Here is a 57,671-nt window from a genome sequence, read left to right as displayed (position 1 = left end):
AGAACGTGAAGAAACAACAACGCCTTCCTGAAAATCAGGAGGGCGTTATACTTATTGAAATACCAGGATCGAACCATTTATCAAAGATTTGGAGGGTTGGCTGCTCTATCTGACAAAATGAGTCGATTTCGGTATATATCAAAGCTCATAAGAAAGCAACCTTTCTCTCTGATTTTAAAACGTCAGGAATTTGACTGCTATAGAATATCTTTCTGCATGATGCATAAAGAATCATTTTCCGACGTCAAATCAGGGCCTTTAAATCGATAGGCATACAATTATTCACAGATGTTTTCCCGGAGAATTATGGTCATGCAAAAGCAGGATTTTGTGTGATAAAAACTGATAAACCCGTAAACAATTAATTTTTCAAAATGTTAAAAAAGTAAGAAGGTATTCTATTATTCCGCTTTCATTTATCATCCGATACTTCCATTCATTTCAACCGTTTTTAATACGCTGATTTTGAATAAATAGATATATAACTAATGTGTGGCAATTAAATTTAATTAACATGAAAAGTGGAAAAGTAGCCATCTTAATGATTGGCATGGTGGTAGCGGGTATAAGTGTAAGCGCACAAAGCAAAAAAGAAAGAATTGAACTGTTAACGCGAAAAGCGGATAGTCTTGAAAAAATATTGGTCGTCAAGAATGAAAGTTTGGTTCAGTTACAAGTAAAATTAGCAAGGATGGAAGGTGCAACAGATGCCCATAATGAAGTAATTAAGCGGCTTGAAAATAAGGCAGACAGTTTAAAAGAGGTGCTTATTGCAAGGAATATAACCATTGAAAGCCAGACAGCTAAGATAACACAATTAACTACGGATATTAATGGATTACAGGCTCAGCAAAAAGAATGGACAAGTAAAAATGAAGCATTAACTTTAGAGGTTAACTCACTGAAACCAAAATCGGGAGATGTCGGGATAGTTCTTAAGGATACCAAACCAGCAGATCCTGTGAAAGAGGAAATAAAAACCGGTACTAAGCCAGAGGCAGTAGTCAAAAACTAACCATGAACTATGTATTTACGGGTAACCGGTATTTGCTTTGGGGATATCAGTTCGATATAAATTGAAATTGGGAAGTCGGTTTTAAACCAACTTCCCAATTAAATATGGCATTCCTTAGCCCGGGTAATTTATCAAATACTCAAAAGCAATTAAAGCAGCGCATACGCTTATTACTTTATGGAGTTGTTTACAGACTGGCTATCAACAAATTGCTCAAAGCTGGTAATCTTCCCGTCTTTCAATTTCCAAACGTGTGCTGCCCTCGCCTCAAAATACTTACCAGTGGCTTTATTGCTACCCGTGTAAGTGCCATAGGCAACCACCTTATCATCGCCGGCGACATAGTCTTCAGGTGTAAATTTATAATCTATCCATTCGCTGCCTAAACGGTAAAATACATTTCTGGTAATTTCTTCTAAACCAATGTAAGTACCGGCATAGGGAAAGCCCTTAGCTTCTGTCCAGGTGACGCTTTCTGCCACATATTTAGCCAGGTTTTTGCCGTTTTCTTCAGAAGTTTTACCCTCGTATGTGCTCCTTACTATCTCTAAATTTGTCATTTTGTTTTTTTTTAAAAGAACAACCTGGCAACGCGATAAACATTGCCAGGCTGAATAGGACTGATAATTTTACCATTTCATTTCGCCTGTGTTTACTTTTGCACCTATTTGCAAGGCGATGTCAAAAGTAAGCGCAGGATATTTTGCCTTTAAAGTGGCTATCAAGGCGGCCGATGTTTTGTTGGTTTTCAAAACCTCTTCGTAGAATTGGATATAATTTTTTGTATGCTTTACAGCGCTAAGATCGAATGCGCTTTCAGATTTGGCGTGAGCCGGAACTACAATTGTTGGCTGCAACGCCTCAATTTTATCTAAAACGCTGATCCATTCTTTACGGGCTTCCGCTGTTTGCGCATCAGCCATCCAAAGATGAAAAGTTGTTCCAAATACATTGATACCACCAATCACAGCTTTTATGGAAGGTATCCAGACAAAAGTTTTAGCCGGAAATGCCTCTAAACCGATGATCTCTAATTTCTGGCCTTCCAGGTCAATGCTGTTTCCTTTTAGAACCTGCGGTAAAACAACGTTTGAAGTAACTTTATTACCCAATTGCCCGCCCCAAACATCTAATTTCTTTTGAGCCGTTGCTTTAATGTGCTCCACTGTTGCTGGTGAAGCATAAGCTGTAACTTCCGGAAAATATTTTTTGAATACTTCCAATCCGAAATAAAAATCAGGGTCGCCATAAGAAACATAAATAGCGGTTAATTTTTTACCTGAATTTTTGATTTCCTGGGCTACCTTCTCAGCGTCTGCCAGGGTAAATTGTGCGTCGATCAAAACCACATCGGTTTTTCCTGATACGATGATCGAAGCTACACCAAAGCTATTTTCTGATGCGTTGTAAACCTGTAGTTTAAGATTGTTTGCTTCAATAGTTTTGAAACTTTGTGCGTGTACGTCCATTTTGAATAAGTTTAAGATGATTAAAAAAGCTGCTGAAATAACCGGTTTCATTTTTTGTTGTTTTTAATGACGATGCAAAGATGCGGTCATCAAATACCTAAAAAGGTTGAACAAGTTCAATAAATGAAGTTCAATCTATCTTTTACGGGCAATTTTATTTCTTATTTTACTCAAAAATTCGTGACTGATGCCCAGGTAAGCTGCAATCTGAAGATTAGAAAGTCGTTGATAGAGGAGGGGATATCTTTCTATAAAGTCAGCATAGCGTTGATCAGCGGTTTTACCTAAATTATCTATCATTCTTCTTTGTAGAGCAACGTGGGTTTTTTGGGTCATTATCCGGAATAACTTTTCTATTTTGGGTAAATTAGCATAGGCAAATTCCTTGTCTTTTTTTGAAATTAAAAGTACCTCACTGTCTTCAATTGCTTCAATAAAAAGCTGTGACGGTCTTTCATTATTAAAGCTGTCAATATCCGTGATCCACCAGTTTTCTATGGCAAAATAAAGAATCTGCTCTGCTGCGTTTTTGTCAATATGATACACCCGGAATATGCCTTTGGTAACAAAGCCTTCAAACCTGCAAACTTCGCCCGCGCTTAAAAGCATTTGTTTTTTGCTGACTTTCTTCAATTCAAACAGCCCCGTAAAGCTGGAAAGTTCTGCCTCAGTTAGATGGACATGTTGTTCAATATTTTCGCGTAGCAATTGGTACATAGTAAATAATCAGGTAAACTTTAAAGATCAGGGTGTATATAAATAAAAGCTATGTTGAGAAATATCCTGTTTGTTCCGGCAAGTTAATGATTAGCACTGAATGAGCAGGGCATTAATTGCTTACTTAAATGGAATAGATAAGTATGGTACAACACACTTTATTTTATTGGCTGTGGTTGTTTCTTATTTGAGTTCGTATTATTTTGCTGAATATCTAGTTTCACGATACTCCTTAGGGCCATAACCCATGGTTTTCGTAAAAAGCCTCGAAAAATAAAATGGGTCTTCTATTCCTATTTTAAATGCTATTTCCCGAATTCTTAATTTCGTAAACTGCAAATACTGGCAGGCCTTTTGAATTTTCAGGTGGTTAAAGTATTCAATGGGGGGAAATCCTGTTTTTTTTCTGAAAATAGCCGAATAATGACTGTTAGACAGGTTTACCGATGCTGCCAATTCAGATAATGTCAATGACTTTTCGAGATTATTCTGCATAAAAAAAATTGACTTCTCAAACATATCGGTATTGTGTTCTGATAGCTTGGTTTTGTATTTGTCGCTATAAATAAATGAGCTCAAAAATTGCAATAGCAGCAAATTGATATAAGTCAGATTCTCCACGCTGTAACCTTGCTCAAGATAAGTATAAAGCTGTTCAAAAAGAGCGATTCGCTCCTGGACAAATTCAACGCTGTATTTGTAGCTTTCTCCTTTTGCATAGAACCATTTAACCAAGGCATCTGCCTGGTCTCCCTTAAAGTGGCACCAATAAATGGTCCAGGGAGTTTTTTCATTGGTTTCATACGAATGTGAGATGCCATGGGGAATAATAATAAAGTCGCCCGGGACGATTGTATGCTTTACTGATTTTATAGTTACTATTCCGTTTCCTTCCACACAATAGATAAGAATATTTTGTTCTGCCCCTTGTGCTCGTTTCCGCAGGTGGAATTTTGCTTTGGGATAATAGCCGATATCAGTGATATAGGCACCTTTGATAATTTCATTAGAAAAGCAGAATCTATTTAAAATTGATCTGGGAATAACTATCGCTTTTTGCCCGTCAAACCCTTCTTTTTTATAATTCATATAAGTTTTTATAACTGGTTAGTACTGCTGTTTTTTAATGGGGGAGTAACAGGTTATCTCACAATTCTATTATGCATTAATAAACGTAAAAATTTTAAATGTGATTTGGAATTAATTTCAATGTGATAATAATATAGTCCATATAAAACCTAATTGCGTCCATATTACCAGGCTGTTTTATTTCCGAAAATTACAAACGATTTATTCACCGAAGAAACGCTTATGTAAAAGATCAACTTCTTTTGTCGCTGGCTGTATTGTTGGCTTGCTGCATTGTGGCCTGTGATAGTGCCTACTCAACAATAACCCCGTGCCTTGTAAATGCCATGTGAAACGCGGGATTATATCAGTCTTAATATGAAGGTCCACGGCAGAAAATTGGTCTTATTGGAGTACTACTTTTAATTGTCCATTTTTTTACAAAATCCGTTCCACTAACTTAGATAAATATAAACGTTCTGCTTTTTTAACTAAATAAAAGTCGACATATTACAAACAACCAATTTTAAATCCTTTATCGGAATGCAAATAGCAACTGAAAAATTTAACCACTATTATATTATTTCCATATCATTCATCTCGGCGCTTGGGGGGTACCTTTTTGGTTTTGATTTCGCCGTGATCTCCGGTGCCTTGCCTTTTTTAAAGTCACAGTTYGCGCTGACCGCTTTAGGGGAAGGGTTTTTAACCGGGTCGCTTGCACTTGGATGTATGGTAGGGAGTGTTGCGGCGGGCAGGATCGCTGACCGGTATGGCAGACGTCCGGGTTTAATGGTGGCGGCTTCGATCTTTGCACTCTCTTCGTTGGCGATGTCGTTAGCGGGAAACCTGTCTGTTTTTATCCTTTTTCGATTTGGTGCAGGCATTGGGGTGGGCATGTCTTCGATGTTAAGCCCGCTTTATATATCTGAAATTTCACCAGCCGCTGTCAGGGGCAGAAACGTTGCACTTAATCAGTTAACTATTGTTTTGGGGATACTGATAACTAACCTTGTTAATTATACACTGGCGGATAAAGGACCGGAAGCCTGGAGGTGGATGTTCGGGCTTGGGGTGGTCCCATCCCTGCTTTTTCTGCTTGGTGTTATTTTTTTGCCGGAAAGCCCCCGGTGGCAACTAAGCAAAGGGCACAAGGCAGATGCTCTCAAAACACTTTGCAAAATTGGGTCAGCAACTGCAGCCGATAGGATCATCGAAGATCTTGAAAAAAATCTGCCAGCCGAACCGGCCAGTTACCGCAGCGTATTTGCGAAAGCCGTACGACCAGCTGTTTTAGTTGGTGTAACACTTGCAGTTTTCCAGCAGTTTTGCGGAATCAATGTTGTATTTAATTACACCTCTACTATTTTTAAATCTATAGGTGCCAACCTGGATCGCCAGCTTTGGGAAACGGTAATTATTGGCGTGGTGAATACGTTATTTACTTTATTAGCCATGTGGCAGGTTGACCGCTTAGGACGAAAACCCCTGATCATGTTTGGCTCATTGGGGCTTTCCGTTATTTATCTCATGTTAGCGTTTGCACTCGGTCACCAGGCTTCTGCCGGATGGATATCTTCGCTGGTGCTGCTGGCCATTGCGGTTTATGCCACTTCACTGGCCCCGGTTACCTGGGTGATCATCTCGGAAATATTTCCGAACCATATCAGGGGGGCGGCCTCGTCATTTGCCATACTATGCCTATGGGGCGCGTACTTTATACTTGTTCTTACTTTCCCCCTGCTGGCTGAAGCACTTGGAACTTACGGACCTTTTTACCTCTATGCAGTAATCTGCTTTTTGGGGTTCGTGTTCATCAAAATAAAAGTGAAAGAAACCAAAGGGCAAAGCCTGGAACAATTGGAATCAAATTTTGCAGCACATTAACATATGAAACTTATGACAGTTAAAGCCTGGATAGAAAAAGTGAATATCCCGACCTATGGGACTGGGGAGCCCGATAAAAACCCTATGTTTTTTGAAAAAAGAATTTACCAGGGTAGCAGCGGGGTTGTGTATCCGAACCCTGTGATCGAGAAAATATCCGACGAAAAAGAAGATCGGGAATACACAGCGGTTTTCATCGAAAATACCTTCCTGAAAATAATGATCCTGCCAGAATTAGGTGGAAGGGTTCAGATGGCTTATGATAAGATTAAAGAGCGGCATTTCATTTACTATAATCAAGTGATTAAGCCTGCTCTCGTTGGGCTTTGCGGTCCATGGATATCCGGTGGGATAGAATTCAATTGGCCGCAGCATCATCGTCCGAGTACTTTCGAAGCCGTAGACTGTAATATTGAAGAGAATTCCGACGGCAGTGTTACTGTTTGGGTAAATGAACTGGAAAAAATGTTCCACACCAAAGGGATGGCCGGGTTTACGCTTCACCCTGATCACGCCTACCTGGAGATCAAAGCAAGGTTATCTAATCCCACAGCTTTACCACAAACTTTCCTTTGGTGGGCCAACCCTGCGGTAAAGGTTAACGACTATTACCAGTCAGTGTTTCCCCCGGATGTTAACGCAGTTTTTGATCACGGCAAGCGGGATGTGTCCACATTTCCTATCGCCACGGGCACTTATTACAAGGTCGACTATAGTCCGGGTACGGATATTTCAATGTATAAGAACATTCCTGTACCGACCTCCTACATGGCTGTCAACTCCGCATACGATTTTGTAGGGGGGTATGAGCATGATAGCAAAGCAGGTATGCTGCATATTGCAGATCATCATGTTTCTCCTGGTAAGAAGCAATGGACATGGGGTAACGGAGATTTTGGCATCGCCTGGGATCGTAATCTTACCGATGAAGATGGCCCATATATTGAACTAATGACAGGTGTTTACACGGATAATCAACCCGATTTTACCTGGTTAATGCCGTTTGAAGAAAAGTCCTTTACGCAATACTTTCTTCCTTACCGTGAACTGGGGATTATCAAAAATGCAACCAAAGATATACTGCTTAGCCTTCAAGTTAATCAGAATGAACTTGCTATGAAGGTTTTTGCGACGTCGGTGTGTAAAGGTGTCCATATCAAAGTGTTTATGGGGACAGATTTGTTGCTTGAGGACATTGCTGATATAGACCCCTATGAAATTTATGATCGCACGTTGAAAACCCTCGATCGTTTAGAAGAAAACAAGGTTTCTGTCAGCATAACCGATATAAATGGAAAAGAATTGTTGCGCTATAAGGGTAAGCAGGAGCGTAAAGAAATCCCGCAGGCGGCAGCTCCTGCAAAATCTCCGGCCGACTTAGACAACGCAGAACAATTGTTCCTGACAGGGCAGCACCTGGAGCAATACCGACATGCAACCTTCGATCCTGTTCCTTATTACGAAAAAGCATTGCAGCTGGATCCTGGCGACATTCGTAATAATAACGCGCTTGGTGTGTGGTATCTCAGGCGCGGGATGTTCGAAAAAAGTGAAGCTTTCTTTCGCCAGGCCATCAAAACCTTAACCGCCAGAAATCCCAATCCTTACGATGGTGAACCCTATTTTAACCTGGGACTTAGCTTAAAATACCTTGGTTGTGCAGAAGACGCCTATGAAGCATTTTTTAAAGCCGCGTGGAACAGCGCCTGGCAGGATTCAGCTTACTATTTTATAGCGCAGCTCGATTTGCTAAAAGGGGATTATGACAGGGCGCTTGAGCACATTAACTGGTCAATTGACAGGAATGCCCGGAATGGCAAAGCCTATCTGATCAAAATCCACGCACTTAAAAAAATGGGGAAACTTGCTGAAGCGCTTTCCGTTGCACAAAGTGCTATTGAGCGCGACGGCTTTAATTTTGGGGCTCTTTACGAATTATATTCGTGCTACCTGGAACTTGGACAGGAAGAAAAAGCCATGCAAGCCCTGAGTCTGCTAAGGTCCCGGAGCCGCTGTACTGCGCATAATCTGACTGAATGCGCTATTGACTTTATTGATCAGGGTTGTTACAAAGATGCGGCAGCTATCTTATTACTGGCAAATAACGAGGAGTTGGATACGCCGCTCATTAATTATTACCTGGCCTATATCTATCACAAGTTAGGTGACTGGCACGTTTGTGCTAACTATTTAACGGTCGCGGCCGGAGCCAATCCTGGATATTGTTTTCCCAACCGTCTGGATGATATCATCGTGTTAAAAAGCGCTATAACACTTAACCCGCTCGATAGCAAGGCCCTGTATTATCTGGGAAATCTGTATTTTGATAAACGTCAGTACCAGGATGCAATTAGTTTTTGGAATCAATCCTACCAAATCGAAAGCGAGTTTCCAACTGTCAACAGGAACCTTGGAATTGCGCTGTTTAATAAATCCGGGGATAAAGACAAGGCGCTCTTTCATTTCAAAAAAGCATTCTCCCTTGATAGAAATGATGCGAGAGTGCTAATGGAGCTGGATCAGCTTTATAAACGTCTTAATTACAAACCTAAAGAACGGCTTGACTTTTTACAAACAAATCTGGAAACTGCAACGCTGAGAGATGACGTTTACCTGGAAATAGCAGCAATTCACAATTTTCTGGGTGATTTTGAAACCGCATATGATATGCTGATAAGCCGTAAATTCCATCCCTGGGAAGGCGGTGAAGGTAAAGTGGCTGCTCAATACACCTTCAGCCTGGTGGAAAAGGCTAAACTATTGATTTTGAAAGGGGATTTCGCGAAGGCTATTGAATTACTCACCGAAGCGCTGACCTATCCTGTTAACCTGGGCGAAGGAAAATTGCCGGGAACGCGTGACAACGATATTTATTTTTGGCTGGGCAGCGCTTACCAGGCTTTAGGGGATGAGGAAAGAGCTAACAGGTCATGGGAATTGGCGGCAATTGGGGACGAGGAGCCGAGTGCAGCTATATTTTATAATGATTCGCCGGCGGATAAGATATTTTATCAGGGATTGGCCCTTCAAAAAACCGGAGACAGTCTGCGTGCCGACAATATTTTTAATAAGTTGATTAAATACGGACAACAACATATCGACGATGAAATTAAGATTGACTACTTCGCCGTTTCACTTCCGGATCTGATGGTTTTTGATGGAGATTTGAACTACCGAAACCGGATTCATTGTCTTTATCTACAGGGACTCGGTCAATTGGGTTTGAATCACAAGCAAGAAAGTATTACCCTGTTTCAGCAGGTACTCGAAATGGATACGATGCATCTTGGCGCGAAAACCCATCTCGATTTAGCGTCCCGTCATCAACTGTTGTCAAACAGTCGTTTGAAAGTTTAAAAAAGGAATTTGGGTTCAATAATTGGTTTATTTAATGTAAAACGGGAGTGATCCCGTTTTTTTATTTTAGGAGTTTTGGCTTGCAGATTTGACGCGATCCCGAGGCATTCCAGGTGTATTTTAAAAGAAAATCTTGCCGGAAGGTTTAGCTCCCATACGCTCAACCAGAAATGGACCTGAAAAAAAATCACAATCAGAATATAGTCCAGCTTTTGCAAGAGATAGTCTATACTAAGGGTATTAACTAACCTTAGTTTTGTTCGACCATTTTAATCCTAAATAGTAAAATATGAAAAGAAGATCTACACAAATTTCGGTGTTGCTCCTGTTCTTATGTAACCTGGCTTTCTCTCAAACCAGGTTGATCAAAGGACGGGTGACGGATAACACCAATCAAGCCCTTATAGGAGTAAGTATTACCCTGAAAGGCTCCAATGGCGGAACAGTTTCTGATGCTGCCGGCACTTTTAAGTTAAATGCGAAGACTGGAGATGTCCTTGTGTTTAGCTATATCGGTTTTACCCGAAAAGAAGTGCCCGTAGGCGATTCGGAACAATACGACGTAAAGCTAACTCCATCCGATAATATGCTTAATGAAACCGTAGTTATCGGCTACCAAACCATTACCCGCAAAAGTGTAACTACAGCGGTTTCGTCGGTAAGTACCAAAGATATTGCGCCAACAACCACCAGCAATGTTGCAGATGCCTTACAAGGAAAGGTACCGGGGTTGCAGGTTTTCCAGGGCGGTGGATATCCCGGTGTGCAACCCAAATTATTAATTAGGGGTTTTGCTACCATTACCGGCTCAAGCGACCCCTTGATCGTCGTGGATGGTGTAATAACCTCTTTTGGCAGTCTAAACGATATTAACCCTTCTGACATCGATAAGGTGGACGTATTGAAGGATGCCGCGGCAACTGCGATTTATGGCTCCAGGGGAGGCGAGGGCGTATTACTGATCACAACCAAAAGGGGAAAAGACAAAGCTCAGATCAACTTCAACGGTACTTCTGGTATGAGCCATTGGGTTAATCCTAACCTGGCCCAAACTGACGAATACGTAAGCTTTTATAAACAAGTGTATGCAAATAATAACCAGACATTACCTCCGGCCGGAGCGGTGAGCAATATTAACACAGACTGGTGGAAAGCGTCGATAAAAAATGCTTATACACATAATTATAATGTAAGTGCCTCGGGGGCTAAGAATGGGCTTTCATTTTACGGCAGCGCAGGCTATTTTGATCAGACCACGAATTTTAATGCGCAACGTGGTACCGGCGATTACCAAAAAATTACAACGAGGTTCAATATCGACTATGAAATATCTAAAGTGTTTAAAATCGGCGTAAACCTGGCACCTCGGTTCGAGACTTATGGCAATGGCGGCGGAACAAGTCTGTTCAATGTGATGTCAATTGCACCAAACGTGGCGGTCAGCAAGTCTGCGGCTCAAACGCAATCCGATGTCGCCGCTTATGCTTCTTCTAATCCAAGCTGGAACTCTACAGCATATAATCCGGCATACAGCCAGTTTACCAGGTCAAATTTCAACAACATCAATAATCCTGTTGCCGCAATGGCCCGTGATTTCAATAACTTCAAGCAATTCGGCACCCAAGGATCAACATACCTGGAGATCAAACCCATAAAAGGCCTGACCTTTAAGACGAGCCTTTCTGGATTTTATAATTCGCTGAATCAAACCAACTATAATCCTAAGTATTTCATCGATCCGCAGGATAGGAACGATAAATCGGGTGTTTCTCAAAATACGGTGGTTAACTATCGCTGGCAAATTGATAATACCATCAATTATATCGGGGCAATCGGTAAGCACCATTATAACATCCTTGCAGGCCAATCGGCTGATAGCTACACCTACAATAATACATATGTCTTCCGTCAGGACATTCCTTATGATGCAGAACCCTACCGGTATATTTCGGCAGGCGCTACACTTGCAGACGGCAGCGGCATGCACCAGCCGGGTGCAGGCCCTTTTGGTAAGATGAACTCTTATTTTTCAAGGGTTTCCTATGATTTTAATGAGACTTACTATCTAACCGGTTCATTCAGGGCAGACGGATCGTCGCTGCTATCTCCCAAAAACCGCTGGGGCTATTTTCCTACAGTTTCGGGTGCTTATGTGATTTCGAATGAGTCATTTATGAAGAATGTAAAGTGGCTCAACTATTTAAAACTGAGAGCTTCTTACGGTCGTGTAGGTGGTAACCTGCCCGGCGGACCTGGTGCTTACGAAAGTACGTTGGGGCTTTCTGACTATATAAATGGAGACAGAAGCAGGATTTATGGCTATGTTCCCGCCAATGTGCCAGACCCTGATATCAAATGGGAAACCACACAGGACGTGACCATTGGTTTAGATGCAGATTTTTTCAACAACAAGCTGTCTGTATCCGCTGATAAATACTGGCGGTCACCCAAAGACATGTTGTTATACCTCCCTGTACAGCCTTCGCTGGGTTATCCTCAAGGCTATATCCCTACTATTTATACTAATGTGGGCAGTATCAGAACCAGTGGCTATGAGGTTGCTATAAACTATAAAGACAATATCGGCAAATTATCATACGGTATAGGATTAACCCTGCAGCATTTTCTCTCCAAAGCGGTTGACCTGAAGGGCCAGGTGCTTTATGATGAGATATCTAATGATGTATTTCAGTCAACCAGGAGAACTAAAACTGCAGCTGGTGATATCCTTGGTGGCTATTATGGATACCAGGTAATGGGCGTTTTCCAAACTGCGCAGGATGTACAGAATTATGAGGGTGCTGATGGTACCGTATTGCAGCCAAATGCAAGGCCGGGCGATTTCATGTATAAAAATGTTAATGGCGATAATAAAATTGACCTGAATGACAGGACATCAATCGGGAACCCTTATCCTAAAATATCTACAGGCTTAACCCTGCAAGCTGCCTACCAGGGCTTTGATATCCGCGCGGAGTTTTATGGTTCCTTCGGCAACAAGATTGCCGATGACTACCTTGTACGGATGAATCCTATTTATAATTACAATTTTATAAGTGGCAGCGAGAAAAAGTTTTGGAGTGGGCCGGGAAGTACTAACAGCTACCCAATATTAAGCCTTTCAGATCCAAATGGTAATTTTTCAAACAACTCCAGCTTTTTTATAAAAGATGGAAGTTATGTGAGGAACAAACTGCTGCAACTGGGATATACAGTACCAACCAAAGCGCTTGGCGGTGTTGCCAAAGTACGGGTTTACATTTCTGCACAGAATCTTTTCACTATCACAAAATATGACGGATTAAATCCGGAAGTTCCTTTTGGCGGAGTGCTGCGTTACGGAATTGATAACGGGCAGAATCCTATCCCTAAATTTTTCAATGTCGGATTTAACGCAAACTTTTAACATTCAGCAAAAAACAAAATGAAACGTTTAAAATATACAATGCTGATATTGGCTGTGGCCGCTATCACAAGCTGCAAAAAAAGTTTCCTCGAGCAAGAACCTTACGGGAACTCTATTCAGTCGGGCACTTATTACAACACGGTAGACGAAGCCACTGGAGCTGCACTTGCCAGTTACAAATACATTGATTTTGATGACTGGTGGCAAACACAATGGTGGAAGCAGGTTGGCGGCGAAGCCGCTTCAGATAACGAGTGGATAGGTATTAATGGCGGCCAGGGTACAGCCGTGCAAGCTGCTCATTACACGCTTAACCCCGAGAATGACAGGGTAGAGGCACATTGGATAGAACTATACAAAAGTATTTACCTTTTCAATGCTACCATGGAAGGCCTGCAGAACGCGAAAATTGATGACGGAACAAAACAAAAGCTGATTGCAGAGCTAAAATTTCTGCGCGCTTTTCAATATTTCGAGCTTGTAAGAAACTGGGGAGATGTGCCTTTGATTACCAAAACGCTTTCGCCTCAGCAAAACGATTACAAAAGAACAAGTGCCGCAGAAGTTTATAGTTTTCTCAAACAGGATCTGAATAGTGCTATTGGCATTCTTCCTTCAAAATCTCAATACAGTACCACGAACAAATTCCGGGTATCAAAGGGAGCTGCACAGGCCTTGCTTGCCAAAATTGATTTGTATACCGAAAATTGGAGCGAGGCACAGAGTTTAAGCGGGCAGATTATTGCATCGGGAGACTATACGCTGGAAACCTCTTATGGTAATATATGGCAGACTACAAATTATAATGGTAAAGAATCAATATTTGAAATCCAGTACCAGTATTCGATCCAGTATCCTAATTTAGGTAATGTTTTTCCGACCACATCAATGCCTGGAACAGAAGGTGGATGGGGCTATTTTACCCCTACCAGCGACCTGGAGAATGCATTTAAGGCGCAGGGTGATAGCGTTAGGCTGAACTGGACAATCATTCGTCACCATTTCCCCGTGATCGGTGATCCCGCAAATACTTCATTTAATGCCAATCCGTCACAATGCAAATCGGCCCGTTACAATCGCAAGGTTTATATACCCAGATCGGAACGCACACCAAACGGGAGGTTTTCAAAAGACCATATTTACCTGAGGCTCGCGGATGTATACCTGATGAACGCCGAAGCAGCAGCCATGCAGCAACAAAGTCAGCAGGCCTTGCAATCTTTAAAAGCAGTTAGAGACAGGGTGGGCCTATCTACAAACATGAACCTCAGCGGGTGGGATCTTATCAATGCGGTTCGTACTGAACGCAGACTTGAACTTGCGCTTGAAGGAGATAGGTTATATGATATCAGGAGGTGGAAAGATCAAACCGGTCAGCCGGTGATCAATAGTATCATGGGGCCTAATGGAAGTTTTGTTAAATACAATACGCAGCAAAGCAAAGATCCTTACGAAACTACCAATCTAAACGAACCTCAGAATAAAGGCGCAGGTTTTGTTGCCGGAAAACACAATCTTTGGCCAATACCTTCCAAAGAAATTATTGCCTCACAGGGAAGAATTACACAAAATTCCGGTTATTAGTTTATCGAAATGCCGTCTGCGTAAGCAGGCGGCTTATTCATACAAAATGAAGCAACACATACGTTTTAGCCTTATTTCGCTCAGCCTCCTGCTCTTTACTGCTTCATTTGGATGCAGCAAAAAAACAGTGATGGCGGAAGCGGACAATCATTGCTATGCAAATGGCGTAGATACCTGTAATAAGGCCGAAGTAAAAATTACTATTAACCTCCAGGATGAAAAACAAACCATCAGCAGTTTTGGTGCCTCCGATTGCTGGACAACAAAATTTGTGGGTAAATGGGCTAATTCTACTAAAAAGAACCTGATTGCTGACTATCTTTTCAGCATGGACAATGATGCGAATGGCAATCCTAAAGGTATCGGGCTATCGCTCTGGCGTTTTAATATAGGGGCTGGAAGCTTTGAGCAGGGTGCTGCCTGCGGCATTCCTGATGAATACCGGCGTGAAGAGTGTTTTTTAAATACAGACGGCACCTACGACTGGACAAAGCAGGCAGGGCAGCAATGGTTTCTTGCGGCAGCCAAAGCCCGGGGTGTTCAAAGTTTTCTGGGGTTTTCCGTTTCGCCGCCAGTACAGTTTACTATAAACAACAAAGCATTTGGGTTGGCAAACAGCCAGCTAAATTTAAAAGCGGATAAGCAGGGAGCATTTGCCGATTTTCTTGTTGCTGTTGCAAACCACTTTCAAAGTATCGGTACTCCATTCAATTTTGTCAGTCCTTTTAATGAGCCGCAATGGAACTGGGGTGAAAAACCAAGCCAGGAAGGTACCGGTGCAACCAACAATGACATAGCACAGTTTATCCGTATTTTGGGGCCTAAATTCCAGTCGGCCGGTGTATCTGCAAAGATCGCCCTTGGTGAGGCAAATCAATGGAATTCCCTGGATGCAAATAATAGTGATAACCGCGGCGATCAGATCAATCAGTTCTTCAATGCCACTTCATCTAACTATATTGGTGATGTTCCTGCTTTAGCAAACTTGCTTTCTGCACATAGCTATTTTACTACCTGCCCTGCCAATGATCTTGTGAATTATCGGCAGAATGTGGTAAATAAGCGTAATAGTATAGCCCCTTCGCTTACGTTATGGCAAACGGAATTCGGGATTCTGGGAGATATTTGCGGGCAGGCAAATGGTTACCCCCGAAACCTGAGTATTGACTACGGATTGTATGTTGCCAAGGTTGTCCACAGTGATCTTACTATAGCAAACGTAAGCTCATGGCAGTGGTGGCTGGCAGTTGATACTTATAATTATAGTGATGGGCTGGTTTATATAAATGATCCTGCCGGCGGTTATGACCTGAACGCCATGAAAAGCGACGGTATTGTTACAGATTCCAAGCAACTTTGGTGCCTGGGTAATTTTTCACGATTTATCAGGCCGGGAATGATCAGGGTAGGTGCAGCTATCGGTGATATCACTGATCCTGTTGTTGCAGCCGGTTCTCAAATGGTTTCTGCTTATAAAAATCCTGCGACCAAACAGTTTGTTATTGTGATCATCAATACCAGTGGCAGCGAAAAAAAATATTCACTTGATACGAATGCTATCAAGCTCGCTAATGCAAATATTGATGTTTTTATAACAAGCGCTTCCAAAAATTTGCAGAAATCAACCGTCACTACAAATAAGCTTACATTGGAGGGGCGGTCAGTGACTACTTTAACAGGAACTTATCAATAATAACGAAGAATGAATTTTTCCATGAGGAAACCATTGGTTTTATTTGCTATGCTATTTTGGGGTGTAACGGCTTTTGCACAAATCAGGCGGCTGCCTGTTTCCGGTACCTGGCACTTTAAATTAGACTCACTTGATAAAGGGCTTTCCGAAAAATGGTACTTACAGGAATTGTCTGGGAAAATTACTTTACCGGGAACACTGGATGATGCTGGTATCGGTAAACCTGTACAGGTAGATACCTTGACACTTAACAAACCGGTAATGGTGCACCTGTCCAGGAAGCATGAGTATGCCGGTGCGGTTTGGTACCAGCGTACTATCTCGATTCCGCATGCTATGACGGCAGCCCGCCTGATGCTGGAACGCGTGATTTGGAAAACCGATTGCTGGATAGATGGTCGCCAGGTTGGAGCTCAGGAAAGTTTGATTGCTCCACAATTTTTTGATTTCGGGCCGCTCAAAGCAGGAGTGCATCAAATTACCTTAAGGGTGGATAACAGGAAACAACATGATATTAGTGTCAGCGACTTTGCCCATGCCTATACCGATGGTACACAAATCATCTGGAATGGCGTAATCGGAAAAATGGAACTCGTTGACCGGCTGCCTTTAACGATTGATAATGTACAGGTATTCCCCAGTCTGCAATCCAGCTCTGTAGAAGCAAATATCAAATTTGTACCCGGGGGGGCAGACAAGGAGAGCTTTGTAAGGGTAAGAATATTACGAGGGTCGCACGTTGTTGGGGATACACAGAATATCATGATTACGGGCGATAGCTCATGGCATGCAAAGCTAAACATCAAAGTAAAGGATGCCCGGAGCTGGGATGAATTTAATCCCAGGCTTTATCACCTTAAAATAGATGTGATCAACAAATCAGGCGAAGTAGTTGACAGCAGAACAGGGCGGTTTGGTTTCCGTGATGTATCTTCAGCAAAAGGCCAATTCCGGATCAACGGCAGGCCGCTGTTTTTAAGGGGAACGCTGGAATGTAACATATTTCCGCTGGAAGGTCATCCGCCGATGAACGACGCGGGGTGGTTGAAGGTATTTAAAACCGCAAAGCAATATGGCCTCAACCATATTCGGTTTCACTCCTGGTGTCCCCCTGAAGCAGCTTTTAAAGTGGCGGACTCTATTGGATTTTACCTGCATGTGGAGCTGCCCTTATGGAGCCTCACGGTTGGAAAAGATCCCGGAACTTTATCTTACCTTAAGGAAGAAGCCACCCGGATAATACAAAATTACGGGAATCATCCTTCGTTTTGTTTCTGGAGTATGGGTAATGAACTTGAAGGCGATTTTAGCTGGCTTCAGAGTTTAGTAAAGGAATTGAAAGCTAAGGATAGCAGGCGTCTTTATACAACAACGACTTTCAGTTTCCAAAATGGGCACGGTAAGTATCCGGAGCCGACAGACGACTATTTTATAACCCAGTATACTGACAAGGGCTGGGTACGCGGGCAGGGGATTTTCAATACAAATGTACCTGATTTTAAAACGGACTACAGCAAAGCTGTAGAAGGAATACCGGTACCGCTGGTGATTCATGAAGTTGGTCAATATTCTGTCTATCCAGACCTGGATGAAATTCATAAATATAAAGGAGTGCTGGAACCTATGAATTTTAAGGCCATCCGCAATGATCTTCGGAATAAAGGGATGCTTAATCTCGCCGGTGCTTATTTAAAGGCGAGTGGGAGGTTATCCGCAGATCTTTACAAAGAAGAAATTGAACGGGCTCTCAAAACATCGGGAGTAGGCGGTTTTCAGTTACTTGATCTGCATGATTTTCCCGGCCAGGGAACTGCGCTTGTGGGTTTGTTGAATGCTTTCTGGGATAGCAAAGGGATTATCACACCAGAAGAGTTCCGACGGTTTTGCGGGCCTGTAGTTCCGTTGCTTAGATTCGAAAAGGCCACTTACACCAATAACGAGACATTTTCAGCTTCGGCAGAAATGGCGAATTTTTCTGATAAAACTATAACGGATGAACTTGTCTGGTCGATAACAGATAAAAACAAAAAAATACTGTTTAGCGGAAAGTTAAATAAAAAGTCAATCCCGGTTGGTAATGGATATCAGGTTGGTAAGTTCAGCATTAATCTTAATTCAATAACCCATGCCCAACAGCTGGATATAACGTTAAGTCTCGCTCATTCTACTATCAGCAATCACTGGAAGATATGGGTTTATCCATCAGCACTACCCAAAGTGCCAAAAAACGTGATCTTTACAACGTCAGCAGATAGTGCTTTGAGTTGGTTAAAAAAAGGGGCGAATGTTGTCCTGAACCCCGATACAGCGGCAATAAAAGGTGTTAACGGCCGCTTTGCACCGGTTTTCTGGAGTCCTGTCCATTTTCCTGATCAGCCCGGTACCATGGGGCTGCTGATCAACCCGGCCCATCCTGCCCTTGCTGATTTTCCTACTGCTTTTTACAGTGACTGGCAATGGTGGGATCTTGTAACAAATTCAAAAACGATGATAACTGATATGCTTCCTTTTCAGGCTCATCCAATAGTGCGTGTTATAGATAATTTTTTTAAAAACAGGAATATGGCGGATATCTTGGAATTCAAAGTAGATGGCGGGAAGCTTATTATTTGCGCAATGGATATACATCATAACCTGGCGGAGCGGCCGGTGGCCCGACAGCTTAAATATAGCTTGATGAACTATGCCGGTAGTAAGGATTTTGCACCAAATGAAAACCTTAGCAGTACGGATTTAAAGAAGTTTTTTAAATAGTGTTTAAGCGAAAACCCTCTTGCAACATACCGACTGGAATATTGCTGATATTGCTTATGCCCTTGGCTTTGAATACCCGAGCTACTTTAACAACTATTTTAAGCGTATAACAGGCACCAACCCATCGTCTCTGCGCGCTCAGGAAGTTTGAAATCCTTAATTATTGGTTTGATACTCATAAACAGTAATAGAAAGTGGTTTCTTACCTTTGACTTATGAAAGATATTTTCGAAAGACTGAAATCCGGAGAACTCATCAGGCTGGATGATCCGGAATTTTTCCGGGTAAATGAGGTGGTCAGCCGTACACTGGCTTTATCACCGGCCCTCAATGCGGCAACCAACGTAGATGAGGTAAGAACGAAACTTAGCGAGATTATTGGCACTGCGCTGGACGAGAGTACTACCATATTTACGCCATTGTACACCAATTTCGGTCGCTTTATAAACCTCGGCAAACATGTCTTCATCAATCACGCTTGTTCCTTCCTGGATATGGGCGGCATCACGTTAGAAGACCATGTACTCATAGGGCCGAAAGTGAATCTCATTACGGAGAATCATCCGCTTGACCCGGCAGACCGACGGGGAATGCTATGCAAACCCATTTTGATAAAACGAAATGCCTGGATCGGAGCGGGTGCAACCATTTTACCGGGTGTGATCATTGGCGAAAACGCAGTGGTTGCGGCTGGTGCAGTCGTTAGCAAAAATGTTCCGGATAACGTGGTTGTCGGCGGGGTCCCGGCAAAAGTGATCAGAACAATTTTTTAATAAGAAGAGACCTCAAATATTATAAAGTTAACAATTATCACTGCAATGTCCCTAATGATCCTATGGCTACCGTGATCCTGTTTGCCTGGCTGATGACCCTAGGAATTTGCCAGCGTACCGGCATCCACAGCGTCGAAACTAGCATCGTTAATCAGGCCGGAGACGCTCTCTTTAGCGTATTGATCGTCACCTGGCACCGCAATCGCGATCCGGTCTTCGGCACCTTCAGGTTTGCCACCATGTTCGAGGCTGTGCGCCAGCAGATTGTTGAACGCTTTGATAACCAGCCTACCCAGGGTTTCGGCAACCCATAAACTTTCTACCTGGCCATTCTTAAGTGATCTCACCATCCCGGAACGGATAATAATTAGAAGTATCGATCATGATCACCTTATCAAAAATGTTTGCGAAAAGATCTGATAATTCCGGGATTGCTACCGTGGGAACGGATACAATAACATCTGCGTTTGGTCTGTTCCTTATCCTTAGGGAATACTATCTAAGCAATTCTCCCATTCATTGTTAAACGCCACAAGAGCGCATTAAAATTATATTTTTAATTATATTACTTTGTCTTTTCCCAAACACTTGTCCTGCCAAATAGCGACACACCAACGTATCCCCTGATATTCAGTTTAGCATCTTTTAATTTCAAGGTGCTGCTGTATGTTTTACCGCTATAAGCATCATAGATCTGACCCCCATCCCAGGCCCCGTCATGATAAGTAAAATCGTAGAGCATGATCAGATCCTTGAGGTTACGTGCCCTTAATTTTTCATCTTTGTTTTTAACGTCTTTCCGGGAGGTTATTCCATCCGGTTCGTACATCGTTTTACCCCAGATCAGTTTGCCAAAATACCTGCTGCCTGATTTATAAACATCAATTTTAACGGTCTTATCTTCGCTCAGCCATACGCCTAAGATCTTATCGGCTTCGGGAGTTTGTGCAAAAGTTTTTGTTACTGCAAAAAAGCATAGCAACATTATCATCCTTAGTTTTTTCATATTTTAAATGGTTTCAAGGCATTGCTGCCCCCACAGAATAGTGCCAGGTATTAATGGCCATGCGCTACTCATGGGGCAAAACGTGAGGTTTATATTTCTATTTGAAATCCGTTTGTTTAAGCATTACTTCATTTTAACAACGACTTTTCCTTTGGCACGGCCGCTTTCAACATAGGCCATTGCTTCCTTGATCGATTCGAACGGGAAAACTTTATCTATCACCGGTGTTATTGCGCCAGTATTTATAAGAGCGGTAATTTCTTTTAACTGAGAACCGTTTGCTTTCATGAATAGAAAAGAAAAGCGCACATTAAGCTTTTTTGCTTTTCGCCTTACTCCAGAGCTCAAAAGGCGCATGATTAATTTCACAAACCAGGGAGCTCCGATTTGTGCCGCAAAGTCAGGATCAGGCGGGCCGGAGATCGAGATGAGTTTTCCACCTGGTTTCAAAACATTCAGCGATTTTTCGAGCGTCTTTCCGTCCTGGCTATTCAAAACCAGGTCGTAACCGTTCAGAACTTTCTCAAAGTCATCTTTCTTATAATCAATAACAACATCTGCACCAAGGCTTTTTACTAACGAGGTGTTGGTTGCACTCGTGGTTGTAGCCACCGTAGCGCCCTGGTATTTGGCCAGCTGAATGGCAAATGTGCCTACACCGCCGGAACCAGCCTGGATGAAAACTTTTTGCCCTTTCCTCAGGTCCCCTTTTTCAATCAGTGCCTGCCAGGCGGTCAGGCCCACCAAGGGGATGGATGCGGCTTCTTCCATGCTCAATTTCTTTGGCTTAAGCGCAATATCGGCTTCTTTAATAGCAATGAACTCGGCAAATGTGCCAATGTGATGATCCGCCGGCCGGGCGTAAACCTCGTCTCCAACTTTAAATTGTTGAACACGTGCCCCGACCTTAGTTACAACGCCAGCAACGTCATGGCCCAAAACGAATGGTGTTTTATATGGCAAAATAAGTTTAAATTCCCCGTTTCTGATTTTGGAATCCAGCAGGTTGATTGCAGCGGCATGTACTTCTATCAATACTTCATCCGGTTGTGGTACAGGGACGGGTATTTGCCCAATGCGCCCACCATCCTTGCTTTTATACTTGTCTATAATGAATGCTTTCATTTTTTAATTTGTTTATGATTTTTATCCTTTAGATCTGCTTTAGCTAAGACTTAATATTTACTACAATTTTGCCAACAGTCCTGCCTTTTTCTAAATACAAATGGGCCTCACCCATCTCCTCAAAAGAAAATGTTTTAGAAACGTGCGATTTCAATATTCCTTTTTCCATTAACTGTGCAATTTCCAACATATCAGTGCCTGATGATGCTACAAGTGCAAATGATAGGTCCACACTTTTTAATTTTGCTTTATCAATATCTTCGTTGGAAATATTCGATGATGAAATTGTAACAATAGTTCCGCCCGTTTTTGTTACATCAATTGCTTTGGAAATAATATCACCATCGGTAACTGTATTTAGCACAAAATCAGCTTCAGAAACTAACTCCGAAAAATTTTCTGTTACGTAATCTATGTGTTTATCTACGCCATTTTGTAAAACAAAGTCTTTGTTTTTTGCTGATGAAGTGCCATATACATAAGCTCCAAAGTGCTCGGCTATTTGTGTAGCATAGTGCCCTACACCACCGGAAGCACCGAGAATTAACACTTTGTCTCCTTTTTTAACGTTTCCTTTTTTTACTAAAGTTTGCCAGGCCGTAAGTGCAGCAAGAGTAGCTGATGCCGCTTCCTGGTAAGAAATATTGGCGGGCTTTAAAGTTAAATGTGCTGATGGAACTGCTACAAATTCTGCATAAGCATTTCCTTTGCCGGGGAAATTTGCCATTCCAAAAACTGCATCACCGATTTTGAAATTCGTCACGTTTTCTCCGATTTCAACTATTGTTCCCGACAAATCCCAACCTAAAATTACAGGTCGCTCTTCTCCAAAAAGCCAGGATAATGCACCACTGTTTGACCTTGCTTTATAGTCGACAGGATTGATACTTAATGAAATTATTTTTACCAGTACCTCATCACTTTTAATTGTTGGCTTTGAGATATCTATATATTTTAGATTATCAACATCGCCTGCTTCATTTAAAATTATTGCTTTCATTTTTTATTTTTTAAAAGTTCATTACTTTTTTTGGGATTAAGTATATTAAATGCAGCTTTCGGAAAAAACCTGTTAATCAAACTAAATAGTTTTGCATCGCCTACTTTTATAGTGTAATTGTCTTTTGATAAACCGTAAATAAGACCTTTTACCATTTTCTCCGGAGATATTTTTTTATCGTTTCTTTCTGCAGTCATCTCTGTTGCAACAAGTGGCGGGATCAGTTCAAATATTTTTACTTTACTCTCGATAATTTTTAAATGTTCACGTAATGATATAGTATAGAAGGCCAGTGCTGTTTTTGATGAAGAATAGGTAGCCTCAATTAGGGAAGGAGCCAGACTTAGTATTGAGGTAGTGTTGATTATCGCCCCTTCATTTCTGGATTTAAGCATCTCCAGAAAAAGATTATTCAGCCTTATTACACCCAGATAATTAACTTCCATTTCGTAGGCAGCACCTTCAAGATGTTTGTCATTTGCAAAACCCAGATTTGATGGTGGAACGAGCACAGCAGCATTATTGTACAAGATGTCAATACCGCCCAATTCTTTCACTTTATTGTAAAGAGCTTTTGCATCTGCTTCATTTCCGGCATCGCTTTGTATAGCAGTTAGAGCCGGATATGTTTTTTTGGCCGCATCCAGTTTCGCCTGGTTCCTGCCGGTGATGATCACACTGGCACCATTGGCTAAAAATTGTTTGGCTGCTTCCAGCCCGATACCTGATGCACCACCCGTGATCAATACCGTTTTTCCTTTTAATTGCATGATTTTAATTTTTGATGTTAATTCTATTTTGAAGCGTTAATAGATTTCAGAATGGATTTCTCGAAAACCTTATAGGCAAAATGCTGAAGCAGGAGTACAATTGATGATCCTTTTCCAACAGGGTAACTAAACTTTGGATTTGTTTCCTTCACTGTTCGCAGTAAAGTATCAATAACCGGTGTAGGTTCAGGGGCGTTATCAAATGACTTTTTGGTATAGGCGATCACCTTTTTCCGGAACGCATCATAGTCCCTGATCGTTCCTGTTGCAATAGTTGCACTTTCGCCGATATTGGTTTTAAAACTGATCGGCTCAACCATAACCACCTTGATGTTAAACTGGTTCAATTCAAACCGGAGCGACTTGAAATAACCTTCGAGGGCATGTTTGGAAGCCGCATAGTAGGCCACATTTGGAAGACTCAATAAGCCCAGCAGGGAACCGAGAGTGATTATTTTTCCATGTTTTTGCTTCCTGAAGTAGGGTAGCAGCTCGTTAGTTAATTTGATGGTTCCCCAAAAGTTGGTTTCAAACTGCTGCCTGCCTAACTCAATAGGGGTTTCCTCGGCAAGTCCGTTTACTAAGTAACCTGCGTTGTTGATCAGCACATCTAACTGTTTGATGTGACTAAACAGCTGCTTGCCAAAAGATGCTATGGAATTGTCATCATTTAAATCCAATGGCAGTACCTTAAATGGTAACTTTGCCTGGTGTTTTTCCGGATCCCGGCTTGTGCCGATTACCTGGTAGCCATTTTCGTGGAGCTTGTTGGCGACAAGCAGCCCGATGCCCGATGAGGCCCCTGTGACTAATACTGTTTTTCCTTTTAATTCCATGATTTTTTTATTTTAGACTTTTTAGTATATTTTGTTACGGCTTTATGTGTTTTATTAATTATTGCAATAAGTTAGGCTTGGCTTTTAAACGACGTTTAATATCAAAAAAAGACTTTTTAGTATATTTTACATCAAAAAAATCATATTGCATAACTTTCCAATTCCGCTTTCAGGCTCCTGAGCAAACCGGCCATTGGTTTTGCAGTATTCATCGCCCTGCACATAACAACAGCTCCTTCAACAGCAGCCACCGCTTTGAACGCATAAACGGCCGGATCAAGCTGGCCAGAAAATTCACCGTCGGCAATGCCTTGATTTAAAATGCTAACAAACAATTCCTGCCCGCGCCGAATGACTCCCTCAATTTTTTCTTTAATGGCCGGAAAATTATCATCAGATTCCACCGCAATATTAAATACAGGACATCCGCCTTTAAGGTAAGTATTCAAAGGATCTTTGTAAAAATCGAGAAAGGCAAATACTTTAGCCTTCGCTGTTTTACCCTTGCTGATAGTTAATAACATTTTTTCGCCGTTGGTATTCAGCATGAAATCAACAACCTGAAGTGCCAGATCTTCCTTGTTTTCAAAATGACCGTAAAGGCATCCTTTAGTCAGTTTTGCGGCAGCAAGCACGTCGTCTATATTAGCGCCGGATATCCCTTTCTGATTAAAAATAGGGGCTGCTGTTTCCAGGATAAATTGTTTTGTTCTTTCGGCTTTAGTAAGCATGTCAATAAATTTTACGATACAAAAATATACTAAAAAGTTTAATTGAAAATACTTTTTAGTATATTTTGTTCTTTATGATATGAAGATGACAGTAATTGCAATCCAGGAGATTAACCAAAATATCACATAGTGGTATGGGCTGCGTAGCAAAAATTTACAAAGAGACCGTTTGCTTACTTATTATAGTTCGAGAAGAGACGACGCCCCTCGTTAGTAATTATACCGTTGATAAATAGTTTGAGCGCTTCAAATATATCAGCCTGGGACTTTAAATGATTAAACAGGTAAAAGTCTGTTACCGATACGTAGATGCCGGCTGTGACCGGGACATCCAGGCCCGGCCGATAGATCCCCTTTGCAATGCCGTCTGATAAATTTGATTCAATGATCATCTTCAGGTAATTGCTTTTAAATTCATAAAGCGCTCTCAGCGCCCTGGGGTACCTTTTTAACATCAGCTCGTTAAAAAGGTACCGCAAGGCGATCAAATGTTTAAAAAGACCCTGTTGAAGAACCAACTCCTGTACAGGGTCATCAGAGGCATCGATATTTGAGCTGATGATACTTTTAGATTGCCCGATCAACTGCTCAACTACAGTTTCGACAAGGATTGCTTTATTGGCAAAAAATTGATAGACGGTTTTCTTTGACATGCCGGCTGCCTTCGCCAGTTCATCCATCGTTACACTGATTATACCATGATTGATAAAAAGCTCAATAGCATGATCGATCAGATGTTTTCTTTTATCTTCCATTTGGTTGCTTTAGTTGTTGCTTCTAACGCTTCAAGGATGCCTTTTTTAAAAGCCGGCTTCAGGGTTGATTTTCGGTTTTTGCGGTAACATAATTATATATGGCAGACCTCACATAAAAATCAGCAAATGCAGTAGCAACAGTGCTTGAAGCTTGCTGGTAAGCAGTCTGGGCATCCAGTACCTCAGAGATTGTAGCTAAACCGGCTTTGTAATTGTCCTGGTTAACCTTCAGGTTTTCGGTAGCCTGCTCCAGGTTATCCTTTGCATAGCTGATCTGTGTAAGCTGATCCTGCATATCATACCAATAACGTATAATGCCCACTCTCAGCTGGTTTTGCCCGTCCTGGAAATCGTTTTGGGCTATTTGCTCATTGATCTTTTGTTTCCGCATCTTTTGCTTGCCGCGGCCCCATAAACCGCCGGAGATAGGAATACTCAGAGTGACAAAGCTGGCGGGTGCAAAGTTACTCCCGATTCCGCTGTTGATCGACCCCGTCTGCGATGCACTTAAACCGACTGCCAGACTCGGCAGGTTGTCGCCGTTGGCTAACCGGGTCTGTAGCTTTTCACCGGCTATACGTTTGGTCAATAACTGATAATTAGCATTGCGAACCAGGTTGGTATCAGGCTGCAAGGCAGGCAATACCGGGGTGCTGTTTTTATTAAGTGTGTCCTGCATCACCATAAGTGAATCAAAGGCGATACCTGTATACATGGAAAAATCCAACTGGGCCACCCGGCGGCCGTTCTGCAGCTTGCTTTTATTAACCAGCAGCTGGCTAAGCTGAACTTTTACTTTCAGCAGGTCATTCCGGGCTATCAGACCGGATGCCAGCATATCTTTCTGCGTTTTTAGTACTGCGTTAAGCAATGCTTCATTGACCAGTATGGTTTTCTGCTGTTCCTGTATGTTTACCAGGTTCCAGTATTTCTGCTCGGTAAGTAATATCACAGAATCTGCTGATTGTTTTTTCCTGATCTGGCTAACCTGTAGCTGCAATGCCGCTAACTGGTTACCCGTTTTAATTTTGCCGCCGGCATAAAGGGATTCTGTACCGGTTACGCCAAACAGGTAAAAATTATTGATGCCTTTTTCTAATAATGGCGGCGCGGCCGATACGAAATCTTTAAACCCAAATAAACCCACCCCGGTTGCGCTAACTGATGGGAGATAATCTGACTTGGCTGCAGCTACATCAGTTTTGGCTGAGCTTATCCTCAGCTCGCCATTTTTTAATGCGTAACTGTAAGCAATGGCGGCCTGCTTACTTTCCTGCAGGGATATAATATGCTGCTGGGCGCCAGCCTGCAGGCATGTAAAAATAAATATTGAAATTAGGAGTGTTTTCATGATAATGAGCTTATGCGGTTACAGGTTCCGGTGTTTTGTTTGCCGGTATTTTTTGATCCTCCTTGCGGAAAAACAGCCAATACAGCGTTGGTAGCACGAATAAGGTCAGCAACATGGATAACAGCAACCCGAAACAGATCACCGTACCCAACGGTCCCCATAAAGATGACCTGCTGATCACCATCGGGATTACACCGACAGCCGCTGCCGAAGAGGTTAAAAAGATCGGCCGCATCCTGCGTTCTGCAGAAAGTTTTGCAGCTTCAAAAACAGATTTACCCTCATGTAATCGTAGTTCTTCTGCAAAGTCTATCAGGATGATACCATTACGCACTACAATTCCGCAAAGTGCCAGCAAACCAAGGAATGAGGTAAAGCCAAACGGGTAGCCCATGATCAGCAAGCCGGAAGAAGCGCCCAATAAGCTTAATGGCATAGTGGTAATGCTTAAGAGGGCATGTTTAAGGTGTTTAAAGTGCCATAATAAAATCAGGAATATAAATATGATACTTACACCAAGCGCGGTACCCATCGGGCCCTGGTTCTCTCCCTGCAATTCCAATTCGCCGCCATAACGCAATTCCACTCCTGCGGGAAGTTTTATTTTTTCGATGGCCGGTTGCAGGTCCATCAATACGGCATTTGCAACAGCTTCCTGGGTTACGTCCATACGTACCGTCAGCGTACGCACACTGTTTCTGCGGGCAATCTGGCCATCATTCCACTCCGGGTTTACGTCTGCTACCTGCCTTAGGGGTATTAGAGATTTTGTTTGCGGGGACACGATATTCAGGTCACGCAATGCCGATAGATCACTCCTGGAAGCTTTCGGCGATTTGATCTTTACATCTACCGCGTAATTGTTTTCCCAAACCTGTGTGGCCGTAATCCCTTCCGAATGCATAGCTACCGCATTGGCAATATCGCTCTTGCTTAATCCAAGCCGTGCCGCTTCCGCTGTTTTTACATCTATTTTAAGGGTTGGCTGTATCTCGTTATAATCTGTCCGGGCCCAGGTAACCTGTTTATGCGTTTTACCAATGGCTAAAACTTGGTTAGCTACCTGTTTTAAGGCTGGAATATCATTTCCACTGATCCTTACCTCGATAGGTGCCAGCGCGTTGATCATGTTTAATTGTTTCATCCGAACATAAGCTGCCGGAAACAGGTTACTGTATTTATGCTGATAGTCAACAATTACCTTTGCGGTTGCGTCTTCAGATACTGTTTTGATCAAGATCTGCGCATAATTTTTTGACGGAAGATTTGGCGCATATACCGAGTGGAAACGCGGTGAACTACTCCCGATAAAGCTGGTATAATTAAGAATACGTTTATCCTGCTTTAATATCTTTTCCATTCCCTTCACCACACTGTCTGTTTGCGAAAGCCTGTAGCCCGATGGCAGATAGATCTCCATTGCAAATTGGTTTCGCTCTACTTTAGGGAATAACTGCTGCGGCAATACACCCATAATGCCTATGCCGATCACTACCGACAGCACCGCAAAAAACACGGTTAACTTGTAGTGTTTCATAGAATTACCAATATGGCTATTAAAGAAATCCTGCAACCGGTCCAGGAAAGATCTTTTTTCATCCGCCTTATTATGCAGCAAGCCTTTTTTGATGAACAGCGTATTGAAAAATGGCACCACCATCATGGAGATTATCAGCGACAGTGTCAAAGCGATCATGATCGTTACCGGGAACAGGCGGATAAAATCTTTTGCCGTGCCGGTCATAAAAAATGCCAGCGGTACAAAGGTTGCTGATATGGCCAGCGTAGCAGTAAACACCGATGGAAACAATTCCTTGGCGCTGCTAATGGCGGCATCCCAAACAGACATGCCATGATCCAGCTTTTCTACGTGGTTATCAATTACCACAATAGGGTCGTCAACCACAATCCCCAGCACCACGATCAACGCGGCAAGCGTAACGGTATCCAGCTCTATGCCGGCCATATACATAATACCCAGCGTTGCGGCTATGGTAATCGGGATCGTTGCTGCAGCAACTGCGGCAACCCTAAAGGGCAGCAACAGCAATGCAACACACACCACGCCGATAAGCGCAAAAGCAAACTCTTTCATAAAGTGGCTGATCGAATCATCCACCACCTCCGGTTGATCGGCCAGTTTTACAAGTTGAATATCGGGCGGCAGGTGCTGCTTTACTTTTTCGATATGCTCTTCCAGTTCTTTACCAAACAGCACAATGTTTTTACCTGTGATCATTTCCAGCGATATCACGATGGATTTGGTACCGTTGGAGGTTACATAGCTGTCCGGCTCGTCATACTCACGTTTCAGGGTAGCTACATCACGAAGGCGTACCGAATTACCATTGGCATCCTGCCTGATGATCTGTTCAGCCAATTCGGCCTCTGTTTTATAGTAGGTGCTTAAATGAATGGGCTCATCTACCACCTTTCCTTCTACTTTACCGGTGGCATTAATTGCGCCTTCATTTTGCAGTACCTGCATCACATTATTAACAGATACCCCTTTTTGCAGCAGTTTATTATTATCTACATAAATGGTGATCTGTTCGTTAAGGTTCCCTGTATGGGATATCTTGGCAACATCCTGTACCTGCCTTAGTTCTGCCTCTATGTCTTCTACATTACGGAGCAGTTCTTTATAGGGCCGTGTCTTGGATTCTACTGCCATCAGCATGGCAGAGGTATTGCCGAAATCACTGTCGATATAAAACCCTTTAACCTCTTTAGGGAGCTGGCTTTGCAGTATTAGCATCCCGTTTTTAATCTTATTCCAAAACGCTTTGGTTTGGATGGCATTTTGGTTATCCGCTACCTCAACAAAGATGTACATCACGCCATCCCGCGAAAAGGAGTAAGTTTTTTTCTTGTTAACCTCGTTATTACTAAAAAGGTACTCCTCTACTTTTTTAGTCAGCTGCTCTTCTACCTGTTTGGATGAAGCGCCCGGGTATTGCCCCACAATAAGACCCTGCCTGATGGTGAAATCTGGAAATTCGTTTCGTGGCATATTGAAAAGCCCGGATAAACCAAGCAGTACGAGTATGGCCGAAAGCGCAAGCGGGAATACATGGTACTCCATTGCCCATTCAATTAAATTTGAGTTCTTTTTCATGATATGGGCTTATTTACTGACAATGACAGGGGTTTGATCGGCAAGTTTCTGGTAACCTGAGGTGATCACCTGCTCATTACCGGCAAGTCCGGTCTGGATGGCAATACCATTGCTGTAAAGCTGGCCGGTAGTTACGCCTTTCCGCACTGCCTTATGCGCTGCGTCCACTATATAGAGAAAGCTGGCTCCTTTTTCATCTACCTGAACGGATTGCACAGGAACAATAACTTCTTTAACATCATTAGAGGGGGCGACAGCACCGGCGTTTTTGTTAAACACCACTTTACAAAGCATGCCGGGCCTTAACTTCATATCATTATTAGCCAGTGATATTTTAAGGTTATAATTAGCGCTGCCACTAAGCGCTAAAACGCCAACTTCGGATACCTTGCCCTGCAAAGGCTGATCCCCTAACGCGTCGATTTTTATCGTAGCCGGGGTTCCTGCTTTATAGTGATTAATTTCACTCTCGGGCACCGCAACCAGCACCTTCACCGAACGGGTATCCAGCAGCTGCAAAACCGGCTGCCCGGGGTTGGCTACAGCCCCTGCTTCGGCTTTCTTTTCACCAATATACCCGCTTACCGGGGCATAAAGGTGTGTATGGGCTATGTTCTGATAAGTTGCGCGCGCGGCAGAGGTTGCCTGTTCATAATTTGACTTGGCTTCCAGCATTTTTATTTCGGAAATGCTACCTTTTTTAAATACATCGTTGATACGGATATAGTTTTCTTCGGCAAGTTTAACCTGCGCCAACTGCGCGTTATACTGGTTACGGTATACTGTTTCATCTACAGCGCCTACCAGTTGTCCTTTTTTAACGTAATCGCCGGTTAGTATCGGGAAGGACAGAATAGTTCCGGAAACCTGGAAGCTTAAATCGATTGTCTTTTCAGCTTCAAGCGTTCCATCGTAAACGATCCGGTCTGTGGTTGACATGGATTCCGCACTCAAATTGAATACGTTTACCGCTAACGTGTCCGGCCCGTTCTTTTGCTCTTTTTTGCCTGAGCAGCCGGAAATCCAGATAGCGGCCATCATCGCTGCTGCAAGTGTAAGTTTGGTTTTCATATAATTAAATTGAACATTATTTGTGTTTTTGTCGATTGTTATTTCGCTGTTTGTAAACCCCAAATCGCATCGCGCCGGGCTATAAAAAGGTAAAATATGAACTTATTACTTAATTTTTCTCCTCGTTATGGAAATATATTTGATTAAATAACTTGTTTAATATTTTCGACAATTATACGATATTTGTTTTTATGGTTTTTTAATAATTGTGTCATATTATTAATCTCGCATGATCTGGCAACTCATTATTGACAAAAAAGTCACCAACAAAATTTGTATTTTTGTCGAATCATGAAAGCAGATCAAAACGATAGCATTAGGGAAGAGATCATAACGGCAGCCGATACGGTATTTGAGCGTTACGGCTTTGTAAGGGTGTCAATGCAGGATATATCAAATGAATGCAAAAAAGGCCGAAGTACACTTTATCATTATTTTAAGAATAAAACAGAGGTACTTGATGCGTTATGTCACAAAATATTTTCCCGATGCCTGGAGGAAAGTAAAGCCACAATAAGCAAGCGACGTTCTTTTTCCGCCAATATAGAATCATATAACGAGGTAAAAATTAAACGCCTGCGTGAAATGGTTTTAAAATATAAGTTGATTATAGAAGACATGAGGCAAGACCCCTCGCTGCTGATCATGCAGTCGCGCATTATGTCTGAAGAAGAGATCCTGGCCGTGAAGCTCATGATCAGCTGGGCCATGGAGAATAAAGAAATAGCAGAACTAAACGAGGAAGACAGCCAGTTTTTGGCAGAGACCTTACAAACGGTTTTCAAGAGCTTTGATCAGGAAATCATTCTTTTCGGCAGGTTTCCGCAATTTGAAAGCAAAATAACCTGGCTGGCGCAGATAATGCATAAAGGCCTTATGTAATAAATAATTTATACTACAAGTGCACTGAGCATACAAGCTACAATTTGGCAGGCACAATGCTAAATGACCATTTTGAGTGCCTTTTAAAAGTATTAAGTTTTCAGCCCTATCAAATAAGGTTCTTATTAAACTGCAAAAACAATGTTTATAGAGCCTATAAGGATTAAGCAAGAAAGACTTAAGTCTGAAGAAACCGGACAAATTTAGAGGTAATTATATACCTGGTCACTACCTCTCCAATGAGTGCAATATACTGATTCACATGGAAGATATTGCACAAGAGTATTAACAATAGCTGGTCATGTGAAGTAAATGCCAGATACACGTATAAAGATGGTTTTCCCCTGTGGGCAAGGCAATGGCGCAAAAGTTATTTGACAGTCACCCAGGAGTACGATTTGAAATAGACTTACAAGATCAATCTCGATAACTTATCAGTTGGGCGAAACATCCGTAGTCTTTTAGCCGATTGATTGAGATTGAGCTAGGTTTGCCGTTAATTGATCAAGCGTGAAGAAAGGTGTGTATATTTGATTATCACAGCGTTATTTTTTTGTCTTTAAACTGACGGAATTGTGCCTTTAAGAGGGGGATGATATTCTAAATTATTAAAATGTAATACATTGACTTAAATTTTAAGAAACTTACATAACCTTAGATGTATTAACTAGTTACTTCTTGCAATGATTTTTGAATTTACAACAGCCCCGGGTTTTGACTTTATAACACTGTTCTCAAAACAGATCAATGTGCCTGTAAGGGATAATGTATTGGAAATCCCGAAGACACTTGGAGAAGGTTATGTACGTAAAGTTGGGTTTGGGGATGATTTTAAGTTAACGATCCATCGGTATGTATTGAAAGAAGATCTGATTGTTAAACGCAATCCTGCTGCAATAGCTAATGATGTCCGTACCATTTTCTTTTATAATGACAGGGAAGATCTTGAAGTTAAATATCATAATAAGACAAACATACCATGCTCACAAAAAAATGATTCTTCTATACTCCTGTCATCAAATGATTTGCGCACGGAAATCCGTTTTCCTGCCGGCAGCAACATTCAATATGTTGTAGTTGGCATCACTGCTAACAGACTACGCTCAGTGCTATCTATTGAAAAGCCTAATACTACAATAGAAACCATTACAGCGGAAAATGCGTCCTTTCTCTTTTTCGAAAGTTTGGATCCTGAAATGCAATTGCTGCTTAAAAATATTGTATCCGTCGACATGAATAACTCCCTGAATAATTTCTATGTACAAATTAAGGTACAGGAATTAATGTACTTGCTTTTTAGTAAGCTGTCGCTTAGGGAGAATACGACTTTTAAGAGTATAAATAGCAACGATGCAGAAAAACTTTTGGTCATTCGCAACGGAATATTGAGTGATTTGAGTACTCCGCCGGTTTTAAGTGAATTAGCTACAATCGCTTCGATGAGTGAAACGAAACTTAAGCAACTTTTTAAGCAAACATTTGGTGATGCAATCTATAATTATTATCAGAAGGCAAGGATGGAAGAAGCCGCTTTTCTGTTGAAACAGGCTAAGCATTCCGTTTCTGAGGTTGGTTATGAGTTGGGATTTTCAAACCTTAGCCACTTCAGCAGGTTATTTGAAAAGCAGTATGGCATTACGCCAAAGAAGTTCTCGTACACTGCATAGGTCTTCTTTCCTCCTCAACTTTAAACACCATTTGTCGGATAGGACTATTCTTCCGCCTTTTCCGGTTATTTTGCCCATTTAATAATTTTTAATTTTGTTTCTATAATTAAGTATGACAAAAAAGGAAAAGTTATTCACGCCTTTTGAGAATCCATTTTATAGTTCAAAATAATGAAAGCAATACAATATAAGGCATTTGGTAATTCCAATGTGATAGAGGTGGTAGAGATCCCTCAGCCTGAGATAAACAATGAAAATGAAGTTTTAATTCAAGTTAAAGCAGCCAGCGTAAATCCCTTGGATATCAAATTACGCAGTGGAATTATGCAACACATACGTCCTGTCAGCTTGCCGTTTGTACCAGGTGCAGATGTAGCGGGGATCGTTATCGCCACCGGTGAAAAAGTAACCCAATTTAAAGCAGGTGATCAGGTGATCGCTGTGACTTCAACAAGTGGGTATGCCGAGTATGCGCTGGCAAATGAGAGCCATGTTGCCTTAAAACCCACCAATACATCATTCGAAGAAGCAACCTCATTGGTTGTTAATATAGGCACTGCCCAATCGGTATTGTTCAGTGAGGGGAATTTAGCGAAAGGTCAAAAAGTTTTAATCCAGGGGGCGGCCGGTGCAACAGGAGCCACCATGGTACAAATGGCAAAAAACGCAGGGGCCTATGTCATAGCTACGGCATCCGGACAAGGCATAGCGTTAGTAAAGAGCCTTGGCGCAGATGAGGCAATAGATTATAAATCACAAGACGTTACAGTACTGGTTAAGGATGTTGACCTGGTGGCGGATTGCGCCGGCGGCGAATCTCAGCATAAACTTTTTGAAGTATTAAGGCCCGGAGGCAAGTTGTTCAGTATAGCAACCTCGCCGTCCACAAAATTGGCTGAAAAGTACAAAGTTGACGCACGATTTATTCGTTCTAATATCTCAGCAAATAGTTTGACCGCAGGCTTAGCTCTGGTAAATGAAGGCAAGCTCCGTCCCATCGTTGCAAAAACTTTCAGATTAGAGCAAGCTGCGCAAGCCCAGGATTATGTGTCGGCTGGCGGGGTCAACGGTAAAGTTGTTCTTGTAGTAGCCCAATAGTATAATTAATCAGCTAAATGATGATAATGCCTGTAACCAGGCTTAATGAACAATTTAAAAATGAAAAATAAGAAAGTTATTGTCGCCGGTGCAACCGGAATGCTGGGGAGTCAGATCGTGAAAGAGCTCCTTGAGCAGGGAGCAGAAGTTACTGCTATGGTCAGAGCCAGCAGCAATAGAAGTGAACTCACTAAAATGGGTGTCAAGAATTTTGTCGTGGGTGACATGATGGACGCAGCCTCTTTAAGGCAAGCACTTTCACCTGCGCATGGGTTTGATGTCATTGTAGCCAGTGCCGCCGGTTATACCCGCCGGAAAAAAGGCGATAATTCCACAACTGATACGATCGGTTACCAAAACCTGGTGGACGCTGCGAAAGAAGCCAGAATTCCGCGATTTGTACTGATCTCCATCCTTGAATCGGATAAAGCCAGATCGGTACCTCACTTTTATAATAAATACCTGATCGAAAAATACCTGAAAGAAAAAGGGCAGCCCTATATTGCCCTCAGGCCGGGAGCGTTTCTTGATCAGACACCGGATTTTATTATCGGTAAGATAACCAAAGGTATACTGCCAACCTTCCTGACCGGGACTTACGGGATCATTTATACCCCCCAACTTGCCAGGTATGCCGCTATGGCAGCGGTTGCTTTACCGGATTCAGAATTAAACACTTCCATAGATATCGGCTGGGACAGACCGGTTAACGAGAAGATACTGGCAGCTGCGTTTGCAAGTGTTCTTAAAAAGAACATAGAAGTCAAGCCGGTTATGCCTCCATTCGTGGTGAAATACGTCCTGCCGGTCATAGGCCGTTTCAATGACAACATCAAAGATATGTATGAAATGATCAGGTGGATAGATACTGGTGTATATATAAGCAAAAACCCGCAAAGACAAAAAGAACTTTTCGGAGAGCTGCCAACTGTTGAAGAAAGCGTGGCACAATACTGCCGTGACAAGGGGCTGATCTAAAGAAAGAAATCTTCCGGATTAAACAGTACGATTTACAATAACAACAAAATAATAAAGAGACCATGAAATTATTAGAAAAAGTAACATTAGCAAAAGAAACATTGCAGAACGCCATCGCGATGGCACCCATGACCCGCAGCCGAGCCAATAGCGAAGGTGTCGTATCAGACCTGACCGTATTATACTATACACAACGTGCCACTGCGGGCCTCCTCCTTACGGAGGCCATCAATATCTCGGAACAGGCGCTGGGTAGCCCCCTGACACCCGGCCTGTACAGCCAGGAGCAAATTGATGCCTGGAAGAAAGTAACAACATCCGTTCATGATAACGGAGGGGTGATCTATGCCCAGCTTTGGCATACCGGACGTGTCGGTCATTCAGTGGATAGAAAAGGGAAACTTCCTGTAGCACCGTCGGCGATCGGGATAAAAGGGCAGCAGCATTTCACTTCTCAGGGAATGAAAGATTATGAAACGCCTCAGGAACTGACTACTGCAGAGATCAAGCAGATCGTAAAAGATTACGGTCTGGCCGCTAGGAATGCTATCGATGCCGGTTTTGATGGTGTTGAATTACACGCAGCATTTGGATATTTACCTAACCAATTTTTATCGGAAAGCGCAAACCTCCGGACTGATGAGTATGGTGGCAGCATTGAGAACAGGAACCGCTTCGTGTTGGAAGTTATGCGGGAGCTGGTTGATGCGTCGGGAAGTGATAAAGTTGGCATTAAGCTATCGCCAACTGTCTATTATAACAATATAGAAAACAGCGATCCTGTTGCTCAATTCAAACCTTTGATCGAAGCATTGAATGAATTGCCATTGGCCTATATTCATTTGATGAATGGCATGTTCCCTTTGGATAATTACCCGCACTATCCTGAGAATGCTGTGGAAACTTTTGGCAGCATAAGCAACCATCTGGTAATTGCCAATGCAGGTTTCAATAAAGATAGCGGGGAAGCAGAACTGGAAAAGGGGATCGCTAAAATAATCTCTTACGGCTCATTATTTCTGGCCAACCCCGATTTGCCTAAACGGTTTGAATTGAATGCTGAGCTGAATGTACCGGACGGAGCTACAATGTATGGTGGGGGAGAAAAGGGATATACCGATTATTCATTCTTAAAAAATTGATCCTGAAGCTACCTTTCACGAAGTGGCAGTTTCGAATACATTTGGATAAAATCAACGGGATACTATTAGAATTTCGGACCCACGTCTTACATGGCGTGAGTCCTTTAGTATTTAAACTGATTAATAAAGTCGGGAGTGAGATACCCCGCTTTTATCGGTTTAAGTATTTTGTTATCGAAGTATATTAGGCCATAAATTAAACCATAGCAAAACTCTAAGCTCCCGTTGTATATGATATTCCTGATCAAACGCAAAATATGCCAGGACATCGCTTCCTGTTTAATTTGCAAAGCTACCGAAGCTTAAATGCTCTTCTTATGCTTAATCGACTTTTTAATTACCCAATTTTTTGTAGAAAGATATTGAGATTCTCTTCTTTTTCCAGTCCTAATTTTTGTTTTATTCTGTAACGGCTCATTCTTACGCTTTTAGCCTCAATATGCATGAGTTGGGAAATTTGCCGTGTATCCATTTTAAGATAGAGGTATGCGCAAAGTTTTAAATCAAGCAGGGTTAGTTTTCTTTTAGCCTTATCATTAAGAAGATGAAAAAAATCGGGATGCACGCGTTGTATCTGCAATGTTGCATGTTCAAAGTCATTATCCAACATCATTTCTTCCTTTAGTATACGCTGCATATTTACAGGATCACCTTCGGTGAGCTTGTTCTTTATATGATGCAGCATCCGGTTCTTATGCTCCAGTTGAAGCGTGTTGGCCATAACTTCTAATTTTAACTGCTGCTGTTGTGTTTCCAGTAACTGTTGTTCTGCCATTAGTCTGGCCTGTTCTTCTTTTTCTAATTTTACCTGCAATTCTGACTCCTGGTTTTCCAGTTGCAATTGTTTTTCCCGTTGCAGGGAATAACGTAATTTAAAATGGTAGGAGCGGAACATAAATAACAAACCTACAAGAGAGGCGAGTGCGATATAGCCATAAAGATAATTTTGTAACCTGCGATTCTTTTCCTGTTCTTTCAATACCTGCATTTCACTGTTTTTTTTCTCAGTTTCATACTGTATTTCCAGTTTTTGCGTATTTAGGGCTTGTTGCTGGTTGAAGTTTTTCCTTGTGTATTCCGTTAACTCTTTCTGAAAGCCAAGCGCCTGCTGATGATCGCCTTTTTTTTCATAAAAATCTGATAAGGCTTGTACTACATTGATCATGGTATAATAATAAGGAGGCTGTTCAGTTTTCATTACATTATAAGCTTCCTGCAAATAATTTTCCTGTTGGGCGCTGTTACCACTACGCCGGGCATATTCGCTTAGTATGCCTAAGCTGCTGGCTACAATTTCCTGATTGTTACCTGCACTTTTTGATACAGACCGGGCAATTCCAGCATATCGGATACCCAGTTCCTTTGCGTTTTTATCCGTTTCAGGAAAATATTTTAAATAGGCATTTGCAATATTAATGCAGGCTATGGCATATGTATTATCAGCCACCTGACCAGGATATTGCCTGTAAAGCATTTCTGATCGATTCAGGTAAAATAAGGTGCTGTCAAGTTCAGATTTGCTTTTTAATTTATTGTAGTTGTATTCATGAGCAACCGATAACGCGGTGTAACAATTACTGAGCAGATTATAATCTTTGGCTTGCAGGGCATTTTCGGTGGCTTTCCGGGCGTAAAAATTCACTTTGGCTTCGTTGTTCCAGTCGGAATTTACCACATAAAGCCGATAGTATATCTTGGAGGTTATAAACGGATCGGCTTTTTTTTCAAGTTCCTTTAAACCCAGCTGGCAGTACTTAACCACATTTTCCGCATCGCCCAGCGTTTTATACAGCCATACCCGCGAATAGTAGGCATAGGCCATAGCTATAGGGTCATTGGCTTTGTGTGCCATAGTTAAAGCGGTATCACATGTTTGTTTTAAGTTAGCAAACTGTTGTGTGGTGGCTTTTATATTGGCCAGTAACGTATATGCTTTGGCGGCCTCAGTAAAGTTTTTGTGTTTTAAGGCCAAAGAGATGCATTGTTTGGCATTCGTTATGGCAATAACATAATTTTTATTGATCCTGTTTGTTTCGGCCAGTTGGTTAAGCAAGGCAGGCTTTTCTTTTTCATTTAATACTACGTTATTAATAACAGTCCGCAAACTATCTGATAGTGTAGTTTGCGCGAAGGCACCCCAGGAAAGCCCAATAATACAGGCAACTGTAAATAATTTGTACCGCAAAAACGTCATGCAGCCAAATTACTATAAATGGCCGAGAATTAGTACAAAGGTGCTTGAGTTTGTAGATGGGGTTTATTTATAATAATCATGTAATGAGGCAGTTGTGTAATGCTGTAGATGTATTGTAGACACATTTGTGTATGTGGGTAGACGCTTTGTAGAACGTTGAAATTAGGTATTCTGTGACAGTTATATGAATTTTGTTGCGGTAATATTGCCAAACGAAAAATGTAAGTTGACCTATTTCACACCTAATATCTATTAAAAATATTATATGCAACAAAGCGTGGTAGACATTGAACATCTGCAATTAATTTATAACACAGGCAATTACACCGAGTGCCTTGAAGCTGTGAATCTTTTCCTGCTTTTTAATTCTCAGAATTTAGAGGGCCTATTGCTAAAAGCTAAGTGCGAATATCAATTATCTTATAATAACGAAAACTCAGATGATCAGGTAGCTATTGCCATTAATAGTTTTGAAGAAGTGCTGAAATTAGCACCTGCTCATGAAGAAGCCATGCTGTATATGGCTTACATCAACATTTTCATAACTGGGCTAAATTTGCCGGAAGCTATAACCTACTGTGATCAGTTAGCGACATCAATTCATCTTGATACCAGGATTAAGGCTATCACTTATCGGCAGGAAGCCTATTATCAAACAGGCGATATAGATCACGCATTGAAAGATCTGAATCTGTTAATAAAATTAAACCATGCACACACCACTGAGAACCGCAGTTGGCAGACCAAGAGCAAGGACTGTTGTATGCGAAAAAAGTAAACCTCTACCTGGAGTATAAAAATGACCCTGCCAAGGCTCTGGAAGTTTATAGAGAAGGGTTGGCCTATAGACATAAAGATGTTCATATTTATTGCCAGATCGCTAATCTTGCCTTGAACAGTCATGACTATGAATTAGGTGGCGAAGTGGCTCAGATAGGTCTGTTTATGAGCGACGCGGATTCTGATGAAGAGTTAATTAAGTTGTATCACAAGCTGGAGGAACTAACCCGGCAAGGTATTATCAATAAGTCGATAATATATGGAATGTTTATCGCCCTCAAGATATTTAAAGAACGCATAAAGAGCGACACTGTAGAAATGTTGAACTTTGCGCAACATTATATAAAAATTTATCCGGATTGGCTTATTCCTTATCATTATGCCGGCGCCGCGTTGTATGATGTAAAAAGCTACAGCGAGGCGCTTCCATACTTACAAAAGAGTGTAGAACTGGGTGGACTTGCCCTTGGCTTACAACGCTTAATTGAAACTTCGTACCGGGTAAACGGAGAACTGCCTAAAATAGAAAAATGGCCCGAAGACTCACCTGTGATGTACTACAATGCTGGGGTGAACTTTTTTTACGAATCAGAAAGTAATATCAGTAATGCGGCCAACGCCCGTGAACTGCTGCAGATCAGAGCAAATTTTTACAAAATTTCTTATAATGGTTTTTATGATTATTTCTATAATAATAAGGGGGATAGTACAGCCAATGAACCACATATCTTCGCCATGTGCTGTAATAATTATGGCATTGCACTAAGCGAATTGGGAGAATATGAAAGCGCGGTTGAAGTACATAAACGAGGTTATTCTTTATCTCCTTTTTGGGAGCAATTGTATAGTTTAAGCACCGCGTTACTCGAATTACAAAGATATGAAGAAGCCATTGAGGTACTGGAGCAGGCAACTGCTTATAGCAGCGATTATTTAGGTTTTGAAGATTATATTGATTTAAAAGGGAAGCAATTGTTGGCAACTTATAATCTTGGTCATAAAGATGAGGCCAGGGAGCTTTTAACCGGGATAGAAGATGAATATAACGGCTTTATTAAGACTTACGGGAGTGAACTGAATGAGCAGGAATTGTTTGTGTTAAGCGAGAGATATATTGTTGTTCAAAATATACGTCAGGATCTGTTAAATGAGGAGAGTTTGGAAGATGCCACGCAGGCCTGGAAGGAGCAACTGGATAAAAATCCCGACGATAACTCGTCATGGTATATGTTGATGCAAAATTATTACCAACTGAAAGACTATAATCAGTGTATTGCCTGTGCCAATAATTATCAATCAGTAAAAGGTGATGCGATCACGATAGACTCTGTTCAAAAATTGTATTTCATGCGGGGCATGTCATACCTGAACCTGGGAAATTATACCAGTGCAAAAGAAAATTTAACTATTCTGCTTGGTGCCTGTGAGCCCGGAAATGAAAGTGAGGAAAGTAAAATCTGTGATGCCAATATGAGTTTGGCGCAGTGCACCTATGCCTTAAATCAGTGGGACGAATGTATGGACTTTTCTCTGGCCACCATAGCCTGTTATGATCGGAACGGATGGAAGTGGGACGACACAAGGTTAAAGGCAACACTGCAATACGCCGATGCATGCAAAGCGGCTGGTGAGATTGATGCAGCGATTGGAACTGTGAACAATATTTTGAAAACCGTGCCCGAAAACGAAGAAGCACTGAGAAGAAAACGCGAATGGAAGTCAAGTGGCCTGTTTTCTTTCTTTAAAAGAGGATAAAAAAGTAAACCAATGATTCTTTAATTGGTTATCATTTATCACAAATATTTAACCTTCTTAAACATGGCATTACCTTTTATTGAGATCATTGAATCTGTAACTCCCGATCCTAATTTGTTGATGTGGAAATTTGCGGATGCAGATAAAGAAATTAAGAACGGCGCCGCATTAACTGTGCGGGAAAGCCAATCTGTGCTTCTGCTAAACGAAGGCCGGCTTGCAGATACATTCATTGCCGGAAAATACATCTTAAAGACGGAAAATATACCCGTACTAACACGCCTTAAAGGTTGGAAATACGGTTTTGAAAGCCCTTTCAAAGCTGATGTTTATTTTTTTAATACGCATCAGTTTGTTAATCTTAAGTGGGGTACCCCAACACCTGTTCTGATGAGAGATCCTGCCTTTGGGCAGGTACGCATACGAGCTTTCGGCACTTACAATATTCGTATCTCTGATATAGGGCGGTTCTTCAGGGAATATGCAGGCACCTATCCGAGGTTGAATATTGTTGAGCTGGAATTGCAGCTGCGCGATTTTATTGCCCCCAAATTTGCTGAAGTACTGGCACAGGCAAACATAGCTGTAGTGGATGCAGTAGGAAATATTTCTGAACTAAATAAAAAAATACAGCCACTTATCCAGCAATATTTTACCGACCTGGGCCTGGAAGTAACCCAATTTACCATTACCAGTGTTACCTTGCCCGAGGAAGTACTTAAACATTATGATAATGTTACCGGCATGAATATGGTAACTGACATGAACAAATTCTCTCAATTTAGAGTAGCCAACGCCATGGATAAAGAAAACTCTGCCATGGGTGATGCAGCCCGGTAGGCAGTAGCCATGGGGATGATCATGAACCAGGCAAACACCATACCACCTGCCCCAACAGAGGATATACCGGCAAGACTCAAAAAATTAAAGGACCTTTTTGAAACACAGTTGATCACCGAAGCTGAGTACGCCGCTAAAAAAGAAGAACTCATAAAATTACTGTAAGAACCATGGGCGAAAACGAAGAAAAAAGAACCCTAACTTATCTGGAGCGGCTGAAACAAAAGGTCATAAGCCAGGAGAATTACGGTGGCAAAATAAAAGAGGAAGAAGCAAAAATCGAGGTACGTGACTGTCCTGAATGTGGTGCAGGTCGGGCTTTCAGTCAGGGTCTTACTGCCTGTGCTTATTGTGGTTTTAAGTTTATAAATACCAGGCTTACTGATGGTGTTCATATTAAGAAGGAAAATAATTCATAGGTAATGTTTGGTTTATTTGATAAAAAATATCATAACCCCGAACTGCTTGAAGCGATCAGGCAAACACAGGGTAGGTGGTTTAGTTTTCTGGATAAACTGGAAGCCCGTATGCATGAAATGTGTATGGCTGCAGTGCCCGAAATCCAGGAGGTTTTTAACCAGGATACTGATCCTTATAAACGTGCACATAGTCATATGCTGATGGGGTTGCGCGGGCAAATTAACCAGATGCAGAATAAAGCCAATAAAGCAAAGGAGGAAAACATCTTCTACTTTATTGATTGTGCAACTGCTCAACTTTCTGATTTTATTTTCACAGCAGGTCGCGAGTATCACGACAAACTCCATGCTTTCAGAATGGATTGTATAAACCGGCACAATATCTTTGAGGAAAAAACAGCCTATTATACCTCTTTCCTAAACAACGCCGCGGGTGAGCAGGACCTGGAAACCGCCTACCAGGAACAGCTGGCTGCGTTTGAAAGTATCCGGGATAAATTTGTATGCAGGCAGTGTGGCGGCAACATGGCTATTCCCCAAATATTCTTCATCGCTACCTATATTACTTGTCCGTTTTGTCAAACGCAGAACACATTTATGCCCTCAACCGGAGCGCAAACAGTACTGCACCAGGCGCGGAGCCTGGCGGAGCAGCGTACAGTACATTTGCTTAAGATTTATGAGGAAAGTCGGCCTAAAAACTCACAGCTGTACCAGCAATATTTACGTTCCATGTTTGATGAGTGGAATAAGATAGTACCTGATATGACGGAGGAAAATGAAAAATTTTACCAACGTATGCTGCAAGATCATTCAAATTCAATTAATCATTATTAAATAATAACCATATGTCTGAGAATCAATTATTAGCACCTATTCACGGTATTACTTTAGAAGATTACAGTGCGGCGTGCGCAAAATTAGTAAGCGGTTTAAGTGAAGCCGATATAGCAAAAGCTTTAGGAGTAGAATTACCTGTATGGCAGGAAGCCAATCTGCTTTGGCCCGAACGTATGAAACAAGACCCCACTTTCCATATTGTAACACTTTTTGGCCAGTATTTCGGTGCTGCTGATCAACACCCTAAGTTTGGTAACCTAAAAACAGCTGCTTCGGCCGGGGGATCAGATAATATTGAAAAGATTAAAACTGATAAAGCCTTTTATCAGGAACTGGAAGTTGCCAGACAGGTAGCTTATGAATACGGACTTGACGGCGCACAATGGATCTTAAATAAATATAGTATTTCTTTAGGAGATTTTCAGATCGCCGCTTCCTTATGGAATGATCAGATACATCAAGACATCCAGGCCAATTATGAAGGATATAATCAAAGTCAGAACACTTACAGAGCAAAATATCAACAATTGTTTGCCGATAGTCAAGGCGGCAATGTGGCTGACGATATTGAATTTTAAGCCCACTCAAGTTTTATTGAGCCTGTTTGCTTCGAGCGGTTGAGCAAGCAGGCTTTTCTTTTTCATTTAATGCTACGTTATCAATAATCGATTGCCGGCTATCTGATCTGTAATTTGAGCCGGAGTTTGTAGTAAGTAAAAATGCCTGGATTTGCAGGTTGATAAATTCATAATTGACAAATAATTAGTATTTTATAAAAATTGTAGATGTGTTGTAGACGCTTGACTGTAGATAAGTAGACGCTTTGTAGAATGCTGAAATTAGTTATCCGTTCTTGATCTAAGCAATTTTGTTGTGGCAATTTCGCAAGACGAAAATCTAATTATCATGAATAACAAAACACTATCCATTGTATCGTACATCACCCTTATCGGTTGGCTCATCGCTTATTTTTCAGGAAAAGATAAAGCCGATGCTTTGCTCCGGTATCATTTAAAACAATCATTAGGTCTGGCTATAATAAGCATGGTTCTGAATATCATTTTGAATTTTATCGTATCGATGGTGCCTTCGCTTGCTTTTCTGGGTATGGTCGGCCTGGTAATCATTGTATTCTGGATACTGGGTATGATCAATGCAGCCAACAAAGCATTAAAACCTGTTCCCGTTTTTGGTAAAGCATTCGAAAATAGTTTTGCTTTTATTGGCTAACCATATAATAGCATAAAATCAGCTTTTTTAACTAAAACCATTAGATTATGAAATATGGCTTTACTATATTCTGGATGCTTTACGCTTTGTTTTTTGCAATTCCGTTTCCTATGCTTTTGTATTACGGAATTAAAAGCGAAAATCCACTTAACATCGAGGCATCAGATCCCTGGCTTTCGTTGGGTATTGTAATATTATCCGTGATATTTTGGATCATTGTCCTGGCAGGCTATTATCGCAAATGGGTTGTAAGCATTTTCTTAAGTAAACGCAATATTGAACGTTTGAAAAAAAACGGCGTGTACCGTGAAGCGCAGATTTTGGAATCCATCAATTTATCTACACCCAATGTTGGTTATAACACCTATGAGCTTATCCTGGTGTTTAAAAATCTGGTTGATAGCGAGATCACCCAAAAAACCGATGTAAATGACGTGAGGCCATATGAACGTCGTTTTGAAAAGGGTAAAAAGGTAGGCCTGCTAATTGACAAAGAGGTAAAACACATCCCTTATTTTATTTTCGAAAGTACCGAAGCCAGTATAAATAAAGGCATAATGGTACTGATAAACCTGAGCTGGTTATTTCTCTTCACATTGATTATTGGGTTTTACATCTATTCTTATCAATCAGAAAGTGAAGGCATGGGCTGGCGTTTTATGAGCTTTGGACATCCACTGCTCATTTGCCCGGCTGTATTATTGTTTTATAATTTTCTGGCCAGTTTTATTGATGGTAAACTAAGCGGTGTACCGGGTAATGCGCCTTTAATTAAGTTTAAAGGTATCAGAACAATTGCTAAACTGCTTGCTGCCAATCTCACTGGTACCTACATTAATGAACAGCCGATGGTAAACTTTGAGCTGGAGTTTATTGATCATCAAAATTACACCCACAGAGCAAGTATCAAAAAAATTGTAGGTCTGCTTGAACTGGATAGTACGAGGGAGAAAACCGTCGATATTTTCTATTTGAAAGAAGACCCCCGAAACATAGCTTTTGCGAGCGATTTAAACAAAATAAGTTAAACTTATGAAAGCGTTAAACTCCTTTAAAATCATTCTGGCAGTTTTCGGTTTAACAATTTCGGGCTGCAAACAGCTTACTAAAAGTGTTAAAGATACTTTTAAACCGAAATCAAACCCACCGGAGGTAAACAAACCTGTTCAGGTACAGCAGGTGGTTGATAGTTCAACCAACCAGGCCATAATTCAAATGCAACAGCAAGTGACAACTGCGTTGTCAAAAATCAATATTACTACCGAGCATGTGATTAAGTCGTCTGAACATCCAAAAAACAAGAATTTTTTAGTAAACACTACAGCGTTAGAAAAAGCCGAGACTGCTTTAAGAAATCTCCGGCAATACAAGGGTAAAGAGATCTTTATTTACCAGTCGGTACATTTTTATGATGATGGCAGCATTAATATTATGCTCCGTCATCCCGAAAATCTTGATTATGTAGATAACTATGTATATCAGGATGGAACCTGGTCAAAACCCAAACCTCAACAGTTGTCTGCAAATGCAGATATAGAAAACAGGTTAGTTTCGCTAAACGATGTAAACTTTTCCAGCATAGCCAACATTGCCCGGCTATACAACGAAAAAGCCGCGCAGATTGAAGGAGCCAAACCAACCACCAGTGTTTATATGATAATTTGGGATAAATTGATACGCTGGTATCCGGGCACAATCAATGGAGACCGTGAGCGCTACTCCATACAATTCAACACTGATGGAACGTTAAAAGATTTTAGGCGGGATTAAGACGTAAATACCATCTCACAGAGAATAATTTAAGCCTAAAAATGACTGTTTTTGTCAAATTATGAAAGTATAACGCACTTTGTAACAATAGTACAATCATATATGGAGTAATCTACATTCGTTGATAGCTATTCATTTCAGGGTTTTATTCGCTTTTATGCCATGGTTTCTTTGGTCGGTTGGCGGGGAACCCATGTTGTTCCCGAAAAGCTTTGCGTTCAGCGGTGAAATGCCACCATGGTTTGCTGTCGTCACCGTTTTCGATATAATGCACAAGCATTCGGTATGAATCGTCCACACAAGGGTCGGCGCATGTGCCGCAATGTTATTCAAAAGCATCAAAAAGCTCCACTGCTGATTTTCCTTTGAGTTGTTCCAGTGTATAGTAACCCTGGCTGATGAGCTCTTCTGCAAAATTGATACCGAGTGAGGGTGTACTTTGAAATTCCGCCAGGGGGTTAAACTCCCTGGCCCTTTGTGGTAAGGCTTCAAGCAGCGCTTATATTTCGTCGGATGTATAATCCTGCAACTGCTTCTGGCTTATTTTTTGGTTTTTAAGCCTTTGCTTTTCTGCCATGGTCAACCGGTAATTAATTGTTTTTTCATAATCTTTCTACATAATTGAATTGATAATAAAATCTGCAAACTGTTCTTGTTCACCAATAGATAACAGGTCACCATCATAGATCCAGAAACCCTGCAGGTCGAATAAAATGCACCCGAGGTCAACAGATCTTTCTTCAAAGGCTGTATATAAATAATAGCATTGAACTGCTGTTCTTTGCAGGCCTGGTACTATCCTTATGACCTCATCGGGACCATTTTTACGTTTTATAAAGGCTTTATTAGCCTCTCGGGTCAGATAGCTATGCGTAGACATTTTAAAATGTGAAGTTTTTTTCAAAGATAATAAATTGCTAATGTTTTTAGTATTTTATATTATGTTAGCGTTTATCAAGGGTGCGCTACTGGAAATAATTGATAAAAAAATTAAAGTTGCAACAAACATAATTCAGAAACAAACCCTGATTAGGGGGGCAAAGATAATCTGCTATGGGGTGATGGCATGTTTAGACTACTAATTTGATATACAATTGGCTTAAGTAAGAATCTTGAAAAGTATCCCTTTTTGTATCCCTAAATTGAATTGCGCATAAAAAAAGCCCCCTGATTTAACAGAGAGCTTATTTTGATAAAATTCTTGCGGAGAGCTAGGGTTCAGAACCATCGCTCTAATATATTAATTATCAGTAATTTACATTTTAAAAGGTTCCTTACTCTACGAATGACGCAAAAAGCAAGTTTACTCTAATTGTTAAGCCAAATGTACAGCATTTTTTATAAATTAAATTGCTTTTTAAGCATTAAATAAATAATGATTATTTTACATATTAGGTTGAAATTGATCTATATATGGGTTTAAAGAAAAAAGTGGTTGTAAAAATACAGCCGGAATTATCGCTTTAAGCTTATAAAAACGTAAGATTTAATTGGCCTTTGAGCTGTCTGTAAAAATTGCCCTGGGGAATATAGTACCAAAGTTGGAATCAGATAAACAGTTTTTCCTGATAATCTTTCTTGCCTTGTATCGCTAAATGCAGAGGCTTAGTTGTTTTTTAAGCGGATCGGCATCGCCATGTGCGGATGTAGGAAAACTGGTGATCTGATTGTTAAAACCTCTTACCCAATCAGCACCGTTTCCTGATGTGTATAGATCTTTTAATAGCGGAATCCGGTTAACCACTATAACTATAAAAGGCGATTATACTAACTTATCATTGCTCTTGGAGTAGCCGGCTGAGTATTCCCGTTTCTCGAACCTTCCTGTTTTTTTCGTAAGATTGATCTTATAAACAATCAGTTCTTTTGTACTTCCTATTTCACTGGCCAGATCGACGATACCATGCGAAGGGTGTACATCTTCTGTTTTAGCGAGATAAGGTTCAATGCTACGTATTAACTTTTGCATGGCCTGCTCGCTTCCTGAAATGTCGGTTATCTCCTCAAATGTGCCCCAGCAAACAACGCTTTGCCATATAAAAAGACTTTCAATTTTATCGCCTTCAAAACATACTTCCGGATTTTTTCGCATGTTGTCAATTTTCAGGCCTTTTGCGGAATGGGCATATATATAAGGGTTTTCATAGACAAAATTCACAGGGACGATATAGGTTACTCCATCTGCATGACAGCCAATACGCCCGATCAATTGCGTCTTCAGCAATTCTTCAATCATTTCCTTATTTAATTCTCCTAACATAAGATATCAATTTAAGTATGTTGTCTCAACGAACTAAATCATCGGTTGGGACTCGGCTGGGTAAACCATTAACGGTACGTTCACCCTCCTGGACATCTGCTGTGTATGGCTGCCTTTGAAAATACGGTGCCAAACGCTATGGTTTCTATGTATCATTACCATCATATCTACCTGGCCATGGGCCGTTAACCAATCATGCCCATCATTAATGCTGGTATTCAGAACGTGCCGGTAGTAAATCTGGGGATAATCACGGGTCTTTTTGTGACGGTATGATTAATAGAAGAAAAATGGAACATTTTTCATATTTAAACAGTGATTAAGATCATTTTTTAAATTGATAATCAGCATCTTAAATAAACAAAACAGCAGCAATTTTGTAGTAATCTGTTAGGGGTTAATACCAGAAAATATGAAAGCATTAGTTTATCACGGGCCAGGTCAAAAATCCTGGGAAGAAAAACCCAAGCCTGTTTGACTGATCTACAACTGCGGCTGCTTAGAATAACCAGCATATTCCATTGATGGTTATTCCGTCCGAAATGAAATAATCATCCACGGTCTATAAAGGCTGTAATGATACTAATCGATAAAACAGATGGCGGTAAATAACTTTGATGTACTGGGATTAAGTAACAATGAAGTAATTACGGCCAGGTCAAAATATGGAGCAAATAGCCTATCGTTTAAAAAGGAAAAAGGTTTTGCTGACGCCCTGAGAGGACTTGCAAAAGAACCGATGGTTATCTTACTGCTGGTTACCTCATGTATTTACTTTATTAGCGGGAACCCCGGCGACGGCATTTTTCTGGCTTCAGCAATTGTACTGGTGGCAGGCATTTCTTTATACCAGGACTCCCGAAGCCGCAACGCGCTCGAAAAGCTAAAGGGTTTTTCGCAACCCAAATGCAAAGTGATCAGGAACGGAGACGTTTTAGAAATAAAAAGCAAAGATCTTGTAGTTGGCGACAGCCTGATGGTAGAAGAAGGGACTTCGATAACAGCAGATGCTATTATTGTACATTCCAACGATTTTTCGGTCAACGAAAGCATACTGACTGGCGAATCCTTGGCCGTTTATAAAGATAGCTCTTCAGCGGACAATTTAATTTTTCATGGCACAACGGTAGCAAGCGGCTTGGCCATCGCAACCATAACCGCTATAGGCAATCAAACCCGGATTGGTAAAATTGGCAAAAGCCTGGAATCTATTACAGAAGAAAAAACACCGCTGGAAGTACAGATCAACAATTTCGTAAAGAAAATGGTGATCGCTGGGGTTATCGTGTTCCTGATCGTGTGGGCCATTAACTATCGCCATTCGGCTAATATTCTGGATAGCCTCATTAAAGCACTTACCCTGGCCATGAGCATTTTGCCCGAAGAGATTCCGGTTGCATTTACGACGTTCATGGCCTTGGGTGCCTGGCGGATGATGAAAATGGGTATCGTCGTTAAACAAATGAAAACGGTTGAAACTCTGGGCAGCGCATCGGTGATATGCACCGATAAAACCGGCACCCTAACCGAGAATAAGATGAGCCTGGCGAAAGTGTACACACTATCGGAGAATTGTATTGCAGATGCTACGGGAAAGATCTCAACTGGACCTGTTCAGCGGCTGATAACGCTGGCTATGTGGGCGAGCGAACCGATTCCTTTCGATCCCATGGAAATTGCCCTGCACGATGCCTATTCAAAAACGGGCTTTGCGGATGAGCGCCCTGATTATCAAATGATCCATGAATACCCCCTGGGTGGCAAACCGCCCATGATGACCCATCTGTTTGAAAATGGAACCGGCAAACGCAATATCGCGGCTAAAGGTGCACCGGAAGCACTGATCAGCATCAGCAATTTAAACAGCAGTGAGAAAAAGCAGGTAGCCGGAGCAATTGAGGTACTTGCAGCCGAAGGTTACCGTGTGTTAGCTGTAGGCGAAGCAAATTTCACGGGAAGTAATTTCCCACCGACACAGCAGGAATTTCATTTTGCATTTAAAGGGTTGATCGCCTTTTATGACCCGCCCAAGAAAAATATTAACACAGTGCTTCAAGGCTTCTACAAGGCCGGGATCGCGGTTAAAATTATCACTGGCGACAATGCGGAAACCACCAGCGCTATTGCCAGGCAAATTGATTTCCGTGGGGACGATCAATGCATTAGCGGAGATGCGCTGATGCAATTGTCCGATAAAGAACTCCGGGGTAAGGTGGAAACAGTAAACATTTTTACCCGGATGTTCCCTGATGCAAAGCTGAAGATCATCAATGCCCTAAAAGCCAATAACGAAATAGTGGCCATGACCGGAGATGGGGTAAACGACGGCCCTGCTTTAAAGGCCGCACACATCGGTATTGCCATGGGAAAAAAAGGCACCGAAATTGCAAAGCAAGCCGCTTCACTGATCTTATTGGAAGATGATTTATCTAAAATGGTTGATGCCGTGGCAATGGGCCGGCGCATATACGCCAACCTTAAAAAGGCGATACAATACATTATTTCCATCCACATCCCCATCGTATTGACCGTATTTATCCCGCTGGCTTTGGGTTGGATCTACCCTAACATCTTTTCCCCGGTACATATCATTTTCCTGGAATTAATCATGGGGCCAACTTGTTCTATCATTTATGAGAATGAGCCGATGGAAAAAAATACGATGTTACAAAAACCACGTCCCATCAGTACAACTTTTTTTAACTGGAAAGAATTAATGACCAGTATTATTCAAGGCCTGGTGATCACTATCGGAACGCTGGCCACTTACCAATACGCTGTAAGCAAAGGGGCAGATGAACAGCTTACCCGTACCATGGTATTTACCTGCCTGATTGCGGCTAATATCTTGCTCACGTTGGTCAACCGTTCGTTTTACTATTCGCTGTTTACCACAATCAGGTATAAAAATAACCTGGTGTTGCTGATCATCGGGATTACTATACTTATTTCATCTTCACTGATCTACCTTAAGCCATTGACAGACTTCTTTGGTTTCGAACAGCTAAACTTGTCTGAGCTTCTAATAAGTGCAGGTATTGGCTTTTTGTCTGTGATATGGTTCGAACTTTTTAAATGGCGAAAAGGAATGGCCGCCAGCAGGACTTTTACAAATCATACCTCATCATGAACAGAAGAAAATTCTTAAGCGTAACGGGGGGGGGCGATCGTTATCGCGGGTGCAACCTATTATACCTTCAGCGATAAAAGCAACTTAGTTAGGGCTAATTTGAAGCAGGATACTCCGCTTAAAACCCCATTGACTGTAGATGAAAGGAAGATTTTATATTTAGCTTCCCTGGCCCCAAGCGGCCATAATACACAACCCTGGTTTATCAACCATATTGAACCTTTGCATTGGATCATCTGCAACGATAAGAGTAAATGGTTGCCGGCTGTTGATCCGGCGCAACGGGAAACGATACTATCAATGGGTGCATTTATTCAAAATTTAGAGTATGCCGCCAACAACCTGGGCTATGTGTGTCAGTTTAGTTTAATTGCCAAAACTAATCAGGATGAAAAAGTAATGGAAGTAAAACTGATCAGGTCAGGAAACCCATTTAAGTACAGCACCGAAAGCATCAAACAACGCCGCACTGTAAGATCAAATATACTGGCCGCGGGATTAAAACCGGAAGATACCAGACTACTGGTTGACAATGAACCCGATTTTATTCACTTTATTCCCCGGACGGCTAAAGCATATCATTATCTCAATGAACAAACCATCGAAGCCAATAAGGTTCAGTCCTACCGCAATGCGGCGCAAAAAGAACTGGCTGACTGGATCAGGTTTTCCAGTAAGGATGCTGGAACATACCGGGACGGACTTACCCCCGGCAGTATGGAAATTGAGGGCATTTCCGGCTGGATAGTCCGAAACTTTTATGGAAAACCCAATGTGATGGGTAGAAGCTTCAGAGATCAGAATATTGACCAGGTAGAGAAACAGGTAGCGTCCTCCGCAGGCTGGTTTTTAATTACAAGTAAGGATGTCTCTGTAACCAGCCTCATTGAAACCGGGAGGCGGATGCAACGATTGTTCCTAAAAGTAAGAGATAAAAATATAGCCATACACCCGATGACCCAAATACTGGAAGAACCGGCTATTCATCAAAGCCTTAACGCATCAATCGGCATGAGTGACCCGGTACAGTTTATATTACGAACGGGCTATGTGAAGAATTATCCTGAACCGGTTTCATTAAGGCGGCCGGTAGGCTGGCTGATACGCGCTAAAGAAACGACAGTTCTTTAAAAATCAATAAGATGTTCTCAAAACTAACCAACATAAAAATCACCCACAGTGTTATTTGGGTTTTCTTCAATTTTGTCATCTTTTACATGCTCTATGCAGCAATCGAAAACAAGCTTGACTGGAAGCTTTGGGCCGGTTATGGAATTATACTAATGGAAGGTATCACCTTATTAATTTTCAATAAAATGTGCCCCTTAACCATTATGGCCCACAAATATTCACAATCCACAAAATACAACTTCGATATCTACCTCCCGGAGTGGTTAGCCCGGTACAATAAGCAGGTTTATACCATCATTGTGATAATAATCATAATTCTTACCGTTTACCAGCTTTCCAAAAAATGAAAACAACAAAAGGGCGAAATTATTTAATTTTCTTGTTGGGCTTTCTCGGTTTAGGAGCCCTTGGCGGAGGTGGATTGTTAATTATTTCACCAGGTGGCAATTTAATAGGTATGCCATTATCCATACTGGAAAAGTCACCTTTTCATAGTTTCATAATACCGGGGATCATTTTATTTATACTACTTGGGATAGCGCCTTGTCTATTAACATTCGCCTTAATCAGAAAACCGGCATCCGCATTCGCCGAAAAACTGAACTGCTATCATGATATGCACTGGTCCTGGACTTATAGTATTTATATGGCATTTATTCTAATTGCGTGGATACAACTCGAAATGATTTTTCTGCAAGCGGTAAGTTGGCTGCATACTTTTTATATGTTTTTGTCGGTTGCAATCATTTTTGTTGCATTGTTGCCGCAGGCTAGGAATTTATATAAAAAATAAAACTCAAAAATGAAAAAGCTTATGATCATTACGCTCATAGTATCCGGCATTTTGCTAATAACCCTGGTTATTGGGAGGATAAATTTATCAATCAAATTTTACCATCAGGTAAAAGAATTGTTTTCGCAGTCAAAGAATATAGAGGGCAAAACATTTAATTACAGTCAATTAGTTGGCTTACCCGAACCGGTACAGCGCTATTTCAAACTTGTTTTAAAAGAAGGGCAGCCATATATTAGTTATGCAAGAATTACACACGATGGGCAATTTAAAACCGGATTAGATAAAGATTGGATAAACATAAATGGGGAACAATACGCTACTACCGAAAAGCCAGGCTTTATTTGGAAAGGTTCTACAACAATGTTTACAGCCCGTGATATGTATATTAAGGATAAAGGGCGACTTGTTGTTTCGCTGGTCTCCATTTATACTATTGCAGATGGCGCTGGCAAAACATTTGACCAGGGCGAATTACTTCGCTGGCTTGGTGAAAGTGTTTTGTATCCAACAAATTTATTACCAGGCGATAAACTTCAATGGTTTGCAATTGATAGGCGGACAGCTAAACTTACCTTCAACTACCTTGGATTATCGCTCTTTTATATCGTTTCGTTTAATGATGCGGGCGAAATAATCCAACTTGAATCGAAACGTTATATGGACAAGAAAAATTTAGAAACATGGGTTATTAAACTGGCTAACTATAAAGTATTGAATCAAATAATTGTCCCCACAACTTTTGAAGTATTGTGGAGGTTAAAAAAAGGCGATTTTAGTTACGCCAAATTCTTTATAAAAAAGATAGAGTATAATGTGCCTAAAGCTTTTTGAACGCGATTTATGTTCTGTATTTAACTGTAGCGATTCTGGTAAATCCATCAAAGTCAAAGGTTCTGACACTGAGGTGAATTTAGCAGTAAGCCTGGCTGAAAATTTTTATAAGGTACATCAGGATTTCAAGTGTGGCGATTTCTGGCGGCGGGTCGGGCTTAGGTATTGCCTCGCTGCTTAACGGGCAAACCGATATAGGTAACTCTTCCCGTCCCTTGGGATGGCAACCACAACAATGTTCGCTAATTCCTTTTGTGCAAAATTCGTTATGCCCATCAAGGCATACTGTGCTTCAAAACTGATCCATTGGTGGCCCGTCGTATAGTATAATTGTTCAGGATAATTCATGGTTGCGCTATTTATTTATTTAAAAAACGATAGCGTCCGATAAAACTTCGTTCGCCCGTTTTAAAGCCTTTTCAAAAGTGTCTCTGATATTACTTTTCCCTATTTGAAATAACAAACGTGCCATTTTTAACTCATCCATTACCTGTTCACTATTCACTTCGGAAAGGATGAGTTTAGTTCCCTGCTTTTTTATTTCTTTATGAACGTCTCTCAATACCCTGATACCAGTTGCATCAATTACAGGGACATTTCCCATCCGGATGATCAATACTTTTGCGGGTTTCTCTAAAACTTTCATGGCATCCTTAAATTTATAAGCTGCACCAAAAAATAAAGGGCCGTTGATCTCAAAGACATCAACCCCTGCAGGTATTACTTCCATGTTAAGTTCCTGGTCAGGTAATGGATTTGCGGAAAAAATAGCTTGCTGTACAGAACTTGTTTGCATCATTTTACGCATAAACAAGAAGGCTGCCAGGATCATTCCGATTTCAATAGCTACGGTGAGATCCACCAGTACGGTCAGTCCAAAGGTGGTCAGTAAAACGGCTGCGTCACTTTTTGAGCCTTTAAATACATCTATAAAATTTTCCAACTCACTCATGTTCCAGGCGACCACGATCAATATACCTGCGAGTGTTGCCATCGGGATCAGCGCTGCCCATTTGCCTACAAAAAGCATGACCAGGAGCAGGGTGATGGCATGGATAATTCCAGCAATAGGTGTCCGTCCGCCGTTTTTAACATTGGTGGCTGTTCTTGCAATCGCACCGGTTGCCGGGATACCTCCAAAAATGGAAGAGCAGATATTAGCAAATCCCTGAGCGATCAGTTCCGTGTTAGACCGGTGGTTTCCGCCGATCATACCATCTGCGACAACCGCGGACAATAAAGACTCAATACTGCCCAGCAATGCAATGGTAAAGGCTGGCCTGATCAATTGCTGGACGGTAGCCAGGCTGACACCCGGAATTACCGGGCTTGGTAAAGAAGAAGGGATAGCCCCAAAACGGCTGCCAATGGTTTCTACCGGGAGATGAAAGAGCCAAACAGCCCATGTACTTATAACAATAGCGATCAATGAGCCCGGGATCTTATGGGTTATTTTGGGCCACAACAAAACTAACAGCAAGGTAAAAATCCCGATGAACAGGGCATATAGATTTACAGAAGACAGGTGCCGGCCATAATCCAGCCACTTGCTGATAAAATCCGCAGGAACGCTTCCCATTTTCAAACCTAAAAAGTCTTTGACCTCGGAGGAGAAAATGATGACAGCGATCCCGGTGGTAAAACCGATGATCAGGGGATAGGGAATATATTTGATGGTATTACCCAATTTAAATACGCCCATAATGATCAGTAGTATCCCGGCTATAAAAGTGGCGATAACTAAACCGCCGACACCGAACTGCTGGACGATTCCATAAACGATGACGATAAAGGCACCGGTAGGTCCACCGATCTGTACCCGGCTACCCCCCAAAGCGGATATGACGAGCCCGGCAATAATAGCGGTAAAAATTCCTTTTTCAGGGGATACACCGGAGGCTATTGCAAAGGCTATTGCTAAAGGTAGGGCAACGATACCTACAATTACACCGGCAACGGCATCTTTATAAAATTGTACCAGGGTGTAATTTTTTAGGGTATCGATCAGCTTTGGTCTGAACAAATTTATCATGCTGCTCGTTATTGAAACCATTTATATTTATTCCCGTCAACTGGCGTATCTGTGTCCAGTTCGGGGTGATAATGTACCTTTGGTGACAACCAGTAAAGCAATATCACACGGGAGTACCGGAAATTCAGCGGTGAAAGGACGAATAAGCCACCCAGGATCGTGGCAATATATAGCCAGGGTGAATCGTTATTTCGGGTGATCAGGAAAGTGGCAACCCATAAAAATCCTCCCACTGCCACATTCATAGCGTAGCCCACATACATCGCCGCATAGAAATAGCCCGGTTCAATCTCAAAAAACATCTGACAATGCGGGCAATTTAGGTTGATCCTGTTGGAGCCCAGGCTGTATGTAGCCTCCTCAAACATATTTCCTCTGCGGCAGCGCGGGCATTTGGCGTGCAGCATAGC

The 57,671-nt window shown here is 41.6% G+C and carries 50 protein-coding genes and 1 pseudogene; 30 read left to right on the top strand and 21 right to left on the bottom strand.

Annotation, left to right across the window (positions count from 1 at the left end):
* Positions 1–514: 514 nt before the first annotated feature.
* On the top strand, positions 515–1,015 hold the full coding sequence (locus AC1DQW_RS18445) for a hypothetical protein (protein WP_477455424.1): 501 nt from the start codon (positions 515–517) through the stop codon (positions 1,013–1,015).
* Between the two features lie 170 nt (positions 1,016–1,185).
* Here the strand turns inward: AC1DQW_RS18445 and AC1DQW_RS18440 are convergent, their stop codons facing one another.
* From AC1DQW_RS18440 to AC1DQW_RS18425, 4 genes are all read right to left on the bottom strand, one after another.
* Positions 1,186–1,575: a nuclear transport factor 2 family protein gene (locus tag AC1DQW_RS18440; protein WP_477455423.1), complete on the bottom strand. Its 390-nt coding sequence runs from the start codon at positions 1,573–1,575 to the stop codon at positions 1,186–1,188.
* 69 nt (positions 1,576–1,644) lie between these two features.
* Complete coding sequence (locus AC1DQW_RS18435; protein WP_477455422.1) at positions 1,645–2,484, bottom strand: MBL fold metallo-hydrolase; 840 nt, start codon at positions 2,482–2,484, stop codon at positions 1,645–1,647.
* 135 nt (positions 2,485–2,619) lie between these two features.
* A complete protein-coding gene (locus tag AC1DQW_RS18430; RefSeq protein WP_477455421.1) occupies positions 2,620–3,201 on the bottom strand; it encodes a Crp/Fnr family transcriptional regulator in 582 nt (193 codons plus the stop codon).
* A 198-nt stretch (positions 3,202–3,399) separates the two neighbouring features.
* A complete protein-coding gene (locus AC1DQW_RS18425; RefSeq protein WP_477455420.1) occupies positions 3,400–4,290 on the bottom strand; it encodes an AraC family transcriptional regulator in 891 nt (296 codons plus the stop codon).
* A 522-nt stretch (positions 4,291–4,812) separates the two neighbouring features.
* On the opposite strand from AC1DQW_RS18425, the gene AC1DQW_RS18420 reads away from it, so the two are divergent.
* The 9 genes from AC1DQW_RS18420 (at position 4,813) to AC1DQW_RS18380 (ending at position 20,037) form a co-directional block, all read left to right on the top strand.
* Complete coding sequence (locus AC1DQW_RS18420) at positions 4,813–6,156, top strand: sugar porter family MFS transporter (protein ID WP_477455419.1); 1,344 nt, start codon at positions 4,813–4,815, stop codon at positions 6,154–6,156.
* Between the two features lie 12 nt (positions 6,157–6,168).
* Complete coding sequence (locus AC1DQW_RS18415; protein ID WP_477455418.1) at positions 6,169–9,513, top strand: DUF5107 domain-containing protein; 3,345 nt, start codon at positions 6,169–6,171, stop codon at positions 9,511–9,513.
* 289 nt (positions 9,514–9,802) lie between these two features.
* Positions 9,803–12,919: a SusC/RagA family TonB-linked outer membrane protein gene (locus AC1DQW_RS18410; protein ID WP_477455417.1), complete on the top strand. Its 3,117-nt coding sequence runs from the start codon at positions 9,803–9,805 to the stop codon at positions 12,917–12,919.
* 18 nt (positions 12,920–12,937) lie between these two features.
* A complete protein-coding gene (locus AC1DQW_RS18405; protein WP_477455416.1) occupies positions 12,938–14,503 on the top strand; it encodes a RagB/SusD family nutrient uptake outer membrane protein in 1,566 nt (521 codons plus the stop codon).
* 46 nt (positions 14,504–14,549) lie between these two features.
* A complete protein-coding gene (locus AC1DQW_RS18400; RefSeq protein ID WP_477455415.1) occupies positions 14,550–16,196 on the top strand; it encodes a glycoside hydrolase in 1,647 nt (548 codons plus the stop codon).
* A gap of 9 nt (positions 16,197–16,205) precedes the next feature.
* The gene (locus AC1DQW_RS18395; protein ID WP_477455414.1) at positions 16,206–18,950 is read left to right on the top strand and encodes a sugar-binding domain-containing protein; all 2,745 of its coding nucleotides are present in this window, start codon (positions 16,206–16,208) and stop codon (positions 18,948–18,950) included.
* A gap of 19 nt (positions 18,951–18,969) precedes the next feature.
* Positions 18,970–19,101 carry a helix-turn-helix domain-containing protein gene (locus AC1DQW_RS18390; protein ID WP_477455413.1) on the top strand — a complete coding sequence of 44 codons (132 nt, stop codon included), beginning with the start codon at positions 18,970–18,972 and terminating at the stop codon, positions 19,099–19,101.
* A 64-nt stretch (positions 19,102–19,165) separates the two neighbouring features.
* Positions 19,166–19,723, top strand: a complete 558-nt coding sequence (locus AC1DQW_RS18385; RefSeq protein WP_477455412.1) for a DapH/DapD/GlmU-related protein — start codon at positions 19,166–19,168, stop codon at positions 19,721–19,723.
* A 62-nt stretch (positions 19,724–19,785) separates the two neighbouring features.
* Positions 19,786–20,037, top strand: a complete 252-nt coding sequence (locus AC1DQW_RS18380) for a hypothetical protein (RefSeq protein WP_477455411.1) — start codon at positions 19,786–19,788, stop codon at positions 20,035–20,037.
* Between the two features lie 251 nt (positions 20,038–20,288).
* Here AC1DQW_RS18380 and AC1DQW_RS18375 read toward each other — a convergent pair whose 3' ends face one another.
* From AC1DQW_RS18375 to AC1DQW_RS18330, 10 genes are all read right to left on the bottom strand, one after another.
* Positions 20,289–20,729, bottom strand: a complete 441-nt coding sequence (locus AC1DQW_RS18375) for a DUF2147 domain-containing protein (protein ID WP_477455410.1) — start codon at positions 20,727–20,729, stop codon at positions 20,289–20,291.
* Positions 20,730–20,852: 123 nt separating this feature from the next.
* Entirely contained in the window at positions 20,853–21,854 is a 1,002-nt protein-coding gene (locus tag AC1DQW_RS18370; protein WP_477455409.1) for an NADP-dependent oxidoreductase, read from the bottom strand.
* 43 nt (positions 21,855–21,897) lie between these two features.
* Positions 21,898–22,854, bottom strand: a complete 957-nt coding sequence (locus tag AC1DQW_RS18365) for an NADP-dependent oxidoreductase (RefSeq protein WP_477455408.1) — start codon at positions 22,852–22,854, stop codon at positions 21,898–21,900.
* Positions 22,851–23,624, bottom strand: coding sequence for an SDR family oxidoreductase (locus tag AC1DQW_RS18360; RefSeq protein ID WP_477455407.1), 774 nt, complete (start codon positions 23,622–23,624; stop codon positions 22,851–22,853). The genes AC1DQW_RS18365 and AC1DQW_RS18360 overlap by 4 nt, the downstream gene beginning before the upstream one ends.
* A gap of 23 nt (positions 23,625–23,647) precedes the next feature.
* On the bottom strand, positions 23,648–24,460 hold the full coding sequence (locus tag AC1DQW_RS18355; RefSeq protein WP_477455406.1) for an SDR family NAD(P)-dependent oxidoreductase: 813 nt from the start codon (positions 24,458–24,460) through the stop codon (positions 23,648–23,650).
* Between the two features lie 140 nt (positions 24,461–24,600).
* Positions 24,601–25,191, bottom strand: coding sequence for a TetR/AcrR family transcriptional regulator (locus AC1DQW_RS18350; protein ID WP_477455405.1), 591 nt, complete (start codon positions 25,189–25,191; stop codon positions 24,601–24,603).
* A 173-nt stretch (positions 25,192–25,364) separates the two neighbouring features.
* Complete coding sequence (locus AC1DQW_RS18345) at positions 25,365–25,946, bottom strand: TetR/AcrR family transcriptional regulator (RefSeq protein WP_477455404.1); 582 nt, start codon at positions 25,944–25,946, stop codon at positions 25,365–25,367.
* A 58-nt stretch (positions 25,947–26,004) separates the two neighbouring features.
* Positions 26,005–27,297, bottom strand: coding sequence for a TolC family protein (locus AC1DQW_RS18340; protein ID WP_477455403.1), 1,293 nt, complete (start codon positions 27,295–27,297; stop codon positions 26,005–26,007).
* Between the two features lie 10 nt (positions 27,298–27,307).
* Positions 27,308–30,415: an efflux RND transporter permease subunit gene (locus AC1DQW_RS18335; protein ID WP_477455402.1), complete on the bottom strand. Its 3,108-nt coding sequence runs from the start codon at positions 30,413–30,415 to the stop codon at positions 27,308–27,310.
* 9 nt (positions 30,416–30,424) lie between these two features.
* On the bottom strand, positions 30,425–31,486 hold the full coding sequence (locus tag AC1DQW_RS18330; protein WP_477455401.1) for an efflux RND transporter periplasmic adaptor subunit: 1,062 nt from the start codon (positions 31,484–31,486) through the stop codon (positions 30,425–30,427).
* 291 nt (positions 31,487–31,777) lie between these two features.
* Between AC1DQW_RS18330 and AC1DQW_RS18325 the strand changes: the two genes are divergently transcribed.
* From AC1DQW_RS18325 to AC1DQW_RS18305, 5 genes are all read left to right on the top strand, one after another.
* The gene (locus tag AC1DQW_RS18325) at positions 31,778–32,368 is read left to right on the top strand and encodes a TetR/AcrR family transcriptional regulator (RefSeq protein ID WP_477455400.1); all 591 of its coding nucleotides are present in this window, start codon (positions 31,778–31,780) and stop codon (positions 32,366–32,368) included.
* Between the two features lie 683 nt (positions 32,369–33,051).
* Complete coding sequence (locus AC1DQW_RS18320; protein ID WP_477455399.1) at positions 33,052–34,035, top strand: helix-turn-helix domain-containing protein; 984 nt, start codon at positions 33,052–33,054, stop codon at positions 34,033–34,035.
* A gap of 171 nt (positions 34,036–34,206) precedes the next feature.
* Positions 34,207–35,133, top strand: a complete 927-nt coding sequence (locus tag AC1DQW_RS18315; protein WP_477455398.1) for an NADP-dependent oxidoreductase — start codon at positions 34,207–34,209, stop codon at positions 35,131–35,133.
* Between the two features lie 60 nt (positions 35,134–35,193).
* The gene (locus AC1DQW_RS18310) at positions 35,194–36,111 is read left to right on the top strand and encodes an NAD(P)H-binding protein (protein WP_477455397.1); all 918 of its coding nucleotides are present in this window, start codon (positions 35,194–35,196) and stop codon (positions 36,109–36,111) included.
* 62 nt (positions 36,112–36,173) lie between these two features.
* Entirely contained in the window at positions 36,174–37,253 is a 1,080-nt protein-coding gene (locus AC1DQW_RS18305; RefSeq protein ID WP_477455396.1) for an alkene reductase, read from the top strand.
* A 337-nt stretch (positions 37,254–37,590) separates the two neighbouring features.
* Here AC1DQW_RS18305 and AC1DQW_RS18300 read toward each other — a convergent pair whose 3' ends face one another.
* Positions 37,591–39,447, bottom strand: coding sequence for a helix-turn-helix transcriptional regulator (locus AC1DQW_RS18300; protein ID WP_477455395.1), 1,857 nt, complete (start codon positions 39,445–39,447; stop codon positions 37,591–37,593).
* 265 nt (positions 39,448–39,712) lie between these two features.
* Here AC1DQW_RS18300 and AC1DQW_RS18295 point away from each other — a divergent pair, with 265 nt between their 5' ends.
* From AC1DQW_RS18295 to AC1DQW_RS18250, 10 genes are all read left to right on the top strand, one after another.
* A complete protein-coding gene (locus tag AC1DQW_RS18295) occupies positions 39,713–40,225 on the top strand; it encodes a tetratricopeptide repeat protein (protein ID WP_477455394.1) in 513 nt (170 codons plus the stop codon).
* The gene (locus AC1DQW_RS18290; RefSeq protein WP_477455393.1) at positions 40,183–41,982 is read left to right on the top strand and encodes a tetratricopeptide repeat protein; all 1,800 of its coding nucleotides are present in this window, start codon (positions 40,183–40,185) and stop codon (positions 41,980–41,982) included. Before AC1DQW_RS18295 ends, AC1DQW_RS18290 begins: the two co-directional genes overlap by 43 nt.
* A 63-nt stretch (positions 41,983–42,045) precedes the next feature.
* On the top strand, positions 42,046–42,822 hold the full coding sequence (locus AC1DQW_RS18285; RefSeq protein WP_477455392.1) for an SPFH domain-containing protein: 777 nt from the start codon (positions 42,046–42,048) through the stop codon (positions 42,820–42,822).
* A 21-nt stretch (positions 42,823–42,843) separates the two neighbouring features.
* Complete coding sequence (locus AC1DQW_RS18280) at positions 42,844–42,987, top strand: SHOCT domain-containing protein (protein WP_477455391.1); 144 nt, start codon at positions 42,844–42,846, stop codon at positions 42,985–42,987.
* 5 nt (positions 42,988–42,992) lie between these two features.
* On the top strand, positions 42,993–43,241 hold the full coding sequence (locus AC1DQW_RS18275; RefSeq protein ID WP_477455390.1) for a hypothetical protein: 249 nt from the start codon (positions 42,993–42,995) through the stop codon (positions 43,239–43,241).
* Between the two features lie 3 nt (positions 43,242–43,244).
* Entirely contained in the window at positions 43,245–44,078 is an 834-nt protein-coding gene (locus AC1DQW_RS18270) for a hypothetical protein (RefSeq protein WP_477455389.1), read from the top strand.
* Positions 44,079–44,089: 11 nt separating this feature from the next.
* The gene (locus tag AC1DQW_RS18265; RefSeq protein WP_477455388.1) at positions 44,090–44,659 is read left to right on the top strand and encodes a DUF6620 family protein; all 570 of its coding nucleotides are present in this window, start codon (positions 44,090–44,092) and stop codon (positions 44,657–44,659) included.
* Positions 44,660–44,987: 328 nt separating this feature from the next.
* Positions 44,988–45,311, top strand: a complete 324-nt coding sequence (locus AC1DQW_RS18260; protein ID WP_477455387.1) for a magnetosome magnetite crystal formation protein family — start codon at positions 44,988–44,990, stop codon at positions 45,309–45,311.
* A 47-nt stretch (positions 45,312–45,358) separates the two neighbouring features.
* Positions 45,359–46,339 carry a hypothetical protein gene (locus AC1DQW_RS18255; RefSeq protein WP_477455386.1) on the top strand — a complete coding sequence of 327 codons (981 nt, stop codon included), beginning with the start codon at positions 45,359–45,361 and terminating at the stop codon, positions 46,337–46,339.
* 4 nt (positions 46,340–46,343) lie between these two features.
* Positions 46,344–47,081: a hypothetical protein gene (locus tag AC1DQW_RS18250; RefSeq protein ID WP_477455385.1), complete on the top strand. Its 738-nt coding sequence runs from the start codon at positions 46,344–46,346 to the stop codon at positions 47,079–47,081.
* 145 nt (positions 47,082–47,226) lie between these two features.
* On the opposite strand, the pseudogene AC1DQW_RS18245 reads toward AC1DQW_RS18250, so the two are convergent.
* The 3 genes and pseudogenes from AC1DQW_RS18245 to AC1DQW_RS18235 all read right to left on the bottom strand — a co-directional run bounded on the left by AC1DQW_RS18245 (position 47,227) and on the right by AC1DQW_RS18235 (position 49,341).
* A pseudogene (locus tag AC1DQW_RS18245) lies at positions 47,227–47,535 on the bottom strand (helix-hairpin-helix domain-containing protein).
* A 159-nt stretch (positions 47,536–47,694) separates the two neighbouring features.
* Complete coding sequence (locus AC1DQW_RS18240) at positions 47,695–47,961, bottom strand: hypothetical protein (protein ID WP_477455384.1); 267 nt, start codon at positions 47,959–47,961, stop codon at positions 47,695–47,697.
* Positions 47,962–48,843: 882 nt separating this feature from the next.
* Positions 48,844–49,341: a pyridoxamine 5'-phosphate oxidase family protein gene (locus tag AC1DQW_RS18235; RefSeq protein WP_477455383.1), complete on the bottom strand. Its 498-nt coding sequence runs from the start codon at positions 49,339–49,341 to the stop codon at positions 48,844–48,846.
* 598 nt (positions 49,342–49,939) lie between these two features.
* Between AC1DQW_RS18235 and AC1DQW_RS18230 the strand changes: the two genes are divergently transcribed.
* The 5 genes from AC1DQW_RS18230 (at position 49,940) to AC1DQW_RS18210 (ending at position 55,229) form a co-directional block, all read left to right on the top strand.
* Positions 49,940–52,471, top strand: a complete 2,532-nt coding sequence (locus AC1DQW_RS18230; protein WP_477419983.1) for a cation-translocating P-type ATPase — start codon at positions 49,940–49,942, stop codon at positions 52,469–52,471.
* Between the two features lie 99 nt (positions 52,472–52,570).
* Positions 52,571–53,602: an Acg family FMN-binding oxidoreductase gene (locus tag AC1DQW_RS18225; protein WP_477419984.1), complete on the top strand. Its 1,032-nt coding sequence runs from the start codon at positions 52,571–52,573 to the stop codon at positions 53,600–53,602.
* A gap of 11 nt (positions 53,603–53,613) precedes the next feature.
* Complete coding sequence (locus AC1DQW_RS18220) at positions 53,614–53,949, top strand: hypothetical protein (RefSeq protein WP_477419985.1); 336 nt, start codon at positions 53,614–53,616, stop codon at positions 53,947–53,949.
* A complete protein-coding gene (locus AC1DQW_RS18215; protein WP_477455382.1) occupies positions 53,946–54,395 on the top strand; it encodes a hypothetical protein in 450 nt (149 codons plus the stop codon). The genes AC1DQW_RS18220 and AC1DQW_RS18215 overlap by 4 nt, the downstream gene beginning before the upstream one ends.
* 9 nt (positions 54,396–54,404) lie before the next feature.
* Positions 54,405–55,229, top strand: coding sequence for a DUF6544 family protein (locus AC1DQW_RS18210; protein ID WP_477419987.1), 825 nt, complete (start codon positions 54,405–54,407; stop codon positions 55,227–55,229).
* A gap of 177 nt (positions 55,230–55,406) precedes the next feature.
* Here the strand turns inward: AC1DQW_RS18210 and AC1DQW_RS18205 are convergent, their stop codons facing one another.
* The 3 genes from AC1DQW_RS18205 to AC1DQW_RS18195 form a co-directional block, all read right to left on the bottom strand.
* Positions 55,407–55,577, bottom strand: coding sequence for a biotin/lipoyl attachment domain-containing protein (locus tag AC1DQW_RS18205; protein WP_477419988.1), 171 nt, complete (start codon positions 55,575–55,577; stop codon positions 55,407–55,409).
* Between the two features lie 19 nt (positions 55,578–55,596).
* Positions 55,597–57,261: a SulP family inorganic anion transporter gene (locus tag AC1DQW_RS18200; protein WP_477419989.1), complete on the bottom strand. Its 1,665-nt coding sequence runs from the start codon at positions 57,259–57,261 to the stop codon at positions 55,597–55,599.
* A gap of 8 nt (positions 57,262–57,269) precedes the next feature.
* The coding region (locus tag AC1DQW_RS18195; RefSeq protein ID WP_477455381.1) for a DUF983 domain-containing protein at positions 57,270–57,671 on the bottom strand (402 nt) is incomplete at its 5' end.

It is taken from the genome of Mucilaginibacter sp. P5_A4, from assembly GCF_056400605.1.
The sequence above is the reverse complement of the archived record's forward strand: the minus strand, read 5'-3'. Positions and strand labels throughout refer to the sequence as shown.

Coding starts and splice junctions, on each gene's coding strand:
- AC1DQW_RS18220 (WP_477419985.1), top strand. CDS start 53,614: ATGTTCTCAAAACTAACCAACATAAAAATCACCCACAGTGTTATTTGG.
- AC1DQW_RS18400 (WP_477455415.1), top strand. CDS start 14,550: ATGAAGCAACACATACGTTTTAGCCTTATTTCGCTCAGCCTCCTGCTC.
- AC1DQW_RS18320 (WP_477455399.1), top strand. CDS start 33,052: ATGATTTTTGAATTTACAACAGCCCCGGGTTTTGACTTTATAACACTG.
- AC1DQW_RS18360 (WP_477455407.1), bottom strand. CDS start 23,624: ATGCAATTAAAAGGAAAAACGGTATTGATCACGGGTGGTGCATCAGGT.
- AC1DQW_RS18355 (WP_477455406.1), bottom strand. CDS start 24,460: ATGGAATTAAAAGGAAAAACAGTATTAGTCACAGGGGCCTCATCGGGC.
- AC1DQW_RS18280 (WP_477455391.1), top strand. CDS start 42,844: ATGAACCAGGCAAACACCATACCACCTGCCCCAACAGAGGATATACCG.
- AC1DQW_RS18325 (WP_477455400.1), top strand. CDS start 31,778: ATGAAAGCAGATCAAAACGATAGCATTAGGGAAGAGATCATAACGGCA.
- AC1DQW_RS18425 (WP_477455420.1), bottom strand. CDS start 4,290: ATGAATTATAAAAAAGAAGGGTTTGACGGGCAAAAAGCGATAGTTATT.
- AC1DQW_RS18415 (WP_477455418.1), top strand. CDS start 6,169: ATGACAGTTAAAGCCTGGATAGAAAAAGTGAATATCCCGACCTATGGG.
- AC1DQW_RS18340 (WP_477455403.1), bottom strand. CDS start 27,297: ATGAAAACACTCCTAATTTCAATATTTATTTTTACATGCCTGCAGGCT.
- AC1DQW_RS18385 (WP_477455412.1), top strand. CDS start 19,166: ATGAAAGATATTTTCGAAAGACTGAAATCCGGAGAACTCATCAGGCTG.
- AC1DQW_RS18295 (WP_477455394.1), top strand. CDS start 39,713: ATGCAACAAAGCGTGGTAGACATTGAACATCTGCAATTAATTTATAAC.
- AC1DQW_RS18330 (WP_477455401.1), bottom strand. CDS start 31,486: ATGAAAACCAAACTTACACTTGCAGCAGCGATGATGGCCGCTATCTGG.
- AC1DQW_RS18205 (WP_477419988.1), bottom strand. CDS start 55,577: ATGAATTATCCTGAACAATTATACTATACGACGGGCCACCAATGGATC.
- AC1DQW_RS18215 (WP_477455382.1), top strand. CDS start 53,946: ATGAAAACAACAAAAGGGCGAAATTATTTAATTTTCTTGTTGGGCTTT.
- AC1DQW_RS18410 (WP_477455417.1), top strand. CDS start 9,803: ATGAAAAGAAGATCTACACAAATTTCGGTGTTGCTCCTGTTCTTATGT.
- AC1DQW_RS18210 (WP_477419987.1), top strand. CDS start 54,405: ATGAAAAAGCTTATGATCATTACGCTCATAGTATCCGGCATTTTGCTA.
- AC1DQW_RS18265 (WP_477455388.1), top strand. CDS start 44,090: ATGTCTGAGAATCAATTATTAGCACCTATTCACGGTATTACTTTAGAA.
- AC1DQW_RS18380 (WP_477455411.1), top strand. CDS start 19,786: ATGGCTACCGTGATCCTGTTTGCCTGGCTGATGACCCTAGGAATTTGC.
- AC1DQW_RS18270 (WP_477455389.1), top strand. CDS start 43,245: ATGTTTGGTTTATTTGATAAAAAATATCATAACCCCGAACTGCTTGAA.
- AC1DQW_RS18375 (WP_477455410.1), bottom strand. CDS start 20,729: ATGAAAAAACTAAGGATGATAATGTTGCTATGCTTTTTTGCAGTAACA.
- AC1DQW_RS18230 (WP_477419983.1), top strand. CDS start 49,940: ATGGCGGTAAATAACTTTGATGTACTGGGATTAAGTAACAATGAAGTA.
- AC1DQW_RS18445 (WP_477455424.1), top strand. CDS start 515: ATGAAAAGTGGAAAAGTAGCCATCTTAATGATTGGCATGGTGGTAGCG.
- AC1DQW_RS18370 (WP_477455409.1), bottom strand. CDS start 21,854: ATGAAAGCATTCATTATAGACAAGTATAAAAGCAAGGATGGTGGGCGC.
- AC1DQW_RS18345 (WP_477455404.1), bottom strand. CDS start 25,946: ATGGAAGATAAAAGAAAACATCTGATCGATCATGCTATTGAGCTTTTT.
- AC1DQW_RS18250 (WP_477455385.1), top strand. CDS start 46,344: ATGAAAGCGTTAAACTCCTTTAAAATCATTCTGGCAGTTTTCGGTTTA.
- AC1DQW_RS18305 (WP_477455396.1), top strand. CDS start 36,174: ATGAAATTATTAGAAAAAGTAACATTAGCAAAAGAAACATTGCAGAAC.
- AC1DQW_RS18300 (WP_477455395.1), bottom strand. CDS start 39,447: ATGACGTTTTTGCGGTACAAATTATTTACAGTTGCCTGTATTATTGGG.
- AC1DQW_RS18255 (WP_477455386.1), top strand. CDS start 45,359: ATGAAATATGGCTTTACTATATTCTGGATGCTTTACGCTTTGTTTTTT.
- AC1DQW_RS18350 (WP_477455405.1), bottom strand. CDS start 25,191: ATGCTTACTAAAGCCGAAAGAACAAAACAATTTATCCTGGAAACAGCA.
- AC1DQW_RS18275 (WP_477455390.1), top strand. CDS start 42,993: ATGGGCGAAAACGAAGAAAAAAGAACCCTAACTTATCTGGAGCGGCTG.
- AC1DQW_RS18430 (WP_477455421.1), bottom strand. CDS start 3,201: ATGTACCAATTGCTACGCGAAAATATTGAACAACATGTCCATCTAACT.
- AC1DQW_RS18285 (WP_477455392.1), top strand. CDS start 42,046: ATGGCATTACCTTTTATTGAGATCATTGAATCTGTAACTCCCGATCCT.
- AC1DQW_RS18235 (WP_477455383.1), bottom strand. CDS start 49,341: ATGTTAGGAGAATTAAATAAGGAAATGATTGAAGAATTGCTGAAGACG.
- AC1DQW_RS18435 (WP_477455422.1), bottom strand. CDS start 2,484: ATGGACGTACACGCACAAAGTTTCAAAACTATTGAAGCAAACAATCTT.
- AC1DQW_RS18200 (WP_477419989.1), bottom strand. CDS start 57,261: ATGATAAATTTGTTCAGACCAAAGCTGATCGATACCCTAAAAAATTAC.
- AC1DQW_RS18315 (WP_477455398.1), top strand. CDS start 34,207: ATGAAAGCAATACAATATAAGGCATTTGGTAATTCCAATGTGATAGAG.
- AC1DQW_RS18335 (WP_477455402.1), bottom strand. CDS start 30,415: ATGAAAAAGAACTCAAATTTAATTGAATGGGCAATGGAGTACCATGTA.
- AC1DQW_RS18395 (WP_477455414.1), top strand. CDS start 16,206: ATGAATTTTTCCATGAGGAAACCATTGGTTTTATTTGCTATGCTATTT.
- AC1DQW_RS18405 (WP_477455416.1), top strand. CDS start 12,938: ATGAAACGTTTAAAATATACAATGCTGATATTGGCTGTGGCCGCTATC.
- AC1DQW_RS18260 (WP_477455387.1), top strand. CDS start 44,988: ATGAATAACAAAACACTATCCATTGTATCGTACATCACCCTTATCGGT.
- AC1DQW_RS18240 (WP_477455384.1), bottom strand. CDS start 47,961: ATGTCTACGCATAGCTATCTGACCCGAGAGGCTAATAAAGCCTTTATA.
- AC1DQW_RS18365 (WP_477455408.1), bottom strand. CDS start 22,854: ATGAAAGCAATAATTTTAAATGAAGCAGGCGATGTTGATAATCTAAAA.
- AC1DQW_RS18440 (WP_477455423.1), bottom strand. CDS start 1,575: ATGACAAATTTAGAGATAGTAAGGAGCACATACGAGGGTAAAACTTCT.
- AC1DQW_RS18310 (WP_477455397.1), top strand. CDS start 35,194: ATGAAAAATAAGAAAGTTATTGTCGCCGGTGCAACCGGAATGCTGGGG.